The organism is Sphingopyxis sp. LC81 (assembly GCF_000756375.1).
Classification (GTDB): domain Bacteria; phylum Pseudomonadota; class Alphaproteobacteria; order Sphingomonadales; family Sphingomonadaceae; genus Sphingopyxis.
On sequence record NZ_JNFD01000018.1, the window covers coordinates 57,672 to 113,068 of the forward strand.

General features: G+C 64.8%; 57 protein-coding genes, 1 pseudogene and 1 riboswitch (2 of these 59 cut by a window edge). Of the genes and pseudogenes, 22 read left to right on the forward strand and 36 right to left on the reverse strand.

Going from position 1 to position 55,397, the window contains the following annotated elements; genetic code table 11:
- Together metF and FG91_RS09530 are read right to left on the reverse strand one after the other, a co-directional pair.
- On the reverse strand, positions 1-140 hold the 5' end (the start) of the coding sequence (gene metF / locus FG91_RS09525) for a methylenetetrahydrofolate reductase (protein WP_037514454.1). 802 nt of this gene lie to the left of the window's left edge; 140 of the gene's 942 nt are visible here — the first part of the coding sequence; its start codon is at positions 138-140; its stop codon lies beyond the left edge, outside the window.
- The gene (locus FG91_RS09530) at positions 137-1,123 is read right to left on the reverse strand and encodes an ArsR/SmtB family transcription factor (protein WP_037514455.1); all 987 of its coding nucleotides are present in this window, start codon (positions 1,121-1,123) and stop codon (positions 137-139) included. The genes metF and FG91_RS09530 overlap by 4 nt, the downstream gene beginning before the upstream one ends.
- Positions 1,124-1,351: 228 nt before the next feature.
- Between FG91_RS09530 and FG91_RS09535 the strand changes: the two genes are divergently transcribed.
- The 4 genes from FG91_RS09535 (at position 1,352) to FG91_RS09550 (ending at position 3,334) form a co-directional block, all read left to right on the forward strand.
- Positions 1,352-1,693, forward strand: coding sequence for a hypothetical protein (locus tag FG91_RS09535; RefSeq protein WP_037514456.1), 342 nt, complete (start codon positions 1,352-1,354; stop codon positions 1,691-1,693).
- Between the two features lie 180 nt (positions 1,694-1,873).
- The gene (locus FG91_RS09540; RefSeq protein ID WP_037514457.1) at positions 1,874-2,203 is read left to right on the forward strand and encodes a hypothetical protein; all 330 of its coding nucleotides are present in this window, start codon (positions 1,874-1,876) and stop codon (positions 2,201-2,203) included.
- A gap of 77 nt (positions 2,204-2,280) precedes the next feature.
- Positions 2,281-2,523 carry a hypothetical protein gene (locus FG91_RS09545; protein ID WP_152568068.1) on the forward strand — a complete coding sequence of 81 codons (243 nt, stop codon included), beginning with the start codon at positions 2,281-2,283 and terminating at the stop codon, positions 2,521-2,523.
- Between the two features lie 4 nt (positions 2,524-2,527).
- A riboswitch (ZMP/ZTP riboswitch) is annotated at positions 2,528-2,620 on the forward strand.
- A 21-nt stretch (positions 2,621-2,641) separates the two neighbouring features.
- Entirely contained in the window at positions 2,642-3,334 is a 693-nt protein-coding gene (locus tag FG91_RS09550) for a DJ-1/PfpI family protein (RefSeq protein WP_037514460.1), read from the forward strand.
- Here FG91_RS09550 and FG91_RS09555 read toward each other — a convergent pair.
- The 5 genes from FG91_RS09555 to FG91_RS09575 form a co-directional block, all read right to left on the reverse strand.
- A complete protein-coding gene (locus tag FG91_RS09555) occupies positions 3,331-4,092 on the reverse strand; it encodes a glutaminyl-peptide cyclotransferase (protein WP_037514462.1) in 762 nt (253 codons plus the stop codon). The two genes, FG91_RS09550 and FG91_RS09555, sit on opposite strands and share 4 nt — an antisense overlap.
- A 230-nt stretch (positions 4,093-4,322) precedes the next feature.
- Complete coding sequence (gene groL, locus FG91_RS09560; RefSeq protein WP_037514463.1) at positions 4,323-5,966, reverse strand: chaperonin GroEL; 1,644 nt, start codon at positions 5,964-5,966, stop codon at positions 4,323-4,325.
- A 65-nt stretch (positions 5,967-6,031) separates the two neighbouring features.
- Positions 6,032-6,319 (reverse strand): co-chaperone GroES, encoded by a 288-nt coding sequence (gene groES, locus FG91_RS09565; protein ID WP_037514464.1) that lies wholly within the window; start codon positions 6,317-6,319, stop codon positions 6,032-6,034.
- 131 nt (positions 6,320-6,450) lie between these two features.
- On the reverse strand, positions 6,451-7,848 hold the full coding sequence (locus tag FG91_RS09570) for an MATE family efflux transporter (protein ID WP_052187469.1): 1,398 nt from the start codon (positions 7,846-7,848) through the stop codon (positions 6,451-6,453).
- Positions 7,849-8,121: 273 nt separating this feature from the next.
- Positions 8,122-8,691: a Pycsar system effector family protein gene (locus FG91_RS09575; protein ID WP_037514574.1), complete on the reverse strand. Its 570-nt coding sequence runs from the start codon at positions 8,689-8,691 to the stop codon at positions 8,122-8,124.
- Positions 8,692-8,842: 151 nt separating this feature from the next.
- On the opposite strand from FG91_RS09575, the gene FG91_RS09580 reads away from it, so the two are divergent.
- From FG91_RS09580 to FG91_RS09590, 3 genes are all read left to right on the forward strand, one after another.
- On the forward strand, positions 8,843-9,079 hold the full coding sequence (locus FG91_RS09580) for an acyl carrier protein (RefSeq protein ID WP_037514465.1): 237 nt from the start codon (positions 8,843-8,845) through the stop codon (positions 9,077-9,079).
- Between the two features lie 108 nt (positions 9,080-9,187).
- Positions 9,188-10,390 (forward strand): serine palmitoyltransferase, encoded by a 1,203-nt coding sequence (gene spt / locus FG91_RS09585; RefSeq protein ID WP_037514466.1) that lies wholly within the window; start codon positions 9,188-9,190, stop codon positions 10,388-10,390.
- A 113-nt stretch (positions 10,391-10,503) separates the two neighbouring features.
- Positions 10,504-12,465 carry an ATP-binding protein gene (locus FG91_RS09590; RefSeq protein ID WP_037514467.1) on the forward strand — a complete coding sequence of 654 codons (1,962 nt, stop codon included), beginning with the start codon at positions 10,504-10,506 and terminating at the stop codon, positions 12,463-12,465.
- 24 nt (positions 12,466-12,489) lie between these two features.
- Here the strand turns inward: FG91_RS09590 and FG91_RS09595 are convergent, their stop codons facing one another.
- The 3 genes from FG91_RS09595 to FG91_RS09605 are packed head-to-tail and all read right to left on the reverse strand — an operon-like array spanning position 12,490 to position 14,869.
- Positions 12,490-13,350, reverse strand: a complete 861-nt coding sequence (locus tag FG91_RS09595) for a hypothetical protein (protein ID WP_037514468.1) — start codon at positions 13,348-13,350, stop codon at positions 12,490-12,492.
- Between the two features lie 10 nt (positions 13,351-13,360).
- Positions 13,361-14,335, reverse strand: coding sequence for a diacylglycerol/lipid kinase family protein (locus FG91_RS09600; protein ID WP_037514470.1), 975 nt, complete (start codon positions 14,333-14,335; stop codon positions 13,361-13,363).
- An 18-nt stretch (positions 14,336-14,353) separates the two neighbouring features.
- Positions 14,354-14,869 (reverse strand): DUF2141 domain-containing protein, encoded by a 516-nt coding sequence (locus FG91_RS09605; RefSeq protein WP_037514472.1) that lies wholly within the window; start codon positions 14,867-14,869, stop codon positions 14,354-14,356.
- A gap of 133 nt (positions 14,870-15,002) precedes the next feature.
- Here FG91_RS09605 and lptF point away from each other — a divergent pair, with 133 nt between their 5' ends.
- Both lptF and lptG read left to right on the forward strand, forming a co-directional pair.
- Positions 15,003-16,211 (forward strand): LPS export ABC transporter permease LptF, encoded by a 1,209-nt coding sequence (gene lptF / locus FG91_RS09610; RefSeq protein WP_037514473.1) that lies wholly within the window; start codon positions 15,003-15,005, stop codon positions 16,209-16,211.
- A complete protein-coding gene (lptG, locus tag FG91_RS09615) occupies positions 16,211-17,311 on the forward strand; it encodes an LPS export ABC transporter permease LptG (RefSeq protein WP_037514475.1) in 1,101 nt (366 codons plus the stop codon). Before lptF ends, lptG begins: the two co-directional genes overlap by 1 nt.
- A gap of 396 nt (positions 17,312-17,707) precedes the next feature.
- Here the strand turns inward: lptG and FG91_RS09620 are convergent, their stop codons facing one another.
- Positions 17,708-18,814 carry a fatty acid desaturase family protein gene (locus FG91_RS09620; RefSeq protein WP_037514476.1) on the reverse strand — a complete coding sequence of 369 codons (1,107 nt, stop codon included), beginning with the start codon at positions 18,812-18,814 and terminating at the stop codon, positions 17,708-17,710.
- 117 nt (positions 18,815-18,931) lie between these two features.
- Here FG91_RS09620 and FG91_RS09625 point away from each other — a divergent pair, with 117 nt between their 5' ends.
- The 3 genes from FG91_RS09625 (at position 18,932) to FG91_RS09635 (ending at position 22,717) form a co-directional block, all read left to right on the forward strand.
- The gene (locus FG91_RS09625; protein WP_037514477.1) at positions 18,932-20,098 is read left to right on the forward strand and encodes a hypothetical protein; all 1,167 of its coding nucleotides are present in this window, start codon (positions 18,932-18,934) and stop codon (positions 20,096-20,098) included.
- 63 nt (positions 20,099-20,161) lie between these two features.
- Positions 20,162-21,592: a DUF1800 domain-containing protein gene (locus FG91_RS09630; RefSeq protein ID WP_037514478.1), complete on the forward strand. Its 1,431-nt coding sequence runs from the start codon at positions 20,162-20,164 to the stop codon at positions 21,590-21,592.
- A 3-nt stretch (positions 21,593-21,595) separates the two neighbouring features.
- Positions 21,596-22,717 (forward strand): DUF1501 domain-containing protein, encoded by a 1,122-nt coding sequence (locus FG91_RS09635; RefSeq protein WP_037514575.1) that lies wholly within the window; start codon positions 21,596-21,598, stop codon positions 22,715-22,717.
- A 3-nt stretch (positions 22,718-22,720) separates the two neighbouring features.
- Here FG91_RS09635 and xth read toward each other — a convergent pair whose 3' ends face one another.
- The 7 genes from xth to FG91_RS09670 form a co-directional block, all read right to left on the reverse strand.
- Positions 22,721-23,491, reverse strand: a complete 771-nt coding sequence (gene xth / locus FG91_RS09640; RefSeq protein WP_037514480.1) for an exodeoxyribonuclease III — start codon at positions 23,489-23,491, stop codon at positions 22,721-22,723.
- Between the two features lie 39 nt (positions 23,492-23,530).
- Positions 23,531-23,872: an iron-sulfur cluster insertion protein ErpA gene (gene erpA / locus FG91_RS09645; RefSeq protein ID WP_037514481.1), complete on the reverse strand. Its 342-nt coding sequence runs from the start codon at positions 23,870-23,872 to the stop codon at positions 23,531-23,533.
- Positions 23,873-23,964: 92 nt separating this feature from the next.
- Positions 23,965-24,597: a M23 family metallopeptidase gene (locus tag FG91_RS09650; protein WP_235211999.1), complete on the reverse strand. Its 633-nt coding sequence runs from the start codon at positions 24,595-24,597 to the stop codon at positions 23,965-23,967.
- 187 nt (positions 24,598-24,784) lie between these two features.
- Positions 24,785-25,576 carry a ferritin-like domain-containing protein gene (locus FG91_RS09655; RefSeq protein ID WP_037514483.1) on the reverse strand — a complete coding sequence of 264 codons (792 nt, stop codon included), beginning with the start codon at positions 25,574-25,576 and terminating at the stop codon, positions 24,785-24,787.
- A 1-nt stretch (position 25,577) separates the two neighbouring features.
- Positions 25,578-26,045: a peroxiredoxin gene (locus FG91_RS09660; RefSeq protein ID WP_037514484.1), complete on the reverse strand. Its 468-nt coding sequence runs from the start codon at positions 26,043-26,045 to the stop codon at positions 25,578-25,580.
- Positions 26,042-28,747, reverse strand: a complete 2,706-nt coding sequence (locus FG91_RS09665; protein WP_081940512.1) for a bifunctional [glutamine synthetase] adenylyltransferase/[glutamine synthetase]-adenylyl-L-tyrosine phosphorylase — start codon at positions 28,745-28,747, stop codon at positions 26,042-26,044. The genes FG91_RS09660 and FG91_RS09665 overlap by 4 nt, the downstream gene beginning before the upstream one ends.
- Positions 28,748-28,800: 53 nt before the next feature.
- Positions 28,801-29,595: a response regulator gene (locus FG91_RS09670; RefSeq protein ID WP_037514487.1), complete on the reverse strand. Its 795-nt coding sequence runs from the start codon at positions 29,593-29,595 to the stop codon at positions 28,801-28,803.
- 209 nt (positions 29,596-29,804) lie between these two features.
- On the opposite strand from FG91_RS09670, the gene FG91_RS22015 reads away from it, so the two are divergent.
- Positions 29,805-29,975, forward strand: a complete 171-nt coding sequence (locus FG91_RS22015; protein ID WP_156377358.1) for a NepR family anti-sigma factor — start codon at positions 29,805-29,807, stop codon at positions 29,973-29,975.
- A gap of 3 nt (positions 29,976-29,978) precedes the next feature.
- Here FG91_RS22015 and tgt read toward each other — a convergent pair whose 3' ends face one another.
- From tgt to FG91_RS09685, 3 genes are all read right to left on the reverse strand, one after another.
- The gene (gene tgt, locus FG91_RS09675; protein WP_037514488.1) at positions 29,979-31,103 is read right to left on the reverse strand and encodes a tRNA guanosine(34) transglycosylase Tgt; all 1,125 of its coding nucleotides are present in this window, start codon (positions 31,101-31,103) and stop codon (positions 29,979-29,981) included.
- Between the two features lie 47 nt (positions 31,104-31,150).
- Positions 31,151-31,639, reverse strand: a complete 489-nt coding sequence (locus FG91_RS09680; RefSeq protein ID WP_037514489.1) for a hemerythrin domain-containing protein — start codon at positions 31,637-31,639, stop codon at positions 31,151-31,153.
- A gap of 61 nt (positions 31,640-31,700) precedes the next feature.
- On the reverse strand, positions 31,701-33,887 hold the full coding sequence (locus FG91_RS09685) for an EAL domain-containing protein (RefSeq protein ID WP_037514491.1): 2,187 nt from the start codon (positions 33,885-33,887) through the stop codon (positions 31,701-31,703).
- Positions 33,888-34,109: 222 nt separating this feature from the next.
- Here FG91_RS09685 and FG91_RS09690 point away from each other — a divergent pair, with 222 nt between their 5' ends.
- Positions 34,110-34,772: a helix-turn-helix domain-containing protein gene (locus FG91_RS09690; RefSeq protein WP_037514576.1), complete on the forward strand. Its 663-nt coding sequence runs from the start codon at positions 34,110-34,112 to the stop codon at positions 34,770-34,772.
- Positions 34,773-34,844: 72 nt separating this feature from the next.
- Here FG91_RS09690 and FG91_RS09695 read toward each other — a convergent pair whose 3' ends face one another.
- From FG91_RS09695 to FG91_RS09720, 6 genes are all read right to left on the reverse strand, one after another.
- Positions 34,845-35,258, reverse strand: a complete 414-nt coding sequence (locus FG91_RS09695; RefSeq protein ID WP_037514493.1) for a hypothetical protein — start codon at positions 35,256-35,258, stop codon at positions 34,845-34,847.
- Between the two features lie 110 nt (positions 35,259-35,368).
- Positions 35,369-36,286 (reverse strand): hypothetical protein, encoded by a 918-nt coding sequence (locus FG91_RS22365; protein ID WP_037514494.1) that lies wholly within the window; start codon positions 36,284-36,286, stop codon positions 35,369-35,371.
- Positions 36,287-36,294: 8 nt separating this feature from the next.
- Positions 36,295-38,922, reverse strand: a complete 2,628-nt coding sequence (locus FG91_RS09705; protein ID WP_235212000.1) for a hypothetical protein — start codon at positions 38,920-38,922, stop codon at positions 36,295-36,297.
- Positions 38,919-39,725 (reverse strand): fimbrial biogenesis chaperone, encoded by an 807-nt coding sequence (locus FG91_RS09710; RefSeq protein ID WP_235212001.1) that lies wholly within the window; start codon positions 39,723-39,725, stop codon positions 38,919-38,921. The genes FG91_RS09705 and FG91_RS09710 overlap by 4 nt, the downstream gene beginning before the upstream one ends.
- Positions 39,726-39,818: 93 nt before the next feature.
- Positions 39,819-40,604 carry a hypothetical protein gene (locus FG91_RS09715; RefSeq protein ID WP_037514495.1) on the reverse strand — a complete coding sequence of 262 codons (786 nt, stop codon included), beginning with the start codon at positions 40,602-40,604 and terminating at the stop codon, positions 39,819-39,821.
- A gap of 138 nt (positions 40,605-40,742) precedes the next feature.
- Positions 40,743-41,267: a spore coat protein U domain-containing protein gene (locus FG91_RS09720; RefSeq protein ID WP_037514496.1), complete on the reverse strand. Its 525-nt coding sequence runs from the start codon at positions 41,265-41,267 to the stop codon at positions 40,743-40,745.
- Positions 41,268-41,793: 526 nt separating this feature from the next.
- On the opposite strand from FG91_RS09720, the gene FG91_RS09725 reads away from it, so the two are divergent.
- Complete coding sequence (locus FG91_RS09725; RefSeq protein ID WP_268746376.1) at positions 41,794-42,468, forward strand: helix-turn-helix domain-containing protein; 675 nt, start codon at positions 41,794-41,796, stop codon at positions 42,466-42,468.
- 13 nt (positions 42,469-42,481) lie between these two features.
- Here FG91_RS09725 and FG91_RS21410 read toward each other — a convergent pair.
- The 7 genes and pseudogenes from FG91_RS21410 to FG91_RS09755 all read right to left on the reverse strand — a co-directional run.
- Positions 42,482-42,589, reverse strand: a pseudogene (locus FG91_RS21410) (S-adenosylmethionine:tRNA ribosyltransferase-isomerase); the annotation flags it as partial.
- Positions 42,590-43,062: 473 nt separating this feature from the next.
- A complete protein-coding gene (locus tag FG91_RS09730) occupies positions 43,063-44,259 on the reverse strand; it encodes an endonuclease domain-containing protein (RefSeq protein ID WP_037514498.1) in 1,197 nt (398 codons plus the stop codon).
- A 345-nt stretch (positions 44,260-44,604) separates the two neighbouring features.
- Complete coding sequence (gene queA / locus FG91_RS09735) at positions 44,605-45,636, reverse strand: tRNA preQ1(34) S-adenosylmethionine ribosyltransferase-isomerase QueA (protein WP_037514500.1); 1,032 nt, start codon at positions 45,634-45,636, stop codon at positions 44,605-44,607.
- A 23-nt stretch (positions 45,637-45,659) separates the two neighbouring features.
- A complete protein-coding gene (locus FG91_RS09740) occupies positions 45,660-46,466 on the reverse strand; it encodes a peptidylprolyl isomerase (protein ID WP_037514502.1) in 807 nt (268 codons plus the stop codon).
- Between the two features lie 86 nt (positions 46,467-46,552).
- Positions 46,553-47,059 (reverse strand): pantetheine-phosphate adenylyltransferase, encoded by a 507-nt coding sequence (coaD, locus tag FG91_RS09745; RefSeq protein WP_037514503.1) that lies wholly within the window; start codon positions 47,057-47,059, stop codon positions 46,553-46,555.
- The gene (locus FG91_RS09750; protein WP_037514582.1) at positions 47,059-47,940 is read right to left on the reverse strand and encodes a farnesyl diphosphate synthase; all 882 of its coding nucleotides are present in this window, start codon (positions 47,938-47,940) and stop codon (positions 47,059-47,061) included. Before FG91_RS09750 ends, coaD begins: the two co-directional genes overlap by 1 nt.
- A 45-nt stretch (positions 47,941-47,985) precedes the next feature.
- Positions 47,986-48,261 carry an exodeoxyribonuclease VII small subunit gene (locus tag FG91_RS09755; RefSeq protein ID WP_037514504.1) on the reverse strand — a complete coding sequence of 92 codons (276 nt, stop codon included), beginning with the start codon at positions 48,259-48,261 and terminating at the stop codon, positions 47,986-47,988.
- Positions 48,262-48,334: 73 nt separating this feature from the next.
- Here FG91_RS09755 and FG91_RS09760 point away from each other — a divergent pair, with 73 nt between their 5' ends.
- The 5 genes from FG91_RS09760 (at position 48,335) to FG91_RS09780 (ending at position 53,057) form a co-directional block, all read left to right on the forward strand.
- Positions 48,335-48,997, forward strand: coding sequence for a hypothetical protein (locus tag FG91_RS09760; protein WP_037514505.1), 663 nt, complete (start codon positions 48,335-48,337; stop codon positions 48,995-48,997).
- A 131-nt stretch (positions 48,998-49,128) separates the two neighbouring features.
- Positions 49,129-49,425 carry a hypothetical protein gene (locus tag FG91_RS09765; RefSeq protein WP_037514506.1) on the forward strand — a complete coding sequence of 99 codons (297 nt, stop codon included), beginning with the start codon at positions 49,129-49,131 and terminating at the stop codon, positions 49,423-49,425.
- An 83-nt stretch (positions 49,426-49,508) separates the two neighbouring features.
- Positions 49,509-51,764 (forward strand): phosphoribosylformylglycinamidine synthase subunit PurL, encoded by a 2,256-nt coding sequence (gene purL / locus FG91_RS09770; protein WP_037514509.1) that lies wholly within the window; start codon positions 49,509-49,511, stop codon positions 51,762-51,764.
- Entirely contained in the window at positions 51,764-52,312 is a 549-nt protein-coding gene (locus FG91_RS09775) for a nucleoside 2-deoxyribosyltransferase domain-containing protein (RefSeq protein WP_037514512.1), read from the forward strand. The genes purL and FG91_RS09775 overlap by 1 nt, the downstream gene beginning before the upstream one ends.
- 7 nt (positions 52,313-52,319) lie before the next feature.
- Positions 52,320-53,057, forward strand: a complete 738-nt coding sequence (locus FG91_RS09780; protein ID WP_037514514.1) for a DUF72 domain-containing protein — start codon at positions 52,320-52,322, stop codon at positions 53,055-53,057.
- 6 nt (positions 53,058-53,063) lie between these two features.
- Here the strand turns inward: FG91_RS09780 and FG91_RS09785 are convergent, their stop codons facing one another.
- The gene (locus FG91_RS09785) at positions 53,064-53,390 is read right to left on the reverse strand and encodes a winged helix-turn-helix transcriptional regulator (RefSeq protein ID WP_052187471.1); all 327 of its coding nucleotides are present in this window, start codon (positions 53,388-53,390) and stop codon (positions 53,064-53,066) included.
- Between the two features lie 135 nt (positions 53,391-53,525).
- Between FG91_RS09785 and FG91_RS09790 the strand changes: the two genes are divergently transcribed.
- A complete protein-coding gene (locus tag FG91_RS09790; RefSeq protein WP_037514586.1) occupies positions 53,526-54,173 on the forward strand; it encodes a flavodoxin family protein in 648 nt (215 codons plus the stop codon).
- 34 nt (positions 54,174-54,207) lie between these two features.
- Here FG91_RS09790 and FG91_RS09795 read toward each other — a convergent pair whose 3' ends face one another.
- Entirely contained in the window at positions 54,208-54,987 is a 780-nt protein-coding gene (locus tag FG91_RS09795; RefSeq protein WP_037514515.1) for a Coq4 family protein, read from the reverse strand.
- Between the two features lie 129 nt (positions 54,988-55,116).
- Here FG91_RS09795 and FG91_RS09800 point away from each other — a divergent pair, with 129 nt between their 5' ends.
- Positions 55,117-55,397: the beginning of a DUF418 domain-containing protein gene (locus tag FG91_RS09800; protein WP_037514588.1), read on the forward strand. It continues 958 nt past the right edge of the window; only the first 281 of its 1,239 coding nucleotides appear in the window; it begins with the start codon at positions 55,117-55,119; its stop codon lies off the right edge, out of view.

Consider the following 55,397-nt stretch of genomic DNA (forward strand, 5'->3'; position numbering starts at 1 on the left):
TCCCACAGCTGCGCTTCCATCTTCTCGGTCTTGGGCGGGAAAAATTCGAAGCTGACGCCGATGTCGCCTTCGAGATTGGCGAACAGCGGCGACGCCGCGGCGCGGCGCGCCTCCGCCAGCGAGTTCAAGTTCGACGTCATGCCGCAAGCCTTTTATTTTGTCCGTCACCAATGACGGGAGGTTGATCTTCATCGCTGCGACGGCGGCCGAGCCATAGCTTCACGGCCAGCTCCCCACCTTCCAGCGTCTGGGTATTTTCCAGCAGCAGCCCGGCCGACGCGAACCAGCCGCGGATCTGCGCGTCCGAAAAGCCGAGGCGTGCGTGCGCCGCAAAGTTACGCAACTCTTCATCCTCGTGCGGCGCAAAGTCGACGACGAGCAAATGGCCGCCGCCGCGCAGCACGCGGCTCGCCTCGGCGATCACGCGGTCGGGCTCGTGCGCGAAATGCAGCGCCTGATGGATGACGATGCTGTCGATGCTCGCGTCGGCGACCGGCAAATTCAGGAAGTCGCCCTGGAGCAGGTCGACGGGAACCGATTGCCCCGCCAGCTTGGTGCGCGCGATGCGCAGCATTTCGGGGCTGCGATCGAGCGCGGTGATGCGGCGCGCGGTCGGCGCGAAGATTTCGGCCATCCGGCCGGTGCCGGTGCCGATGTCGAGCAGGTGCCCGAGCCGGCGGTTGTGCATCATCGCCAGCATCGCAGCCTCGACCTCGCTTTCGGCGACGTGACGCGAGCGGATCGCATCCCATTCGGCGGCATGTTCGGCGAAATAGCGTTCGGCGGACGCGGCGCGCTCGTCGCGCACCGCCGCCAGCCGCCGCGCATCATGCGCGATGACCCGCGTCTCACGCGCGGAGAAGGGCCATTTTTCGGCTTGCCCGATAATGTCGGCGACCGGCCCGCCGTTCGCGATGCGCAGGAAAACCCAGCTTCCTTCGCGCCGCCGCTCGACGATCCCGGCCTCGACAAGGATCCGGACATGGCGCGACACGCGCGGCTGGCTTTGGTCGAGCACGACCGCCAATTCGCCGATCGCGAGCTCCATCTCGCGCAAAAGCGCGACGACTCGCAATCGCGTCGGGTCCGCGAGGGCACGGAAAATGTCGATCAGCTCGCTCATGGGGCAACATATAAAGCTTTCTTTATATCCGGTCAACCAAGCGCCGCTCGCCTATTTCCGCCACACACCCTTCAGCCGGGACCGAATTACGACGAAACACCCGGGCTCGGGCAAAAAGGGCGTTGCGTGCCATTTGGCGAGGGGGTAATTCTGCGCGCGATTGGCAAATTTCGGGATCGATCAGTCCTGTGCCGATCGGTCAGTTCAAACCGAGAGGGGTATTCCCAAATGAAGAAATCGATCACTCTGTCGCTCGTCCTCGCCGCCTCGATGGGCCTCGCTGCTTGCGCCGAAAAGGCCGCCGACGACACGGCTGCCGCAACCGAAGATGCAGCTGCGACCGTCGAAGGCGCTGCTGATGGCGCGATGGAAGCGGCCGAAGGCGCTGCCGACGCGACCGCCGTTGCTGCTGGCGAAGCCGGCGCCGCTGCCGACGCCGCTGGTGCGGCTGCTGCCGACGCGGGCGCCGATGCGGCCACCAAGGCTGCTGACAAGGCGACCGAAGCTGCCGGCGCTGCCAAGGAAGCTGCCGATGCTGCCAAGGGCGCGCTGGAAGAAGCCAAGAAGTAAGCATCTTTTCGGCCCTTCAGGCCGAAGAAATGCCAAAGAAAAAGGGGGGTCGCCGGTTCGCCGGTGGCCCCTTTTTCATTCGCCGCAGGTATCAATCGGCGCAGTTGCCAAGCCCCTGATCCGTCGTTACCTCTCAGTCCCTATGGCCGTCGCCCGGCCATTGCATTCGAAAGGAATATCATGCGCAAGATCATCATCGCCTCGATGGCCGCCGCGGCCTTCAGCCTCGCCGCCTGCTCGGAAAAGACCCAGGACGCCGCTTCGGAAACCGCCACTTCGGCCGCCGATGACGCCGCCGCCGCTGGCGATGCCGCTGCCGACGCCGCCGCTGGCGCTGCCGACGCGACGGCTGCTGCCGCCGACGAAGCCGCCGATGCGACCGCCGCCGCCGCCGACAAGGCCGGCAACGCCGTCGAAGGCACCGTGAACGCCGCTGGCGAAGCCGCCGACAAGGCCGGCGCCAATATCGCCGAAGAAACCAAGAAGGCCGAAGCCAACGACAAGAAGTAAGTCGTCGGCACGCCTTCGGGCTGATATCGGGGCTCCATCCACCACGGATGGAGCCCTTTTTCATGGGAGCGCATGCGATGATCGACCTTCGGATGGCGGGCCCCGCGCTCGCGATGCTGATCCTGACGACGGGATGCAGCCGCACCGACAATGAGCCGGGTCCCGGCGGCGTGACCGTCAGCGAGGCGAAGGCGCTCGACGATGCCGCCGAAATGCTCGAAAGCCGCGACAGCGCCGCGCCGGCCGAGCCGGGCAAGGCGGTGGACGACACGGCAAAGGCCGACAAATTGCGCCTTCCCCTCGCCGCACCGAGCGGATAGGTTGAGCGCGCCCCGCGACTGGCGCTGAAGATGGAATCCCATCGGGAAGCGGGGCCGGCCGGCAGGCTGTCTTGAGCCGCGCGCCTGGGTGATCCATCGCCAGCGCAAGGACATCCGCATGACCGATACGCCCGCCACCACGCCCGGCACCACCGTCGTCTTCCTGCTCTTTCCCGGTATCACCCAGCTCGATTTCACCGCGCCCGCGCAGGCGCTATCGCGCATGCCCGGTGCCAGGCTCGCGGGCGCCGCGGCCAACCTCGATCCGATTATGACCGACAGCGGCTTTGCGATCGTGCCGACGCATGATTTCGCGGACGCGCCACAGGCCGACATTCTCTGCATCCCCGGTGGCCATGGCGTCGCCGACGCATTGGGCGACCCCGCGACGATAGATTTCATCGTGCGACAGGCGGCGGGCGCCGAGTGGGTGACGAGCGTCTGCACCGGCGCCTTTCTGCTCGGTCGCGCCGGGCTGCTCGACGGCAAGCGCGCGACGACGCACTGGGGCTATACCCATCTGCTGCCGCTCGTCGGTGCCGAGCCGGTGAAGGCGCGTGTCGTCGAGGACGGGAATGTCGTGACCAGCGGCGGCGTCACCTCGGGGCTCGATTTCGCGCTGACTCTGATCGCCCGGCTGCGCGGCGACGCGGTCGCACAGGCGATCCAGCTCGCGATCGAATATGATCCCGCGCCGCCCTTCCCCGGCGGCCATCCCGACCGCGCGCCCAAGGCGATCACCGCGGGATTGAAAGAGCATGTCTATGACGCCGCCGCGGCGCGGATGGAGGCGGCGCTGACGGGCGGCTAGCGGCAGCCCGCGAGCGCGATTTCGTAAAGTTTCGGCCAATATTTGCCGGTGACGAACAGGCGCTTCGTTTTCGCGTCCCAGGCAATGCCGTTGAGCACGCTGTCGGTCCCGCTGACACCCGCATCGGCCTTGAGCCCCGTCAGGTCGACGAGCGAGACGACGTTGCCGGTCGCGGGATCGATGCGGACGATGAAGTCGGTCATCCACACATTCGCCCAGATCTGGCCGTCGATCGTCTCCAGCTCGTTGATCATCGAGATCGGCCGGCCGCCGAAGCGCACCGTGACGCGCCTCTGCTCCTTCATCGTCGCGGGATCGAAGAAGCGGAGTTCGGTCGTGCCGTCGCTGAGCACCAGACTGCCGTCGACCATCGACACGCCCCAGCCCTCGCCTTCATATTTGAAGGTGCCGACGGGTTTCAGATCCTTGATCGACCAGCGGTTGCCGACGCCGCCCTGCCAGGTCACACCGATGATCTGGTCGCCCCAGCGCGTGATGCCCTCGCCGAACTGGTCCGACGGCAGCTTTGTCTGCGCCAGCGCCTTGCCGGTCTTGAGGTCGAGCCGCGCCACGCGTGACTGACCATATTGGCCGGTGGCTTCGTAAAGATGCCCCTCGTCCCAGAAGAGCCCTTGGGTGAAGCTGGTCGCCTCGTGCGGGAAGGTTTCGACGATGCGGTATCCGCAGCGTTCGATCGGCGCGGGCGTTGCCGCCGCCGGAGGATCGACGAGCAGCGCGAAGGCGAGGACGAACATCATCGCCGCCCAAGCTATGCCGCATCGCCTGAACTGGCAATGAGAGAACTGCCGTGCCCCTGCGAAGGCAGGGGCCCATCTATTGCCAAAGCCTTTTCGACCGCCGGTTGTTTGGAGAGGCACCTTTCGGTGATGGGCCCCTGCCTTCGCAGGGGCACGGCAGGCACAAAAAAGGGCCGGAGGATTTCTCCCCCGGCCCTCTCTTTATTGGCTGAGTGCCGAACGGTTTGGACTTAGAAGTCCATGCCGCCCATGCCGCCCATGCCGCCGCCGCCCATGGGCATGGCGGGCTTGTCGTCGGGCGTTTCGGCAATGCCGGCTTCGGTGGTGATCAGCAGACCGGCAACCGAGGCAGCATCCTGAAGCGCGGTGCGCACGACCTTGGTCGGGTCGATGACACCGGCCTTGACCAGGTCTTCATAGACGTCGGTCGAAGCGTTGAAGCCGAAGTTGCTGTCGTTCTGGTCGAACAGCTTGCCTGCGACGACACCGCCGTCGAAGCCAGCATTTTCAGCGATCTGGCGAACCGGAGCCTGCAGCGCGCGACGGATGATGTCGATGCCGCGGGTCTGGTCTTCGTTGACGCCCGACATGCCGTCGAGAGCCTTGGTCGCGTACAGAAGCGCCGTACCGCCGCCGGGGACGATGCCTTCTTCGACCGCAGCGCGGGTCGCGTGGAGCGCGTCGTCGACGCGATCCTTGCGTTCCTTCACTTCGACTTCCGAAGCGCCGCCGACCTTGATCACGGCAACACCGCCGGCGAGCTTCGCCAGACGTTCCTGCAGCTTTTCCTTGTCATAGTCGCTGGTCGTCGTTTCGATCTGCGCACGGATCTGTTCGACGCGGCCCTTGATCGCGTCATGGTCGCCAGCACCATCGACGATGGTGGTGTTGTCCTTGTCGATCGTGACGCGCTTGGCCTGGCCCAGCATGTTCAGCGTGACCGACTCAAGCTTGATGCCCAGGTCTTCGCTGATCATTTCACCGGCGGTGAGGATCGCGATGTCCTGCAGCATCGCCTTGCGGCGATCGCCGAAGCCCGGTGCCTTGACGGCAGCGACCTTCAGGCCGCCGCGCAGGCGGTTGACCACCAGCGTTGCGAGCGCTTCGCCTTCGATGTCCTCGGCGATGATGAGGAGCGGACGGCCCGACTGCACCACGGCTTCGAGGATCGGAAGCATCGACTGGAGGTTCGACAGCTTCTTTTCGAAGATCAGGATGTACGGATCCGAAAGCTCGACGAGCATCTTTTCGGGGTTGGTGATGAAGTAGGGCGACAGATAACCGCGGTCGAACTGCATGCCTTCGACGACGTCGAGTTCGAAATCGAGGCCCTTGGCTTCCTCGACGGTGATCACGCCTTCCTTGCCGACCTTTTCCATGGCTTCGGCGATCTTGTCGCCGACTTCCTTGTCGCCATTGGCCGAGATGATGCCGACCTGCGCGATTTCAGACGTGCCCGAAACCGGCTTCGACTGCGCCTTGATCGTTTCGACAACCTTGCCGACCGCGAGGTCGATGCCGCGCTTCAGGTCCATCGGGTTCATGCCGGCGGCAACCGACTTCATGCCTTCGCGCACGATCGCCTGCGCCAGAACGGTCGCGGTGGTGGTGCCGTCGCCGGCCTTGTCGTTCGCCTTCGATGCGACTTCGCGCAGCATCTGGGCGCCCATGTTCTCGAACTTGTCCTTGAGTTCGATTTCCTTGGCGACGGTGACGCCGTCCTTGGTGATGCGGGGCGCGCCGAAGCTCTTGTCGATCACGACGTTGCGGCCCTTGGGACCGAGGGTCACCTTCACCGCGTCGGCGAGGGTGTCGACGCCGCGCAGGATGCGCTCACGCGCGTCGCGGCTGAATTTTACGTCTTTAGCAGCCATGTGCTTGTTCCTTCAAAAAAGGCGCAGAAAACTGCGCAACTTTACACTGAATTCGATGAAATCGCTCAGGCGATGACGCCGAGGATGTCCGATTCCTTCATGATCAGCAGCTCTTCGCCGTCGACCTTGACTTCGGTGCCCGACCATTTGCCGAACAGGATGCGGTCGCCCGCCTTGACGTCGAGCGGGGTCACCTTGCCGTCATCGGCGCGGGTGCCGGTGCCGACCGAGACGACTTCGCCTTCCTGCGGCTTTTCCTTGGCGGTGTCGGGGATGATGATGCCGCCAGCCGTCTTTTCTTCGGCTTCGATACGGCGAACAAGCACGCGGTCGTGCAGCGGACGAAATTGCATGGAAATCCCTCCAGAGATGGAAATGATGTCGTTTAGCACTCACAGGACGCGAGTGCTAACAGTCGGCCATATGGGTGGGAGTCAGATAGGCGTCAAGCGCAGGGGTACAAGATTCTCGCGAAGTTTTTGCGTCAGGCCGGAAGCAGGCCGAGGCGGGCGCGCATCCGCCAGCGGAGCAGCAGCACCGCCGAGACGACGACCAGCCCCACCGCAAGCCCGATCCACACCCCGACGCCGGCGAGCGGCGTCCAGAAGCCGAGATAGATGGCGGTGCCATAACCCGCGATCCAGTAACCGCAGATCGCGATGATCATCGGGGTGCGCGTATCCTGCAATCCGCGCAGCACCCCCGCGGCCACCGCCTGCGCGCCATCGAAGAGCTGGAAGGCGGCGGCGACGACGAGGAACTGCATCGCGAAACCGACGAGCGCGGCGTTGCGCGCGGCATCGACGTCGACATAGATCGACAGCACGAGCGACGGGAACAGCCACATGATAAGCGCGGTCAGCCCCATGAAACCGATGCCGAGCACCAGCGACGCCTGTCCCGCGTGCGCGATACCGCTATGGTCGCGCGCGCCATAGGCCAGGCCGACGCGGATCGTCGCCGCCTGCGCGACGCCGAAGGGGATCTGAAAGGCGAGCGCCGCGACCTGCAGCGCGATCGTGTGCCCCGCCAGTTCGGTTTCGCCGATGCGGCCCATCAGGAAGGCGGCGCCGGTGAACAGCCCCGCCTCGGCCAGAATCGTCAGGCTGATCGGGGTGCCGATGCGCAGCATCTCGAAAAAGCGCGTCCATTCGGACCGCCACCAGTTGCCGAACAGATGATAGCGCCGCAGCCGCCGGTCGCTCTGGATGACGACGACATAGGCGATCAGCATCAGGAAGCTGGTCATCACGCTCGAGATCGCCGAGCCGTGCAGCCCGAGCGCGGGCATGCCGAGGTGGCCGAACACCAGCACCCAGTTGCCGAGCGCGTTGACGAACAACGCGCCGAAGGTGATCGCGGTCGCGATCGTCGGCCGTCCGAGCGCCGAGACGAAGATGCGCAGCACCGCCGCCGCGATCATCGGGAACATGCCCCACATCAGGATCAACAGGAAGCCCGCAGCGCGCGCCGAGGTTTCGGCCGGCTGCCCCGTCGCGAGCATGATCGGCCCGCCCGCGGCGCAGATGCCCATGAAGAGGAGCGAGACGAACGCGCTGAGCCACAGCGCCATGCGCACGGTGCGCCGCACCTCGCGCACCGCATGCTTGCGGCGCCCGAGCTCGGCGGCGATCAGCGGCGCCGACGCCCCGACAAGCCCCGATCCGGTCCACAGCAGGAGCCCGAAGATCGCGACGCCGAGCGACGAGGCGGCGAGCGCCGCGTCGCCGAGCCGCGCCACGAAAATGACGTCGATCGCGTGGACGAGCATTTGCAACAGATTCGCCGCCGCCAACGGCACAGCAAGCGCCAGCGTCGCGCGAAATTCGGCGCGGAGGCTCGGCGGTGTTTCCGCGGTCAGAGGGGCGGCCTGATGCAGCATAGCCGGCCCGGATAGGCTTATGAATGTTACGGTTCAAGTGCGCGGCAGCGTCGGCGGGTCAATTGTCGGCGGGGGTGGCAGAAAGGCAACAGCGAACAGCCTTCCCCCTCGATGGGGGAAGGATACGCAGCCTTATCGCGAAGCGATTAGGCGAAGTTGGATGGGGGTGATGGTGCGTTCAAGCATCATCGTTTCAGGCCGAGACCGCACCCCCTCCGCTGCGCCCCGGATCAAGTCCGGGGCTCGCTGCCTCCCCCATCAAGGGGGAGGTTTTTAGGCCCACACCCCGGCCATCTCGACCGCGAACGCGATGAAGGTCAGCGTCAGCCCGACGACGAACAGCCGGTAGGCATAGGCAAGATAGCGATATTTGCGCCGCGCGAGGACGACGCCATTCTGGTAGGTATCGCGCAGCATCGTCTCATACAGATCTTCCTCGGTGCGCAGCCGCGCCTTTACCGCGTCGATGAACTCATCCTCGTCCATCTGGGCAAAGCGGCCGAAGAAGAGGATGTTGCTGTGGTCTTTTCCGTCCTTGTAAACCACGGGCGGCGCCTTGCCGACGCGCGGCAGCACCGCCGACACCGCGAGCAGCGCCGAGAGGAAGGAAAAGGTCGCGAGGATCGCAAGCGGCATCGCCAGCGCCCCGCCGCCCGAGCGCGCCTGCCCGATCGCGAGCGTGAAAACGACGAAGGTCGCGCCCATCAGGATCGACGCCTTTTGGTCGGCCATCTGCGACAATTGCATCGTGATCTGCTGGTTGGTGCGCACGAGGTGCACCGCATTCGGCGGGAAGGAAATCGCCGGCCGGCCCTGCGATGTCGTTGAATCTGCGCTGTCCATGCCAAGCTGCCCCTGCTGGCGACCCGCCACAGCGATGCCACGAAGTCCCGCCAGCGGCAAGATGCTGCCCTGTTCCCGCCGCATTCGCTTGCCAATCGGAGGCCTTCGCGGCATGCCGCACGCAACTTCATATCTTTATGGGACGCACCACATGAGCACCGCCCTGCGCGACCAGATTTTCGGGCTGATTGCCCCTTTCAATAAGAAGGGCGTCGAGCTGACCGATGCCACGACCTTTGCCGGCGACCTCGAATGGGACAGCCTGACGGTGATGGATTTCGTCGCCGAGGTCGAGGACACGTTCGACATCATCATCAGCATGAACATGCAGGCCGAAATCGAAAATGTCGGCCAGCTGGTCGCCGCGGTCGAGAAGCTGCAGGGCTAAACCTTTTTCCCCGTTCGTGTCGAGCGAAGTCGAGACACCCATCGGGACAGCGCAAGTTCGAGGGGCATCTCGACTTCGCTCGATGCGAACGGATTTTGGACGTTTGATATGACCGACCTCTTTTCGAAATTCGACCCGCTGATCCAGCAGCGCGAGCAGCTGCTCGCGACCGGGGTCACCGATCCGTATAATCTGGTGATGGAAAAGGTGATTTCGCCGACCGTCGCGATCTGCAACGGGCGCGAGACGATCCTGCTCGGCACCTATAATTATATGGGCATGACCTTCGACGAGGATGTCATCGCCGCGGGCAAGGACGCGCTCGACAAGTTCGGCAGCGGCACCACCGGCAGCCGCGTCCTCAACGGCACCTATCAGGGCCACAAGGAGTGCGAAGAGGCGCTCAAGGAATTTTACGCCATGGATCATGCCATGGTGTTTTCGACCGGTTACCAGGCGAACCTCGGCATCATTTCGACGATCGCGGGCAAGGGCGACTATGTCATCCTCGACATCGACAGCCATGCGTCGATCTATGACGGCTGCGCGATGGGCAATGCCGAAATCGTCGCCTTTCGCCACAATGACGTCGAGGCGCTCGAAAAAAGGCTGAAGCGCCTGCCCCCCGAGGCGGGCAAGCTGGTTGTGCTCGAAGGCGTCTATTCGATGCTCGGCGATGTCGCGCCGCTGAAAGAGATGATCCGCGTTTCGAAGGAAGCCGGCGCGATGGTGCTGGTCGACGAGGCGCATTCGATGGGCTTCATCGGCGAGAATGGCCGCGGCGTCGCCGAAGCGCAGGGCGTGCTCGACGATGTCGACTTCGTCATCGGCACGTTCAGCAAGAGTGTGGGCACCGTCGGCGGTTTCTGCGTGTCGAACCATCCGAAGTTCGAAATATTGCGGCTCGTCTGCCGCCCCTATGTCTTCACCGCCTCGCTGCCGCCGAGCGTCGTCGCGACCGCGGCGACGAGCATCCGCAAGCTGATGCACGGGTCGAACAAGCGCGCGCACCTGTGGGAAAATTCGAAGGTTCTGCACAAGGGTCTGCGCGACCTCGGCTTCCAGCTCGGCACCGAAGAGCCGCAATCGGCGATCATCGCGGTGATCATGCCCGACCTCGAAAAGGGCGCGATGATGTGGGAGGCGCTCCTCGAGGAAGGCCTCTACGTCAACCTCGCGCGCCCGCCCGCAACCCCCGCCGGCATGACCTTGCTGCGCTGTTCGCTGTGTGCAGAACACACAATCGAGCAGGTTGGCGAAATCCTCGGCCGGTTCGAACGCGCCGGCCAGCGCGTCGGCATTATCGGCTGAACCGAGGCCATCCGCCGACCAGCGGATTCCTTTTTGGGGCGAGTTGAAGCGGTGTTAAGGCAGCGGCAGCTTCGGCGCTTTGCGGCGCCGTGCTTGTCCGGTAAGAGAAACACGTGTTCGAGCGGGATGGCGATAGTGAAAATGACGGCCGGCGGGAGCGTGTACGCTTCTGGCTGACGATCGTCCTTGGTGCGATCCTGACCGGTGTGGTCGGGGCGCTCGTGCTGCTGCTCGCGCGCGCCAACGACAATTACGATCGCTCGCTCGGCTGGCAGGCGCAAAGCCTGGAAGTCATTTCGCAAACGCGGTCGGTCGACGCCGCAATCGCGCGCGCCGAGGCGTCGCTCGGCCGCTTCGCGGTCGGGCTGCAAAAAGAGGACGGGCGCGTCTATGAATATCAGTGGGGGCGCGCGCGGCAGTTCCTCGCGCAATTGCGGCGCAACGTCCGCGACAATCCGAAACAGATGGCGCTGGTCGAACAGCTGACGCGCGAGATGGACAGCCGCGGGGCACAGCTCGGCGACGCGGCGCTCAGCGCCAACTACAACCAGACCGTCGCGGCCATTTCGAAATATTATGCGGCCGGCAAAGGCCAGGGCGTCAGCCAGATCGACAAGCTGCTCAGCGAAATCATCGCGAACGAACGCGCGCTGCTGTACGAGCGCAACCGGCTTGCCGTGGCCGATCGCGCCAGCCTCAACCAGGCGATCCTGCTCTTCTCGCTATTGGGGGCGAGCGCTGCGGTCATCGCGATCGGCGCGACCTTTTCGCTACTCCGCGCCGAAGGCGAACGGCGGCTCGCGCGGAACGAGCAGCTTTTCGAGAGCGACCGTGCGATGCTGCTCGAAGCGGCGGTCAAGGAACGAACCGCGGAACTGGCGCACGCGAACGACGCGCTGCGCGGTGAGATGATCGAGCGCGAAGCCGCCGAGGCGCAGCTGCGCCAGGCGCAAAAGATGGAGGCGGTCGGCCAGCTGACCGGCGGCATCGCGCATGATTTCAACAATATGCTGGCCGTCGTCGTCGGCGGGCTCGAATTGGCGCAACGATCCCCCGCAAAAGCGTCGCGCCACCTCGCCAACGCACTCGACGGCGCCAATCGCGCCGCCGACCTGACGCGCCGGCTATTGACCTTTGCCCGGTCGGAACCCGCGCGCCCCGAGATGGTCGCGGTCGACGAATGCATCACGAGCTTTGCCGAGCTGATCGAACGCACGATCGGCGACCGCATCGCGCTGACGCTCGACCTGCAGGCGCCGAGCCGTGCCTGCTGGGTCGACCGGCAGCAATTCGAAAATGCGCTGCTCAACCTCGCGGTCAATGCGCGCGACGCGATGAACAGCCATGGTTCGCTGACGATCCAGACGCTCGACGATGGCGAAGGCAAGGCGCTCGCGGTGCGGGTGATCGACACCGGATGCGGCATGTCGCCCGAAGTGCTCGAACGCGTGTTCGACCCCTTTTACACGACCAAACCCGCGGGCCAGGGCACCGGGCTGGGCATGAGCCAGGTCTTTGCCTTCTGCCGCCAGTCGGGCGGCGAAGTGCAGCTTTCGTCGACCGAAGGCGAAGGCACCAGCGTCGCGATGCTGCTGCCGATCGCCAAGCCGCAGGCCGATGCCGCCACCGAGGCGCTGCCCGGCGATGCCGACGACCCCGCGTCGCCCGCCGACGCGCTCAGCATCCTCATCGTCGAGGACGACGAACGCGTCCTCGCGGCGACGGTCGATGCCGTCAGCGAGCTGGGCCATAGCGTGGTCGCCTGCGGTAACCCGCTCGAGGCCGAAACGCTGGTCGAGCGGCGGCTGGCCGAGGGAGGGAGCGGCTTCGACCTGATCCTGTCCGACGTGTTGATGCCCCAGCTGACCGGCCCCGAAATGGTCGCGCAGCTGAAACAGCGCTGGCCCGACCTGTCGGTGCTGTTCGTCACCGGCTATGCCGGCGACGCGAGCGAGGTCGAAAGCTTTGGCGACCATGATGTGCTGCGCAAACCCTTCACCCTCACCGCGCTCGACCAGGCCATCCGCCGGCGCGGCGAGGCGCGGCCGACCGAAGGCCAGCGGCTCGCGAGCTAATTCTCGTTTTCCGGATGAGAATGCTTAGCGGATCGCGCCGCTCTTCATCAGGCGCGGCACCAACGTCAGCGCGGCAACGAGCGGCCAGCGGCGCTGCCATGGCTTGATCTCGATCTTGGTCCCCGCGTGGCGGTTGATCTTCCACGCCAGATAATCGATCCCGCCCGCATAGGTCAGGCTGGCCTTGGCGAGCCGCGCGATGCTGAGCGCCTTGCCCTCGAGCCGCCGCCGCGCCCAGCCGCCGGCGCGCGCATCGGCCGGGATCGCGGCGATCGCGGGCAGGCTGAACCGCTCGTAGCGCGCGGCATCGGCGTCGACCACCGATTGCGCGCGGCTCGTGCGTTCGGCGCGCAGTTCGACCGAGTAAGTGAGCGAAAAGGCGCGCCGCCACCAGTCGAGCGGCGCTTCGCCATCGATGCGGCCCGCCGCGGCGAGCAGCGTCGGCGCCGCGCGCGCCACCGCCGCGACCGCCCGATCGCGCGCGGTATCGTCGACCGCCCAGACGAGGCGCGACGGCTGCGCGAAGCGCGCCCACACCGACACATTGCGCGTCTCCGCGCCGTTCAGCCGGTCGAAATCACCTTCACTGAGCACCGCATATTTGGCGATCAGCCCGCCCGACTGAAACGGAAAGACGTTGGGCGGGATCAGGCGGTTGGCGGCGGCCATCCATCGTTTCGGATAGGCGTCGCTGTAATCGGAGACGATCAGGTAGAAATCGAGCATCAGCCCGTCGAGCTCGCTCTCGCGCAGGCAGCTGCCGTAAAACAGCACTGCGCGCGCGCTGCCCGGATATTGGGCGGCGATCGCCGCGGCCATCGCGGCGGCGCGCGGGTCGACGGGGGTCGCCAGTTCGGCGCGGACCAGATCGATCAGGTCGGACACGCGCGGAGGCTCAGGCGGCGAGGCGCAGGAACGGCACCGGCTGCGTCGAGGTCAGGATGATCGGCATGCCGTGCTTGGCCTGGAAGATTTCGCCGTCGAGGATCACGTTCGACCGCTCGCCCTCGATGCGGATCTCGTCGCCCTGCTGGAAATGCACGCCATCGAGCGGCTTTTGCCCCAATGTCCCGCGCCATGCCCCGCCGAGCATACGGAACATCGCCCCGACATTGCTGTCGGTGGCAAGCAGCTTCATATTCCCGTTGGTGCCGTGCGCTTCGCTCGTGCGGATGCTGAGCAGCAATTTCTCGAGCGTCGTGACGATCAGCAGCGAGAATTTGCCTTTGAACTCGCCCTGACGGATCAGCGACACGGTCATATTTTCGGGCTTGGGCGGCAGGCGGCCGCCGCCGATCCCGAAGATGATCGCGAACAGCCCGAGGATCGCCGCGAGGAAATGCGAAATCCCGTTCGGCAGGCCGAGCGGGTAGATGCGGTTGCGGCAATAGAGCATCACGTCGGCCAGATAGGCGCCGCCGAGGAACATGCCGAGCACCGGCCGCGCTTCGCCGCCGCTGTCGAGCGAGATCAGCTGGCGTTCGATCACATGATCCTCGAGCCGGCCGCTCGCGACGAGTTCGAGCACGCGCTCCAGCGCCTTGATCGGATCGCCCTCGGCACCGAGGTCGAGCGCGATGAGGTTGGTCTTGCCGTTGGGAAGCACCGCGACCGGCGGCGGCGAGCCGCCGAAATGGTCGCCCGAATAAATTTCGGTCAGCGCGGCCTGCACCGTGCCGTCGCCGCCGTTGATCACGACGACACGCGGGCCGACCATCGCCATCGTGCGGATGGCCTTTTCGATCTGGTCGACGTCCTCGACCTCATAATGAAAGATGTCGGGGTGCGCCGCGCAATATTCGCGAACCCGCGGCAACAGCGAGCGGTTGCCCGTGGAGCGTGGATTCGAAAGGAGCGCGACGCTTGCCATATGGTCCCTAAAGTCTCTCTATTCGACCGGGTCGAAGGACAGTCCGTTGACATAGTTCAGCACGACCGGGACGCGCTTGGTGGCGCCGCCGACCGAAAAACTGACCGTTGCCAATTTGGGCTTCCGCTTGAAGATGAAGTCGCTGACCTTCATGTCGGGGTTGCCCGACAGGCCCGCGCCATCGCTACGGTCCGACTTGCCGTTGCCGTTCATGTCGTGCCGCACCGAAATGACATAGCTGCCCTGCTGCTTCACGGGCACGCAGACCGACATGGTGCCGGCACGCGACACGGGCACGTCGACGCGTTCGATCCATTTGCGCTTTTCCAGATAGCTGCTGTTCGCGCTGTAGATCTGCACGCGCAGCGTCCCGGTGCGCGCCTTGAAACCGCGCACGTCGACCTGGACGGCGGTGGCATTGCTGTTGCAGAGGGCAGCGCTCGGCCCCAGCGCGGCACCCTGCGCCGCGACGGGCGCGATCAGCGCTCCGGCAGCGCCGGCGGCCAGCAGTCCGGCGAGAAACATTTTCGACATGACCTCAAAACCTCCAGAGGCTATAGCCATGTCAGCAAGCGCAAAAGCGCACGCTGACACGGGTCCCTGTCGCCCTTGAATCGGCATATCGGAAACAACTGCGGCCAAATCATGGTGATGGGGCGACCAAAGATTGAATAAGCTTCCTGCCATCGACCGCTACATCGCGCGGCTCATCTTCTTCCCGATGCTCGGCACGCTCGTCCTGTCGGCGATGCTGCTCGTGCTCGAAAAGATGCTGCGCCTGTTCGATTTCGTCGCGACCGAGGGCGGCCCGGTCAGCGTCGTGTGGCGCATGCTCGCGAACCTGATCCCCGAATATCTCTCGCTCGGCATCCCGATCGGACTGATGCTGGGGATTCTCCTTGCTTTCCGGCGCCTTGCGACTTCGAGCGAGCTCGACGTACTGAAGGGCGTGGGGATGAGTTTCGGGCGGCTGATGCGCGTGCCCTTTGCCTATGCGATCGCGCTCGCGGCGCTCAATCTGGCGATCGTCGGCTTTATCCAGCCCGTCGCGCGCTACGCCTATGAAGGACTGCAATTCGAACTGCGCTCGGGCGCGCTCGGCGCGTCGATCAAGGTCGGCGAATTCACCAAATTGGGCGACCGCATGACGCTGCGGATCGAGGAAAGTTATAACGACGGGCGCAGTTTGCGCGGCATTTTCGTGCGCGGCGAGAATAAGGACGGGCAGCGCGTGTCGGCGACCGCGGCGCGCGGGCAGTTCCTTGCGACCGACGATCCAAACACGATCATCCTGCGCCTGTCGCAGGGCGTCTTGATCCATGAATCGCCGAAATTTTCTGTGCCGCGCGTGCTGACCTTCGATAATCACGACCTGCCGATCCCGCTGCCCAAGATCGAAGCGTTCCGTCTGCGCGGCGGCGCCGACCGCGAAATGACGATCCCCGAATTGTTCGTCGCGGGCAAGGATCAGAATTCGTCGGTGCAGACGCGGCTCGAATCGCGCGCGAATTTCCACTTCCGCATCGTCGAGGTGATGTCGATGTTCCTGATCCCGCTGATCGCGATCGCGCTCGCCATTCCGCCCAAACGATCGACCTCGTCGCTCGGCGTCTTCCTGTCGATCGTGCTGCTGGTGACGCAGCACAAGATCAACCAATATGCCGAAGACATGGGCGCGCGCGGGGTCGTCGACCCGCTGATCGCGCTGTGGGTTCCCTATCTGCTGTTCGCGGCGCTCGCGATCTGGATGTATTATGTCGTCGCGCATGTCCCCGGCGGCCAGCCGATCGGTGCGCTCGAGCGTGTCGCGGCGAAGGCGGCGGCGAAGATCCGCGCGATGCTCACGATGTTCCAGCGCAAGCAGCAGACCAACTGATGCACCAACTGCACTTTTTCCCGTCGCGGACGATGGCGCTCTATGTCGGCCGCCTTTTCCTCGTCCGTTCCTTCTCGATCCTCTTCGCGCTGGTGCTGATCCTCCAGACGCTCGACCTGCTCGGCGAGAGCGGCAAGATCCTTGCCGTCGCGGGCAACAGCGACTCCGACGTGTGGCGCTATGTCGGCATGCGGCTGCCGCAGATCATCGAGACCTTCCTGCCCTTTTCGGTGTTGCTCGGCACGATATTGACGATGGTGACGCTCAATCAGAACAGCGAGGTCATCGCGATGAAGGCGTCGGGCATGTCGGCGCACCAAGTGCTCGCGCCGCTGTTCCTCGCGGCCTTGCTCGTCGCCGGGATCAGCTTCGCATTCAACGAACGCATCGTCACGCGATCGACCGCGGCGCTCAGTGCCTGGCAAAAGGTCGAATATAAGAAAGTCCCCAAGGACAGCGGCATACGCACCAACATCTGGGTCCGCGACGGCGACAATCTGATCAATGCGGCTACGGTCGACACCAGCGGCCCGGTGATCACCCTCGGCTATGTGACGATTTACGAGCGCACCGGCGGGGTGTTGTCGTCGATGCTGTCGGCCGACAGCGCGCGCGCGCTTCCGGCCGGCGGCTGGGAACTCACCAATGCGCGGCGGTTCATGCGCCGCTCGGGCACGCTCGAACCGCTCGGCACGATCGTCGCGGCGAAGGATGTCCGCCCCGACCAGTTCACGCTGGCGCAGGTCGACGGCGACGAGCTGCCCTTTCTGAAGCTTAAGTCGGCTATCGCCGATCTCGAGGCCGCGGGGCGGCCGGTCGACGCACTGAAGGGCGTGCTGTGGCACAAGATTTCGGGGCCGCTGTCAGCAATATTGATGCCGCTGCTCGGCGCGGTCGCAGCGTTCGGCCTCGCGCGCTCGGGCAAGCTGTTCATCCGCGCGATCATCGGCATGGGCCTCGGCTTCGCCTATTTCGTCGCCGACAATTTCGCGCTCGCGATGGGCGACCTCGGCGCCTACTCACCCTTCCTCGCGGCGTGGGGGCCGTTCATATTGTTCGCGCTGATCGGCGAGATGATTTTGATTCGGACCGAGGAATAGGTCGTGCCCGGTTCGGGAAAGCGGACCGCAAACTTCGCTCAAGCCATGGTGCTGGCGTCCGGCCTTCTGCTTGTATCATGTAGCGATCCCCAGCCGCCCAGCACAACGCATTGGCGAATTGCGGTCAGCGGGAGCACGTCGTGCCTCGGTGATTTGACGCGAGAAATGGCTTCGGCGCGCATAGAGGTCGCACGCTTTCCCGAATGGAAAGGCGGCGATGGCGTCATGGAATTTGGCCCCATTCCCAAGGATCGTATCGAAGATTTTAACGCCATCGTTCGCGCATCGGGATGCGCAGCGGTCGCAGGAAAACGTCCCAGCTGCTCGAGCGATCACTCTGACGTTAGCGCCTGTTAGTCGCCGGAGAGGAGGCCCCGCAGGCGGTCTTCTCTGATTTCAGGCCGCAGCCCCCCGCGCCGACCCCGCAACAAGGTTCATCACCAGCTTCGGCAGGCTATCGTAATTCGCGCCATGATATTGCGAGTCCGCGGGCAGCGCGTCCTTCAGACGGCGGTGCGCCTCGGCGAGCGCATGATAGGGCACGCCCGGCAGCAGATGGTGCAGCGCGTGATAGCGCAGGCCCACAGGCGCCCACAATTCGGGCAGCAGGCCCGGCGGTGGGACGTTGACGCTGTCGAGGAACTGGCCGGTCACGGTCAGCACCGCGCCGTCATTTTCCCACAGATGCGCGACGAGCGTGCGGATCTGGTTGAGCACCAAAGTCGCGGCGGCGATCGCGCCGAAGATGGCGAGCGCGCGCAGCGGCACCCAGCCAAAGACGCCCGCGGCGATCAGCAGGCTCGACCACGCCCAGGCGCCGCCTTCCTGCCACGCCCATTGACGACGGAAATCGCCCTCGGGCGGCTTACGGCGGAACATCGGGTTGATGATCATCCCCGAATAGCGTTCGACGACGATCCGGCGCAACGGCGGGATCAGGAGCGACAGCGGGGTGAGCACCGCATAGCGGAAGACGAGCGCCACCGGCGCGAACGCCGCGGCGACGACGAACAACGGCACCGTCCACGGCTTCATCAGCGCGAGCGGCAGATATTCGGGATCCTCGACCGTGCCATATTTGGTGCGGTTGTGGTGCAGGCTGTGGATACCCTCGTACATGAAGGACGGGATCAGCATCGGCACGCCGACGAGGATGTTCCAGCCAAGACGGAAACCCGGAAGCGCATTTTTGCGGATATGCGTGAGTTCATGGATGAAGCTGCCCGCGCGATAAAGCGCGATCACCGAAATCACCGCGGCGACCAGCATCCACGCGGTCGAGGGCGCCAAGATCGCCGCCGCGATGCCCGCATAGCCGACAAAGGCCGAGGCCAGCATATCGGTCCAATAGATACGCGCGCTCGGCTGCACGAGATCGCGCGTCAGCTCGGATGCTGCGCGGATCATCGCCATATCGTCGGCGATCGCGGACTTTGGCGTTTTTTCGATCGACTTCGCAAACGGGGTCGCGATCCGATCGGCGGGGGGATTGATCGTCGTCATACGGGTGTCTTCACCATGATTTCGTGGCAGCAAAATGGCCGAATGCGGGTCGCCAGCGCCATTTCTATGCCCTAATGCGTCGCCACAAATATAGGACGCCCCTTTCAGGAAACCAGTATGAGCGGACATTCGGACGGCCCGATCACCATCCACGCGGTCAAGAACAAGGACGATTTGCGCGAGTTTGTCGAGCTCGCCTTTCGCCTCAATCGCGGCGATCCGTCGTGGGTGCCGCCGCTGAAGGGCGAGGTGTATGGCCTGCTGACGCCCGGCAAGAATCCGTGGTTCGAACATGGCAAGGCGCAATTCTTCCTCGCGCGGCGCAATGGCCGCACGATCGGGCGCATCTCGGCGCATATCGACGCTCTCGCGCTCGCGCAGCCCGCCGAACAGGGCATGGGGCCCGGCACCGGCAATTGGGGCCTGCTCGAAGCCGAGGATGAAGGGGCGGCGCAGGCGCTGCTCGTCGCCGCCGAGGATTGGCTGCGCACGCAGGGCATGCACCGCTCATTGGGGCCGCTGTCGATTTCGATCTGGGACGAACCCGGGCTGCTGATCGAGGGGTTCGACAACCAGCCGACGGTGATGATGGGGCACAACAGCCCGCTCTATCGCGGCTGGGTCGAGGGCGCCGGCTATCGGCCGGTCAAGCAGCTGCTGAATTACGATGTCGCGATCGACGAGGGATTCCCGCCGATCGTCAACCGCATCGTCGCGGCGGGCGAGAAGAATGCGCGCATCCGCATCCGCAAGGTCAACAAGCGCCGCTTCGCCGCCGAGGCGGCGCTGATCATGGGGCTGCTCAACGATGCCTGGTCGGACAATTGGGGCTTTGTCCCGCTGACCGACAGCGAGATCGCCTATGTCGGCAAGAAGCTGAAGGACATCGTCTTCGAGGATTTGATCCGCGTCGCCGAAGTCGACGGCGAGCCGGTCGCCTTCATGATCGTGCTGCCGAACATCAACCAGCTGCTGATCGACATGGACGGCTCGCTGCTGCCCTTCAACTGGGCGCGGCTGCTTTGGTGGCTGCGCAAACCGCAAAGCCATATCCTGCGCGTGCCGTTGATGGGCGTCGCCAAGAAACTGCAGAACAGCCGCATGGCGAGCACGCTCGCCTTTATGATGATCGAATATATCCGCCGCGACGCGGTCGCCGATTATGGCACCAAGCGCGGCGATATCGGCTGGGTGCTCGACGATAATCAGGGGATGAACGCGGTCGCCGAGGCGATCGAGGCCAAGGTCAACCGCGTGTATCAGATCTACGACAAATCGCTCTGACGCCGGGACAGCTTTGCGACAAATGACGGCCATCGTGCGTTGGAGGCACGGAAAGGCTTTGTCATGGCAACCCAATATCTTGCCGCCAATCGCTTCGGCCTCGGCCGCCGGTTCGACGATCCGGCGATCGATGATCCGAAAGCCTGGCTGACGCGCCAGATCGGCGATTATGATCCCGCCCCCGCCGCGCTGGCGGGCCTCGCCGGACGCGACGCGATCGCCGCCGCTTATGTCGAATATCAGGGCGAGCGGCAGGCGATGCGCCGCGAAGCCGCCGACATGCCGATGAACGCGGAGGAAAAGGGCATGGACCCCGAACTCCGCCGCATGTTGCGCTCGGCGATCCGCCGCCATTATGTCGATGCAAGCGCCGCGCGCCTCTCCGCCGCGGTCGCAACGTCCACCCCCTTCCCCGAGCGGCTCGTCCATTTCTGGGCGAATCATTTCGCGGTGTCGGCGGACAAGCAGACCGTCGTCGGCTTCGCGGGAAATTACGAGAATGAAGCGATCCGCCCGCATGTCATGGGAAAATTCTCCGATCTCCTCATCAGCGCGGCCCATCATCCCGCCATGCTGCTCTATCTCGATCAGGCGCAGAGTTTCGGCCCCGACAGCCCGTTTGCGACGCGCGTGCGAAACCGCGGCAAGCGGCAGGCGCCCGGGCTCAACGAGAATCTGGCGCGCGAGATATTGGAGCTGCACACGCTGGGCGTGCGCACGGGCTATACGCAGAGCGACGTGACGGCGTTTGCGAAGGCGCTCACCGGCCTGACCGTCGCGGGGCTTGGACGCGGCGCGGGGCAGCGGCTGATGCCCGCCGATGCGCGGCCCGGCGAGACGGTGTTCATCGACCGCCTCCACCAACCCGGCGCGCAGACGATCCTTGGCAAGCGGTACGACGATGCCGGTGCCCGGCAGGCCGAAGCCGTGCTGCGCGACCTCGCCGTTCATCCCGCGACCGCGAAACATATCGCCGCCAAGCTGGCGCGCCATTTCACCGGCGACGAGCCACCGGCGGGCTTGGTCGACCGGCTGTCGGCCGATTTCCTCAAGACCGGCGGCGACCTTCGCTCGCTCTACCGCACGCTGATCGCCTCACCCGAGCCGTGGGCGGCCACGCCCGCGATGTTCAAATCGCCGTGGGATTGGACCGTGTCGATGCTGCGCGCGCTCAAAGCGCCCGCGCTCGGCGAACGGCAGAATATCGCCGCGATGTTCACCCAGCTTGGCCAGCCCGTGTGGCGCCCCGGGTCGCCCGCGGGTTATGACGACAAGGTCGCGACCTGGGCGGGGTCGGCGGCGCTGATGCAGCGTGTCGAACTCGCGAGCCGGATCGCCGGGCGGATCGGCGACCGCGCCGATGCGCGCGTGCTCGCGCCGCTCGTCCTTGCCGACGCGCTCACGCCCGAAACGCGCCAAGCGATCGCGCGCGCCGACAGCCCCGGGCAGGGCATCGCGATGCTTTTCGCCAGCCCGGCCTTTTTGCGGAGATAGATGATGATCCTCTCACGCCGCTCGATCATATTGTCGGGGATTACCGTCGCCGCCGCGGGTACGCTGCCCCGCTTTGCCTATGCCGCCGCGGGCACGCCGAAACGCCTCGTCTTCATCATCCAGCGCGGCGCAGCCGACGGGCTCGCGATCGTCGCACCGACCGGCGATCCCGCCTTCGCCGCCGCGCGGCGCACGCTGGCCGATGAGACTGCGGGCGGCGCGAAGCTCGGCGGCATGTTCACGCTGCATCCGGCGCTCGCGACCACCGCGGGCCTCTACACCGGCAAGCAGGCGCATTTCGCGCACGCGGTGGCGACGGGTTATCGCGACCGGTCGCATTTCGACGGGCAGAATATGCTCGAGGGCGGCGGGTCGCGGCCCTATGGGCGCGACACCGGCTGGGTCGGGCGGCTGCTCACTTTGCTTCCCGCCGCCGAGCGCGACGCGATCGCGATCGCCCCCGCGGTGCCGCTCGCGCTGCGCGGGACGGTGCAGGTCGGAACCTATGCGCCGAGCCGCCTGCCGCAAGCCGACGCCGACCTGATCGCGCGGCTGACCGCGCTTTATCAGGACGATCCGTTGCTCCACCCGCTGTGGGACAGTGCGGTCAAGACGCAGGAGCTGGCGAGCGACATCGGCGGCAACAATGGCCGCAACGGCGCCGACCTCGGCAAGCTCGCCGCCTCGCTGATGCTGCCCGCCGACGGCGCACGCGTGATGATGATCGAAACCGGCGGATGGGACACGCATAGCGGCCAGCGCGGCCGGTTGGCGGCGCAATTGCGCGGGCTCGACCAGCTTGTCGGCGCGCTCCAGACGGGGCTCGGTCCGGCGTGGAAAGACACGCTCGTCATCGTCGCCACGGAGTTTGGCCGCACGGTCGAGGTCAACGGCACCGGCGGCACCGATCATGGCACCGCATCGACCGCGATGCTGCTCGGCGGCGGATTGAACGAGGGCGGCAGGGTGTCGGCCGACTGGCCCGGCCTTGGCACCGCGGCGCGCTACGAAGGCCGCGACCTCAAGCCGACGCGCAGCCTCGAAAGCGTGATCGCGGGCGCGGTCGCGCATCATTATGCGATCGACCCGAAACGGGTGATGAAGACGCTTTATCCCGACACTTGAGCGTCAGCCGAGGATTGCCCACGTCGGCGCGTGGTCGCTGGCCTTCTCGCGGCCGCGATGATCCTTGTCGACCCCCGCGTCGACCAGCCGGTCGGCGAGCGCGGGGCTGAGCAGCAGGTGATCGATGCGGAACCCATGGTCGCGCTGCCAGCCGCCCGCCTGATAATCCCAGAAGGTCCAGATGCCGCCCGCCGGATGGCGGCTGCGGAGCGCGTCGGTCCAGCCGTCGCCGAGCAGGCGGAACCAGGCGTCGCGCGATTCGGGCTGCATCAACGCGTCGGTCGCCATGACGCGCGGGTCCCACACATCGTCATCGTGCGGGATGACGTTGTAATCACCCGTGAGGATCGTCGGGATTTCAGAGGCGAGAAGGAATTTCGCGCGCTCGCGCAGCCGCGCCATCCAGCGCAGCTTATAATCGAATTTCGGTCCGGGCTGCGGATTGCCGTTGGGAAGGTAGATCGACGCGACGCGCAGGCCATGGACGTCGGCCTCCAGATAACGCGACTGCTCGTCCTCGGCCTCGCCCGCGAGCCCGCGCTGCACCTCGACCGGCTGTGTGCCCTTGGCGAGGATCGCGACGCCGTTGAAGCCCTTTTGGCCGTGATAGAGGAAGCCGTAGCCCGCCGCCTCGATCTCCTTGGTCGGCATCGTTTCGTCGCTCGATTTCAGTTCCTGCAGGCAGGCGACATCGGGCTGCGTTTCCTCGAGCCATTCGACGAGGCGTGGCAGACGGGCCTTGATCCCGTTGATATTGAAGGTCGCGATTTTCATGCCGCACCTATGGCAGCAAGCACGCAGCTTAGAAAGGCGTCAGATCGAGAAGCTCGATCCGCAGCCGCAGCCCGAGGCGGCGTTGGGATTTTCGACCTTGAACGACGATCCGCCGAGCGAATCGACGAAATCGACGATGCAGCCGCGCACCAGGTCGATGCTGACCGGATCGACGACCAGCTTCACTCCGTCGGTTTCGGTGACGATATCATCGGCATCGATTTCTTCGGCAAGGCCGAAGCGATAGGTGAAGCCCGAACAGCCGCCACCATCGACCGCGAGACGGAGCGCGGCCTCAGCCTCGCCCTTGCGGTCAGCGATCCAGCGGACGCGCGCCGCGGCGGCGGGCGACAGGGTGATATCGGAAAGCTGTGTGGCCATGATCGCTAGATAGGCGTCCTGTTCTCAAATAAAAAGGGCGCCTCGACGGTTGACCCGCCTGGCGCCCCTCCTCTCCGACCCAGGAAAGCTCGTTATTCGGGACCGCCCATCGCGACATTCTTGCCGGTGATCGCTGCGATCGCCATCTGGTCCGAGCGAACGAACGGCATCGGGTTGACCGGTGCGCCTTCGATGCGGACTTCATAATGGAGGTGGTTGCCGGTCGAACGGCCGGTCGAACCGACGTAACCGAGGACGTCGCCCTTTTTGACCGACTGGCCGGGGGTGACGACATAAGAAGACATGTGGCCATAGCGCGTCTGGATGGCGTTGCCATGTTCGACTTCGACATAATTGCCATAGCCGCCGAGGCGCTGGGCGCGGCCGACGATGCCGTCGGCGGTCGCGTAAATCGGGGTGCCGTGCGGCGCCGGAATGTCGATGCCATTGTGGCGGGCGACCTTGCCGGTGACCGGATGGACGCGCATGCCGTACGACGACGACAGCGACATCTGGTCGATCGGGCGGCGCGAAGGCACCGCGACGCCAATCGAGGCGGTCAGGCCGGTGTCGAGACGCTTCCACGCCTGGAAAATCGCGCGCGCTTCGCTGTCTTCGCCGGTCGCGGGAACGCCAGCGGTAAAGCTGTCGTCATCGGGCTCGTCGGGAGTGACAATGCCAGCGTCGGCGCTGGTGTCGGCAGCGTGGGCGGCCGGCGTGGCCAATCCGAAACATGCTGCCGCACAGAGAATCGCGACTTGGTGCAACTTCTGCGTCAGAAGAGTGTTAATCAAAACTACGACCCCGCATCTGCCATGTCGCCAAAGTCCGTAAAAGGGGCCTTGGCGCCGGTGTTTTCTTGGTTTGGATGATTGCTCATCCCCCGCGGAAGCCTGTGTGCTGCCCCAATCCTTACGAAGCAATAACGGCGTAGAATTCTTGCGTTAAACCGGCGTCGTGGCGCGCCGAGTCGTTGAACGGAGGCTTCAAACTGCCCCGAAACCGCGATTTCACTAGGGCGTGCCACGTTTCAACGACGTTGAATCCCCTTTCGTCGCACTTTTGCCGGAACCAGACTGTGCCCGCGCTCACATGGCGGATTTCATCGTTGTAAATACGCGATAAAATCTTCGCCGACGCCTCGTCGCCGGCGGCGCGGAAGCGTTCGACGGTTGACGGCGTGACGTCAAGCCCGCGCGCCTCGAGCACCATCGGCACGATCGCGAGCCGTGCGAGCACGTCATCCGCCGTGTCCTGCGCCGATTCCCACAATCCGGCGTGCGCCGGGAGCGCGCCATAATAGCTGCCGAGCTGCCGCAAACGGCGGTCGAGCAAGGCGAAATGCATCGCTTCATCGGCGGCGACGCCGATCCAGTCATCGACGAAAGCGCGCGGGAATTCACCGCCGAACCGGCCCACCAGGTCGACCGCAAGATCGATCGCGACGAATTCGATATGCGCGAGCGCGTGGAGCAACGCGATGCGGCCCCGCTCCGACCCGCCCTTGCCGCGCCTCGGCATCCGGTTGGGCGCGAGCAGTTCGGGCTCGGCGGGCCACGCGGGCTCGGCGGGCATCGCGATGTCGCAGCGATGCGCAAGGCTCCCCTGCCGCCACGCACGCGCCATGCTGCGCGCCGCGCGGCGCTTGTCGTGCGGGTCCGGCGTCAGCAGGACCGCGCGCGCGGCTTCACCCAGGGTTGGCATGTCAGAGGGCTTTTGCCGCCTCCAGCACCGCGTCGGCATGGCCCTTCACGCGCACCTTGCGCCATTCTCTGACGAGCTTGCCGTCGGCGCCGAACAGGAAGGTCGAGCGCTCGATGCCCATATAGGTGCGGCCGTAATTCTGCTTTTCGACCCAGGTGCCGAAGGCTTCGCACACCGCACCATCTTCGTCGGAGGCGAGGCGGACGGTCAGGCCGTATTTGTCGCGGAATTTGCAGAGTTTCGCCGGCGCATCGCGCGATACCGCGAGGATCTGAGCGTCCAGCTTCGAAAACTCGGGCGCGAGGCGGGTGAAATCCTGCGCCTCGACCGTGCAACCCGGCGTATCGGCTTTCGGATAGAAATAGACGACGAGCGGCGCGCCTTTCATCGCGGCAAGGTCGATCGCCGCACCATCGGCGTCGAGGAGTTTGACCGCGGGAATCGCATCGCCAATTTGGGGACCGCTCATTTTTCATTCTCCTGTCCGGGACGAATCGACGCCCACCAGTTCGCGATCTCCTGCCGCGCCGCATCGTGCGCGGCAAGCAGTTGCGGCCAGCCAGGCTCGCCGCACTGGCTTGCCACCAGTTGGCGCGCGGCGGCGGTCGGGGGCTCGCCCTCGGGCGCGGTGAGGCGCAGCATGACGAGCATCCGCGCGAGCAGGCCATGCGCGTCGACCACCTCGGGCGGGACAAGCCCCGCCGCCTTCAAACAGGCGAGCGCGGCCGAGATATTCGGATCGTGGCACTGGCCGCTGACGAGCTGCGTCACCTGCATCGCGAATTCGAGGTCGACGAGCCCGCCCGGCCCGCCCTTGATGTCGAGCGCGCCGTTGGCGGGTTTGTGCGCGGCGATCTTGCCGCGCATCTCTGCCGCGTCGGCCGCAAGCTTTGCCGGATCGCGCGGGATCGCAAGCAGATCGTCGATGATGCGCTGCACCTCCGCTTTCGCCGCATCCGAGCCGTACACCGGCCGCGCGCGGAGCAGCGCCATATGCTCCCACGTCCACGCTTCCTCGCGCTGATAGCGTTCGAAGCTGTCGACCGTCACCACGAGCGGCCCCTGCGCGCCCTGCGGGCGCAGCCGCGTGTCGACATCGTAGAGCTTGCCCGCCGCGGTCGGCACCGACATCGCACCGGTCACGCGCTGCGCGAGGCGGTTGTAATAGGTCGTCGCGCCGAGCGGGCGCGGCCCGTCGGATTCGGCGAGATGATCGCCGGTGAAGAGATAGATGAGGTCGAGGTCCGACGCATGCGTCAGCGCCCTGCCCCCGAGCCGCCCGAGCGCGAGCACGACAAGCTCGCTGTCGGGGACGCGCCCGTGCGCCGCAACGAATTCGGCGACCGTCGCGTCGGCGAGCACGCCGAGCGCGGCCTCGGCCAGCTCCGAATAACCGCATGCAATCACCAGCGGATCGGTCGCGCCCGCGACGAGCTGCGCGCCATAGGCAAAGCGCCGTTCGCCGACATGGTCGCGCACGCGGTCGAGCAGCCGTTCGTAATCGAGCGCCGCGAGCCCCGGCCCCCATTCGGCCGCCAGCTGTTCCTTGTTCGCGGGGGCATCGAAGGCGCGCTGGTCGATCAGCCCTTCGATCAGCTGGGCGCGCGTGCCGAGCGCGTCGGCGAGTGTTGGCGCGAGCGACAATATCCGGGTCGCGATGCGCGCCAGGGCCGGCTGCGCAGCGAGCAGGTGGAAGAAATTGATCGCGCTCGGCAGGCCCCCCACCAGTTTGTCGAAGCGCGTCAGCGTCGCTTGCGGATCGGGCGCCGCGCCCAATGCCTTGACCAGTTCGGGCAGCATCGTCTCGAGCGCGTCGAGCGCCGCGGGGCTGCGCAGCGCGCGGAGCTTGCCGCCGCGCCATTCCGCGATCGTGCGGAGCGCGGCATCCGGCGGGTCGAACCCCGCCGCGATCAATTGTACCGCGAGGCTATCCTCGTCGCGCGGCAGGCCGGTGGTCACCGCGCGCTCGGCGACGAGCCGGTCGTAACAGCCGCCGACGTCGTTCACGACGGGTTCGAGCGCCGCGAGCAGCGCCGCGCCGTTGGCCTCGCCATCGAGCCGCGCCACACAGTCGAGCGCCGCTTCCTGCGTCGGCAGGCTGTGCGTCTGCTGGTCCTCGATCATCTGGAGCCGGTGCTCGATGCGGCGAAGCGTCGCATAATGGTCCGACAGGCGGGCCGCGACCTCGGGCTCGATCCGCCCCGCTGCCGCGAGCGCCGCGAGCGCATCGACCGTCGCGGGAACGCGCAGCGACGGATCGCGCCCGCCATAGATGAGCTGATGGACCTGCGCGAAAAACTCGATCTCGCGAATCCCGCCGCGCCCGCGCTTGAGGTCGAAGCCCGGCCCGAACGCCTGTCCCTGCGCGAAATGGTCGCGGATCCGGTCGCTCATCGCGCCGATTTCCTTGAGTTGCCGGAAATCGAGGCTGCGGCGCCAGATGAAGGGCTGGATCGCCGACAGGAACTGCTCGCCGAGCATCCGGTCGCCCGCCGATGCGCGGCTGCGGATGAACGCCGCCTGCTCCCACGCGAGCGCTTCGGATTCATAATAGGAGATCGCGGCGTTCACCGGAAGCACGATCGGCGTCACTTCGGGATGCGGGCGGAGGCGCAGATCGACGCGCAGCACATGGCCATCGCCGGTGCGCGCCGACAAAATCTCGGTCATCCGCCGCGCGATCCGCACCGCCGCCTCGCCCGGGTCGTCGCGTTGACGGCGCGGCAGCGTTTCGGGATCGAAGATCAGGATCGGGTCGATATCCGACGAATAATTGAGCTCGTAACTGCCAAGCTTGCCGAGTGCGATCACCGCCAGGCCGCGTGGTTCCTCGCCGGGCACGCGTTCGGCGAAGGCGGCTGCGAGAGCGGCGTCGCACGCCTGATCGGCGAAATCGGAGAGCAGCCGCGTCGTCGTCGCGACATCATGCTCGCCCGACAAATCGCCGAGCGCGAGGAGCAGCGCCATCCGCCCGCGCCACTGGCGCAGCGTGCGCATGATATCATCATCGACCGGCGGTGCGGCGACAGCCGCGAGCGCGGCATCGGTGCCTTCGCTCGAATATCGCGCAACATCGTCGGGATAGAGTTCGGCGAGCCGCGCGAGAAAGGGCGCGTGTGCGCCAAGCCGGTCGAGCGCCGACTGGCGGCGGGAAGCGTCCATAAGTGTCATCGCCCCGCCCTATCACCCGCGCCGCGGCGCGTGACAAGGGCGGGCGACACTGCTCAGGCCGGGATCGTACTTTCGTCGAAGAACAGCACCTGCGAGATCGCCGCGCGCAGCGTCGCGGGCTGATAGGGCTTGGTGAGGAGGAAAGCGGGCTCGGGCCGGTCGCCGGTCAGCAGCCGTTCGGGGAAGGCGGTGATGAAGATGACCGGCACCTTCACTTCGGTCAGGATTTCCTGCACCGCCTCGATCCCCGAGCTGTTGTCGGCGAGCTGGATGTCGGCGAGCACGAGGCCCGGCTGATGCTTCTGCGCTTCGTCGACCGCCTCGCGGTGCGTCGTCGCGACGCCGACGACGTCGTGACCGAGTTCGCGCACGATCATTTCGATGTCCATCGCGATGATCGGCTCGTCCTCGATGATCAGGATGCGCGCGCGCGTCTGACGGTCGATCTCTTCGGTCGCGTCGGCGATTAGCGCGCGCACCGCCTCGGCGTCGCGGCCGATGATCCGTCCGGTGTCCTCGAAGCTGAAACCCTCGACCGCGGTGAGCAGCAGCGCCTGCCGTGCGAGCGACGGAATCCGGCGCAGGCGGGCGTCGGCAATCGCGATATCGGACAGCGCACCGTCGTCGGTCGCGGCCGCCTGTTCGGTCATCAGCCCGAAATTGTCATGCACCATCCGGTAAAGCTGAATCCGCAAATCGGCGCCGGTATCGACCGCGCCGGGGTTCGCGACGAGCGTTTCGAGCAACCGCGCGACCAACGCATCGCCGCTTTGCTGGCTCCCGGAAATGGACCGGCCATAGCGCCGCAAATAGGGAAGATGCGGCGCAACCGACTGACCCAATGACATATTTTACCTCCTGATAGCCGCACATATTTTGACGGACGCGTCCGGAAAAGGGACAAACGCCCGTGCTTCCCCCGCACCATCCGATATATTTCAACCTTTGGGAACGATTTAGCCGCAAAATAGTTTCATCGGGAAGGAACAAACGCGCCATTGCGCTTTGGTGTACGCGCGGTTAGCAAAAGGTCCCATGTCCAGCGGATGCTTCGATAATGTCGTCTAAAACCGGTTCGCCACGCAGCGAGACCTCCGGAAAGGACGCGGATAAAAAACCTTCCGCCAAGGGGCAGGACGTCAACGGCGCCCTGCGTCGCGCCTATGAGTCCACCGTCGACGAAGATATTCCTCAGTCTCTGCTCGACCTGCTGGGCAAACTCGACTGATTTTCAGCGCCGGTAGCGCGCGTCGAAATCGCTTTGGAACGACGCGAAGCGGCCCGCGGCGATCGCGTCGCGCATGTCCTGCATCAAATCCTGATAATAATGCAGATTATGCTGCGTCATCAGCATCGCGCCGAGCATCTCGCCCGAGCGCACGAGGTGGTGCAGATAGGCGCGCGACCAGGTCGTGCAGACGGGGCAACGGCAATCCGCATCGAGCGGCGCCTGATCCTCGGCGAATTTCGCGTTGCGGATATTGATCGGGCCGTCGCGGGTGAAGGCCTGCCCGTTGCGCCCCGAACGCGTCGGCAGCACGCAATCGAACATGTCGACCCCGCGCGCGACCGCGCCGACGAGGTCGTCGGGCTTGCCGACCCCCATCAGGTAACGCGGCTTGTCGGCGGGTAGCTGGCCCGGAGCATAATCGAGCACCCCGAACATCGCCTCCTGACCTTCGCCGACGGCGAGCCCGCCGATAGCATAGCCGTCGAAACCAATGTCGGTCAGCGCCGCCGCCGAGCGCGCGCGCAGCTTCGCGTCGAGCGAGCCCTGCTGGATGCCGAACAGCGCCGAACGCGCGGCATGCTCCTCGCCCGCGTCGAAGCCGGCGCGGCTGCGCGCCGCCCAGCGCATCGAGCGTTCCATGCTCGCCTCGGCGCGCTTGCCGTCGACGCCGTTCGGCGGGCATTCGTCGAACGCCATCACGATATCGCTGCCGAGCAGGCGCTGGATTTCCATCGAGCGTTCGGGAGTCAGCATGTGGCGCGAGCCGTCGAGGTGGCTCTTGAACGCGACGCCCTCCTCGCTCTGCTTGGTCAGCGCCGACAGGCTCATCACCTGATAACCGCCGCTGTCCGTCAGGATCGGCCGGTCCCAGGCCATGAAATTATGCAGGCCGCCCAGCCGCGCCATCCGCTCGGCGGTCGGGCGCAGCATCAGATGATAGGTGTTGCCCAAGATGATGTCGGCGCCGGTCGCGCGGACCTCGGCGGGACGCATCGCCTTCACCGTCGCCGCGGTGCCGACGGGCATGAAAGCGGGGGTGCGGATCTCGCCGCGCTGCATCCGGATCACGCCCGTGCGCGCGGCGCCGTCGGTCGCGGCGATCGAAAAGGCGAATCTGTCGGTCATGGCGCGCGCCTATGGCGGGACGCGCGCCGAAAGTCGAGGGCGGGCGGTCAGGCTTTCGCGTGCTCGCTCGACGGCTCTTCCTCGGCCGCCTTCGCCTTTTCCTTCGGCTTTTCCTTCTCGAATATCTTGATGAGCTCGCGCTTCTTCGCGTCCGACAGCCCCTTTTCGGCCTGCGGGAACATCTCTTCCTCCTCCTCGTCGATATGGTGGAGGTAGCGCTCCTTCATCGTGCGGAAGCGCGTGAGCCAGCCGGTCGAGGAAAAATCCATCTCGTAGAGTTCGGTCAGGAAATCCTCGATCTCCTTATGCTCGGCGACGCTATGCTGCGCCTCGTCGCGGAGGTCGGGGTTCGCGAGCATCGTTGCATAGAGCGACATTTCCTCCGACGCCGCATGCGCGGTCACCTCGACGCGGAACGCCTCGAACAGATAGCGGCGCTCGTCGCTGTCGCCCTGCGTTTCGTCGATGCGGGCGAGAAGCTCGCGGTGCCGGTCGTGATCGGCTTTCAGTCGCGCGAAGATTTTGGTCTCGGTCATGTCGGTCTCCGTCCGTTGGCGGTCGGAGAGAGAACGGCCCAGCGAAGCGGCGGTTCCGGCGTTACGCCGCTTTCCAGTCGCTCGTCGTCGTAAAAGACGGCAGCGCGAGCGCCGAGGTCGACTGGGTCGCGGCGGCGATCAGATAGGGCGACACGCGGTGGCGCGTGCAGAGCCCGCCATTGCCGTCGCTGACCATCGTCTGTTCGAATTCGACGCCCTGCTGATGCTTCATCGACCGGCGCACGCTCGCGGTGACCAGCTGCCCTTCGCCGAAATCGATCACGAAGCGCGTGCCGATCGGCACATCGAGCAGCCCCTCGATGAAGGCGCCGGTCGCCGACAGGTTACGGATCACGACGGCATAGCGATGATTGTCGTGGATCGCCCCGACTTTGCGGAACAGCGAAAAGCGGTCGTTGCGCTGGCGCGCGGGGCCCGCCGGCTTGATCGTCCACGTCCCCTCGGCATGATCGAGCAGTTCGGCCTGCGGCACCGCCTTGCTATAGACATAGCCCTGGACGTGGCTGACGTTGAGCTTGCGGATGAGGTCGAGCTGGTCGAGCGATTCGATGCCTTCGGCGGTCGTTTCCATCTCGAGCGCCTCGGCGAGCGCGACGATCGCGGCGATGATCGCACCATTGCGCGAGCCCGGGATCGTTGCGTCGCGGACAAAGCTCTGGTCGATCTTGATCTTGTCGAACGGCGCGGATTGCAGATAGGCGAGCGACGAATAGCCGGTGCCGAAATCGTCGAGCGCCAGGCGAACCCCCAGCGCCTTCAGCGCCTCGAACATGTGCGCGGTCTCGGCCGTATCGCCCAGGAACACGCTTTCGGTGATTTCCAGTTCGAGCCGGCCCGGCGCAAGCCCGGTCGCCGCAAGCGCCTTGGCGACGACTTTCGGCAACTCGGCATTCGCGAACTGGATCGGCGAGACGTTGACCGCGACCCGCATGTCGCCCGGCCAGCTCGCCGCATCTTCGCATGCCGTGCGCAGCACCCACTCGCCGAGTGCCCAGATCAGCCCGGCTTCCTCGGCTATCGGGATGAACACCGCGGGAGAGATCACGCCGCGTTCGGGGTGGGTCCAGCGGATCAGCGCCTCGACCCCGCTCACCATGTTCGATTTGGAATGGACGACGGGCTGATACATCAGCGCCATCTCGCCGCGCACCAGCGCGTCGCGCAGATCGTCCTCGAGCGCGCGGCGATCCTCGGCGGCGGTGTGGAGGTCGCTCGAATAAAAGGCGAACCGCCCGCGGCCGTTCCCTTTTGCCGCATAAAGCGCAAGATCGGCGTTGCGAACGAGATCGTCGCTGCTGAGGCCGTCGAACGGCGCGATCGCGACGCCCACCGACGCGCCGATGATGCAGCGGCTGCCCTCGACCGAATAGGGTTGCGACAGGCTGGCGATGATGTCGGCAGCCATATCGCCCAGCTTGCCGCGATCCTCGATGTCGGGAAGGATGATCTGGAATTCGTCGCCGCCCAGACGGCTGACCATCTCCTTGTCGCCGACGATCTTCAGCAAGCGTTCGGCGACCTGTTTCAGCAGCGCATCGCCCGCCGGATGGCCGAGCGTGTCGTTGACCTGCTTGAAGCGGTCGAGGTCGAGCAGCATGATCGCGCATGACCGCTGCTGCTGCGCGAAGGCCGCGAGCGTCGTGTCGAGCTTTTTCGAAATGGCGAACCGGTTGGCGAGCCCGGTCAGCGAGTCATAGAGCGCCAGCCGCGAGGCGTCCTCGGCCGAACGGCGCTGCGCGGTCACGTCGGTCCCGCTGCCGCGATAGCCGGTGAATTTGCCGCCGCCGTCGAACTGCGGCCGGCCCGAAATCGCCCACCAGCGGTCGTCGCCTTCGAACGCGCTGCGCAGCGGCAGCTTGTCGAATTTCGATTGTTTGGTGAGCAGGAAGGGCAAGGTGCGCTGGCGCTCGCCGTGGCTGTCGACGGGCAGGAACAGGTCGGTGAGGGCGGTGCCGAGCAACGTGCCGGTCGTTCGCCCCATCAATCGCGCCACCGAATCGGTGATATAGGTCAGCCGCCCCTTGGCGTCGGTCGACCAGAACCAGCCCTGGCCGCTTTCCTCGTAATTCTGGAGCAGCAGCAGCGCTTCGTGGATATGCAGGTTCGCCGCGGTATCGCCGCGCTGCTTGCCGACACGCGAGCCGATCAAGCCGAAAAAGCCGCGCTGGCCTTCACCGGCTTCGTCATCGCTCTGGTCGCCGGAATCGATCCGCGATGGACTGTCCATCAAACAAACTCTTCAGCTGGTCCCCACACGCCAGCCGCTATGCCGACAAGGAATTGCTATAGTGTAAATATCTAAGGGTTTTCCGGAAACCGTGCCATTCGAGGACGTTGCCGGCATCGCCCGCCCGCGACACCGGGCGCCCCCCGTGACTTTCGGGCGCCCTGCCCTATTAACCTTCCGGCGAAGCCAAATGTTAATATCGGGCTCGCGATGGATGCGCGCATGGCGATGACGGTCTATCTCGACAACACGCCACGCTCGGCCGGAAATGGTCGTGCGTCGCGCCGGCAATTGCGCCTTCCGCTCCACGGGTCGAAGGCGGCGGGCGCCGAAATCGAGGCGCTGGTTCACAATATTTCGGCCACGGGCATGCTCGTCGAAAGCATAGTGCCGCTCGAGGTCGGCGAGATCGTCGAGGTCAATCTGCCGCACAGCGGCAAAACCGCCACCCGCGTGATCTGGACCAGCGAGGGCATCGCCGGATGCCAGTTCGAAATGCCGATCTCGCCCGCAACGCTCAGCGCCGCGCAGCTGCGAAGCGTGGTGGGCGCCGATGCGCCCGCGCCCGATCGCCAGCCCGCCGCCGCCGAAAGCTTCGGCGTCCGCCTGCAACGGCTGCGCACGGCGAAGGAGCTGACTCAAGGGCAGCTCGCCATCCATTTGGGGGTCAGCGAACCGTCGATTTCCGCCTGGGAGCTCGACAAGGCGCGGCCCAAAGCCGGCCGGATGGAAGCCTTGTCGCTCGCGCTCGGCGTCGAAATCGCCGAACTCCTCGGCATTGACGAGGCCGAAAATCTGAACGAGCTGGTCGCGAGAGCCAAGGCGCAAATCGCCAGGGCGGCGGGCGTCAGTCCCGACAACATCAAGTTCACGATCGAGATGTGACCCGCCGGTCGCGCAAACACAAAACCCTCCGACATCGCCGGAGGGTGCGTGCTTGGCGGTAATTGGCCGGCGTCAGGTGGGGATGATCGTCAGTTCGAAACGATCGGTGTCGAAGCCCTGCTCACCGGGCACTGCCGCGATGGGCCGCTCCCGGACCCGCGGGCCGGTCGCGCGGCTGAGAACCGCATGGCCCGAGCCGTTGAGGACGATCTCGTCATTTCCGGCGATGATCCGCGCGCCTTCCAGCGAACCCGGCGCATAGTTGATCACAAGATCATAGCCCGTCGGGGCGTTGCAATATTCGCGGAAGCTGCCGAGCGACACGGCATTGCCGCTGATCGCGCCAAATCCCGTCGCCTGATGCTGCACCGTGCAATGCACGGGAACCGTCAGGCTGAGGTTGAAGCCGAACGTGGCCGCCGTGGCGGTCGTCGGCGCCGCAGCGAGTATGAAGCCCGCAACGCCGAGCGAGAATTTCTGAATCATCCGCCAAACCTTTCCGCCTGTAGGCCGAAGCTGTTGGATGATTGTTTAGGCTCGCAAATCTAACATTCAGTTAAGGCGCGCCGCCCGAACGCGCTGCCGAAACGGATGCGTCAGCGTGCGGTCACCGCGATCGAGATGACGTCGCTGTACGTTCCGGCACGACGATCGGCGGTATCGCCGACCACGAACTGGATCGGCAGCGAGTCGCGGCGAAGCCCGCCGTTCGTGGGGCCGGATACGGTCCGCATACCCGTCAAATTGACCGAGTTTCCGCCGATCGCGAGGCTATAGGGCACATACCATTCGCTCGAACCAAGACGCAGGCGTCCAGAATTGGCCGACGTGACGCTGAGGTCATAGGAACCGGTACTGGCGACGCGAAGCTGGAGCGGCACCGGCGCGACGCCGGGACGCAGTTCGCCAAGGTCGACCACCGCATGGCCGTCGTTCATCGTATAGGCGCCGGTCAGCCCGATCCGCGCCGACGGCAGAACCTGCATCCCCAGCACGATGCGCGTGCCGCCGAGCGAACGGAAATTGCCGTCCTGCGCTTCGATCGTCACGTCCTGGGTAAAGGTGCCCGACTCTTTCACATCGTCGGGATCGGCGACCAGCTTGAACAGCAGCGTCCGCGACGCATTCGGACCCAGCTTGACCATGCGCTGCGACGGATAACGCTGCGTCTGGCCCGCGCGCGGCGTCACGTCCTGCGTATCGGTCAGGTTGAGCAAGGCATAGCCGATCCGCTTCCCCGAGCCCTTCGACAGGCCAAAGGGCGGCTGGCTCAGTTCGAACGTCGGGGTGAAGCGGCATTCCGCCGCGCCTTCATTGACGAAGGTAACGCCGAACGTTCCTTCGGGAGTCGCGCTATCGAACGGGTCATAACCCTGGATCATCCAGCTTGTCGGCGTCGCATTGGCGCGGATCAGGCAATCGGCACCGCGGACGCTCGCACCGGGAGCCGGCGCCTGCGCGTGGAGCGGCACGGCGAAGAAGGCCGCGGCGAGGAACAGGGTGTGGCGCAGCATAATGCCTCCTAGTTTTTCGTACCGGGGCGAACGGTGCCAAGGTTCAATAGACCATCAGTGTCCGCCGGTACTGTGAATTCGAAACTCCGGTCGACCGTGCCGTTCGGTCCATAGGTTTCCACCAGATAGCGGCGGCCCGGCAGCAAATTGGTGATCGCGAAGCGTCCGACCGAATTGGTGAAGAACGGGATCGGCTTGGGGCTTTCGGCGTCCTTGACATCGAGAAGCGTCACCCGGCCGCCGATCAGCGACACGGGCTTTTCGGGCGCAAGAACGAGCGTGCCCATGACGCTGGCGAACGCGTCGGTGCCGATACGCGCCGCATAGCCGCTCTTGTAGGGCGGATGGACGCGGAACACGCCGGAGCCGGTGTCGTATCCCGTCGGCGGGTCTTCGACGTCATATTGCACCGACTGGGTGGTATAGGAGCCGAGGAAATTATTGACCGCTGCGCCGAGCGCTCCGCTCTTGCTGATATAGTTGTTCTCGGCGAGCGACTGCCCCGCCACGACGCTGCGCTTGCCCAGATTCTTGTGCGGTTTCAGCAGCATGAAACTGTCGTTGATGCGCCGGCCGAGGCCGACGCTGCCGTCGGCGAATGCCAGCGTCGTGCCGACGCGGACCGAGGTCGCATTGACCGCGCCGAAATCGGAGATGCTGGGGCCGAAGGTTGCGTGGCTGATCCCCGCGTCGAACCGGTTCGCCGAATAGGTCGCATAACCCTGGGTCCGGACACTGTCGTCGTCGCGCGCGACGATCCCGCCGAAACCGACGCTGTCGAGCTGGTTGAGCCCGCTCTGGTTATACGACAGCTCGGCCAGATTGTCGCGGCTTTCATAGCGCGCTTCGGCGCGGCGGCGATAATCGGGCTGGAAGGTGATGCCGATGTTCACGCTGAATCCGCTGCCGCGCGAAAAGGCCGAGGGATATTTGGAATAATCGACCCCGGCGCGGAGTGTCCAGCGCCGATCGAGCCGGTAATAGCCCGTGGTCCCAACGCGATAGCTGTCATTGAGCGCGCCGCGACCCTTGATATAGGAGGCGGTCGACGTCGTCATGAAGCGCAGGTTGAACTGGTGCGTATATTGCGCCGAGACCGACATCGACGTCGTGTTGATCCCGTCGAGATTGCCGAGTGTGGCGAATTTCGGCGATACATAGTCGGCGCGCACCGTCAGGCTGTCGGACAATCCCTCGCGGTCGATGAAATGCTCATAGCTGATGCCGCCGGCAAAGCCCTCACCCACCGATTTGGCGTGGCTGGCGCCGCCGTCGAGCAGCAAGCGCCCGCCGTTGGGGAGCACGAACTGCGTCTGCCCGGTGAGCGTCTGAACATCCTCGCTGAGCTGAAGCCCGACCCCGATCGCAGGACGATTGAAAAACGCCTTGCGAAAGAAACCGGTGAACGCCACCGGCCCGCGATAATCGGGGGCGCCGCCGAAAGTACGGCTCGTCGGTCCGAGAAAAGCGCCATATTCATAATCGCCGGGATCAAGGTCGATCGGGTCGAGATATTGCTGATAGGACAGATTCTGCGTCGCGCCGCTATTGTCGGTGACCTGGATGTCGATGTCGTTGCTGCCCGCGATCAGCGGCAGCGAGCTGAAATCATAGCTGCCGGGTTGCAGCCTCAGTTCGCGATAAAGCGATCCGTTGCGCATGAAACGCACGGTCGATTCGCGCTGGAGCACGAGCTGGCGGTTCGATTGCAGGATCGCCGCACGAAAGCTGTTGAACCGCCGCTGCTGGCGCAGGACGCCGACGCCGCCCATCTGGACGAAGGACTGCTGGCCGCGGATTTCCGGATCGAGATCGCCGAGGAACCAGCGCCGATAGGCTTCGGGCTGGTCATAGACGAGGCGCGCATAATTGCGCGCGAACTTATATTTGCTGCCCGTCAGGCCGAAACGCTGGCCGAGCTGCGCGTCGCCTTCGAACACGATGTCGCCGACGCGCACCGCGCCGTCGAAATTGACCGTCGGCGGGTCGGTGCTCTCGGCTTCCCAGACCTTGGTCTGGATCACATTCAGGTTGAGAAAGCCCGAAAATCCGGCGGGCTGGAGCGTCACCTCATTGGCGTCGTTGCGCGGCGGTGCGAACAGATTCTGGATCGCGCGCTGTTCGGGCGTGACCTCGACGACGACGACCGCGAGCGTGCTGGGGTCGTAATTCAGCGCGACGCCGGTTTTTTGCAGGTCGTCGGGGCCGAACTGGGTCAGATTCTGCAAATGGCCCGCGAGCGCGCCATGCGCGGCATCGTTCAGGATCGGCCGCATCAGGCGGAGGAAGGTTTCGGATTCGAGCAGGAAGCGGTCGTCCGCCGTCATCCGCATCGGAATGTCGCCGAGGCTGCGGTTGAGGAAGGTCAGCGGCACCGTCATGTCGATGTCGCGGTTATAGGGATTGATGTCCGGGCGGCCATGTTCGCCGATCGGCAGCTGCGGCGTCACCGGCGTCGGCGCCGGGACGGGCACCATCGGCGTGCCGGGAAGCGGGATTGTCGTCGGGGCGCCCGCATCGCGTGTCGCGGGCGGCGCCTTGGGATTTTGGGGCAGCGGAATCGACACCTGCGCGGCCGCGGTGCCCGCGCACAGCGCCGGCAGCGCCACCGAACATAGTGCTGCGGCGATCCTCACTGTTTGAAGGTCAGCTTGATCGGGCCGGGACCGAAACCGGGAACGGGGACGCGGAAAATGCGCTCGCCGAGTGCGGGAACATAGCCTGTGCCGACGGCGCGGTTCAGTTCCTCGGGCGAAATATCCACGCGCAGCCATTTGCCTTCGCGGTCGGTTCCCTCGAGCTGCCAGCCGAAGTTCGACATCATCGCGTGGCGGCGGCCGCTGTTCTTCAGGGTGATTTCGACGCCGTCCTGCATCGGCGGCTTTTCGGTCGCGCCGGGCAGCGCGGGCGGCTGGTAATTCGCCTGCTTGACCTCGGTCGCCTTCACCTCGGGCTTCGCACCCGGAGGCGCGACGACGACGAGTGCGCGCATATTGTAAAGAACCTGCACCTGCGCACCAACCGAATCGGCTGCACCGGGTTCGAACGCGACGGGCAATTGTTCGACCGAGACATAAAAGGCCTGCGACGTCGCGGGCTCCGCATCGCCAACCCATTGCAGCCGGACAACCTGGCGCCCGCTCGCGGGCAACACGCCCTGCGGCGGAAAGACCAGGAACTGGTCGTCGGCGGGTGTTTCGGTGAAATTGCCCTCCTTGTCGATCTCCATGCGGAAGATGCGCGTCTGGAAGGCGAGATTGCCGGGATTGATATTCTGGATTTCGATGCGCGCGACGGCGTTGCTGCCGCGCGATTCCATTTCGACCACCATCGGCGAAACGCGCATCGCCAGCGCGGGGGTGACCAGCACCGCCAACGCGGCAAACACCGCGAGCAAAGCGCGCCACCGGCGCCGTACCATTGCCAATGCTGTCATCATCGAATCCCCCGCCGTTTCCGGCCTAGTCCCATCAATTCATAAAGAAAGGGGAAAGATCGCTCTTTCCCCTCCCTTCATAATCGCAGCGCAAACTTAGAGCGCGCGCAGCGTCAGCGTCGTCGTGCCGTTGTAGCTGCCGGCGACGAGGCCCTTGTTGGTGATGGCGGGCGCGACAATGTCGATTTCCATGTCCGAACGCCATGCGCCCTGCTGCTTGGTTGCGGTCAGCTGAGTCGTCGAAACGTTCAGCGACTGGCCGGTGCCGCCGGTCACGGCGTTCATCGCGACGCCCGTCCACGAAGCATTCACGCTGTACGGAATGTTCGCCTGGAATTCGTCGGTGTCGTAACCGCCGGCAGCCGAATTGACGAGGCCCGCGGCGTTGTTCTTGGTGATGACGACTTCGTTGTTGAAGTTGCAGCCCGCGGTCAGCGTTTCGATTTCGGCGGTCGCCGGACCGACCATTTCGAATGCCGAATTGACATTTTCATTGTCGCCGGTGCGAACGCCGATGACGCCGAAGTCGATGTTGCGCGCATTGGCGTTGTTGCCTGCGTAGAACGAGCAGTCCTTGTTCACCGTACCCTTGAGCGTGAAGACGACATTGACGGTCGGGGTAGCGGTTTCGCTGTCGTTCGGTGCATCGGCGTGCGCGATGTAACGGGTGCCGACGCCAAAGCCGATGCCGGCTTCACCAAGGATGGTGCCGATGGCGCCCGGGTTGGTGATTTCATAATCGACGGGGAGGCTGCCGATGAACGGAACGTTAACCGAACCGGTGCCCGCATAGTGGTGCTGATCGGTGTTCTGTGCAGCGGCGGGCGCGGCGGCGGCGATGAGCGCGATGGCGGCGACGGTGCCGCTAAGGATCTTCTTCATATTTTTCTTCCCTCTATCATGCCGCCCGGCCCAATGCCGAATGCGACCTAATACCTGCACCGAACTGGTCGGAGACCGGAGGGGCAGCGGTGCCTACCCTTCCGGCTACCGTCCGCGGTTCATCCGCGGACGAATTCGTTAAATCGGAGAGACCGTGATCGTGATCGTTTCCGAATAGTCGCCAGCCAGCAGCCCGGCCTCGCCCGAAGGCTGACCAAGCTCGACCGCCAGGACCATTCCGTCCGTCGCGATGCCGCCGTTGCTGGAGATGACGCCGCCGGCCAAAAGCTGGCGACTGTTGAAGGATTGGCTCACCGTCTGCCGCGACGGATATCGCACGGGCATTTCGACGGCGAGATTATAAGGCAGGACGCCACTGTACGGGCCTTGGCCGTTCGGCATCGTCGTGTGGGTCAGGCCGCCGCGGGCGCCCTTGATCGTCATGGTGAAGGGGACGTTGCAATCGAGCGCGACGCGCGTTTCGATGCCCAGGCCGCGGCGTTCCAGATTGCCGAAATCCATATTGGCGATGCTGCCCATCGCGCAATGCTGGCGGATCGCCCCGCTGACCGCGATGTCGAGCGATTTGACGTTCCGGATTTCTTCTGCGTTCGCGGGCACAGCAAAAGCCGCCGCGGCAAGCGCAAAAATCATGAACCTCATGACATGAACCCCCAAAATCCCAACGGTTTCAGGCTCCGCTTTGCGGATGGCCCTCTGGCACCCCCGTGCCCGACAAGTCGCGACCCGACTCATCAACCCGTCTGTTAATAAAAACTTAGTACATAAATTAAGACAGCTTCGCACCCCCAAATTGGCTCCGGCCAAAATTGGGCGCAGGCGATGTTGTTCAAGTTTAACGGAAATTGGCGCTTTAGTGCGCCTGCCGAGGGTTAATTCGGCGCACGTCAAGCGGCTGACTTGGCTATCGGCGTTCAGAATCGGGACAACCGATGTTAATATCTTAACAGAAAAATTGACACTAAGTTCAATTTGAACTGCCGAAATCGGGGGAAATCCGCGACGGATTACCGATTCACCCGCCGCAAGCAGCGCACAGTTCGCCCCAACGACGGCGAACGGACCTTGTTGCCGGGCATCCGGCGGAGCATGTGCCCGCGATGCGGCGTTCCCCATTAACCACTCGACAACCGATCGCGCGCATAGCTGGACCATGCCCATTCATGCGATGATCGAACAGAGACAGACCGGCGAGAGCACGCGCGGTGCGCCGCGCATGCATATGCGATTTGAAGCGGCGGGATCGCTCGAAGGCAGCGAGGGCACGACGGTGGCGATCCACAATCTGTCGGCGACCGGTATGCTGATCGAAACCGCATCCGATCTGGCCATCGGTCAGCGGCTGACGGTCGCCTTGCCCGAGGCGCCCGATTGCGCCGCCACCATCGTGTGGCGCAGCGAGGCGCTGGCGGGCTGCCGTTTCGACCGGCCGCTGTCGCGCGCGGCGCTCAGCGCGGCGCAGCTGCGCAATCCGCTTCCGGGCGACGTCGATCCGGCGCGCATCCCCGATGGCGACGAAATGCTGGCCCAGCGCCTGCTGCGGCTGCGAAAGGAACGCGGCCTCAGCCGCGCGGCGCTTTCGGATCTGACCGGGTTCAGCCGACCGAGCATCTGGGCGTGGGAAAGCGGCAAAACCGTGCCGCGGCGCAGCAACCTGCCCGCGCTGGCCGAGGTTTTTGGAATTTCGGAGCAGGAACTGCTCGCCGGCGAACCGTCAGCGGCGCATGGCGATCCCGCGGCGAGCGCGCAGCAAATGCATGCGCTGGTCCGGGCGAGCCGCGAAGAGATCGCCGCGCTCGCCGGCGTCGATCCCGCCAAGGTCAAGATCACGATCGAATATTGACGGGCCGCGCGCCCTATCGTGCGGGCAACAACAAACTCGCGTCGCCATAGCTATAGAAGCGATAGTCGTTTTCGATGGCATGGGCGTACGCCGCCCGCATCGTCTCCAGCCCCATCACCGCCCTATCGCTAACCACCTTCCGGTTCATAAATGGCGCGTCAGAAGAGAGACTTTTCCTGCATTTAGGCCCGGCGTTCGTTCTGTTATGAACATCGGGTAACTAGAGGGGGAGGCCATGCTCAAAACCATCAGGATCGCAGCACCGTTGCTCGTCGTCTTCGGCGCAGGAGCTAGCTACTCGACGCCAGCTCACGCGGCCTGCCAATGTAGCTGTGTGAACGGCCAAGTGCAGCCCATCTGCACAAGTTCAATTGACATTCGCCCGATCTGCTCACCCCGTATATGTCCAATCGTTCCGCCTGCGGTGAGGCCCATCGCGACGCCCGTCTTACCACCCATCGGGACGCGCTCTTGTCGAATGGAGCAAGTCGTGAACCCCTACACTGGGCAATATGAGTGGAAGAACATCTGCCGATAACACCCGCGCGGTGACGACTACCGCAGGTTGCTTTCGGAGCTAAAAACAGCCCGGAATCATGCATCGGCCATTTGGGATACGAACAAGTCCCAGAAATGTTCGTGGCCGAACTCCTGCAACGAGGGCCGGATCAAATTCGGCAGGCGATCATCCGAATCAAGCTGGTGGGCGATATCAGCATAATATTTTGACCTTGTCGTCATCGCTTCATCGAAATGCCGTTGGATTGCACCATCAATCGAGGGATTGTGGTGGGTGCGGGGGCGGACGATGACGGGCACCTCAATGACAACGCGCGGCGTTTGCCTTTCTCCGCCTCGGCGCTGGATAGCCTCATCCAGATCGCGCCTAGCTTGGTCAAACAATTCTTGATGCAGAGGGTGCTGTTTCCGCCACTCCTCCATCTCAATCTTGTGACGGGCCCATTTCATCGCTGCATCAAAGACACTTTTCTCACTCGCGATCGCAAGCTCAACCGGCTTCAAGGCTTCCGTCACCGCGAGAGATGTCGCCATATGCATACTGAATCGTTCAGCGGTGTCAGCCATTCCGGCCAGCATTCCTTTCGCTGTCGGCAACGAGACAGCGCGCAACGCATCGCCAACCGTCGGTCGGGGGGCTCTACCAGACAGTAGTGCTGCCTTCACCCGTTCCACTGCATCGCCCGGCGTCGTGAAAACCACTTTCGCAGGAATCCGAAGCACCGTGTAGGGGCCGCTCTGGAGGTCTTTGTCGCGGGCTCTGTCTCTAGCGATCGCTTCGGGCGAAGAGTGATAGGCTGCACCGTCAATCTCGATGACCAGCCAGTCGTTTGCCAAGAAATCGACACGATAGGGCGGAATTCTTGCCTGAAGGTCTAGCTTCAAGGTCTCCGATCTCAGCACACCCTTCTCGGGTTTCAGATCGAAAGCCGGGATCATGGCTTCGAGAAAAGCCGTTTCAGCAGGGGATTCGCAAATAGGCAGGAAGCACGAAACCCAATCGCTATCTTCGGCCGTCACCGACCATCTGCGGTCAAACCACCCGTTAGGATGAACATCCTTGGGCCGTCGATGATCGGCAACGATGGACCAGGCGAGTAGCGCTGCAACTATAAAAAGCAGCGGGAAGATGAACCCCACAACAAAGAGGATGGCAGCAATACCTACCCGCACGCCGGTACTAAATGGTTGCGGCATCAATTCCCCCTCGCCGTCGCCTATCCAAGCGTAGCCGAAAAAATAATAAGAAAAACCCTCCGACTGCCCGGCCACGTAATGCCGCGAGCCAACAATCGGAGGGGGGGGTAGAAATTAGGCTGGCGCCGCAGCCCAGTCGTTGCCGATCAGATTCGCGGCGGCATTGGATGCCGATCGCAAAGTGGTGTCGGAAACATGGGCATACCGGGAGCCATGTGGGCGGCATAACGCGTGACCACGTTCTCGACGCTTTCGAGATGATCGAATTTGTGCTCCAAAATCGATACGGAACGTCAAAAGCGGCATTGTTAGCGAAGGTGGCGGCCGTAAACGCGGCCAAAGGCCCTGTGGCCGCCCCTGACGCTGAGCCTTGAGTTCGAGCTGAGCCTTGGTCGATATGCCTTGAAAGTGCCTTTTGCCTTAGTCCCCCGGCAGTAACAGACTTGCGTCCCCATAGCTGTAGAAGCGGTAGCCTTCCTCGATTGCATGCCTGTAAGCTGATTGCATAATTTCCAATCCCATCAGCGCACTAACCAGCATGAACAGGGTCGAGCGCGGCAGGTGGAAATTGGTCATCAGCCCATCGATCGCCTTGAAGCGATAGCCCGGCGTGATGAAGATCGCGGTGTCGCCCGCGAAGGGCGCGATGACGCCGTCATCCTCTGCCGCGCTTTCGAGCAGGCGCAGGCTGGTGGTTCCGACCGCGATGACACGGCCGCCCGCCGCGCGCACCGCGTTGAGCCGCGCCGCGGTATCGGCGTCGATCCGCCCCCATTCGGCGTGCATGACATGGTCTTCGGTATCGTCGGCCTTCACCGGCAGGAAGGTGCCCGCACCGACGTGCAGCGTCAGCGTTTCGCTCGCGATACCCGCGGCCGCGAGCGCATCGAGCAGCTTCGGCGTGAAGTGCAGCGCCGCGGTCGGCGCCGCGACCGCGCCATCTTCGCGCGCGAACATCGTCTGATAATCGCTGCGATCGTCGTCGTCGGTGGGGCGCTTGCCCGCGATATAAGGTGGGAGCGGCATCGTGCCCGCGCGTTCGAGCAGGACTTCGACCGGCTCGTCGCCCGCGAAGGCGAGGATGAAGCTGCCGTCGGCGAGCCGTTCCTCGGCGAGCGCCGCGACGCCCGCACCGAAATCGACGCTTTCGCCGACGCGCAGCCGCTTGGCGTTGCGGATGAACGCCTGCCAGCGGCGCAGGTCGATGCGCTTGTGGAGCGTCGCGCCGATCTTCGCCTCTCCGCGCCGCCCTTCGAGCTGTGCGGGAATGACGCGCGTATCGTTGAAGACGAGGCAGTCGCCCGGGCGCAGCCATGCGGGCAAGTCCGCGACCCCCGCGTCGACGATCTCACCGCCATCGACCACGAGCATCCGCGCCGCATCGCGCGGGCGCGCGGGGCGGAGCGCGATACGCTCATTGGGCAAATCGAAATCGAAGGCGTCGACGCGCATGATCTTGGTGCGCGTGCCCGCGCTTACTGCTTGATCGGAGCGTTAAGCTCGTCGACCGTCACGGCGGGCGCGGCGACCGGCGCGGGCACCGCTTCGGTCAGCATCGAGGCGGGCGGGATCGGCTTGTTGTCGGCGGCGACCGACACCTGCACCATGCGCGACATCACTTCGGGCGGCTCGCCCTTATGGATAGCGTCGACATATTGCATGCCCGAGATCACGCGGCCGAACGCGGTGTAGCGGCGGTCGAGCGCGAAGCGCGGCTGGAGCATGATGAAGAACTGGCTGTTCGCGCTGTCCTCGCTCTCGGCGCGCGCCATCGACAGCGTGCCGCGCAGATGCGGGGTGACGTTGAATTCGGCCTTGAGGTCGGGAAGCTGCGAGCCGCCCTGCCCGGTCGCGGTCGGGTCGCCCGTCTGCGCCATGAAGCCGTCGATCACGCGGTGGAACTTGATCCCGTCATAGAAACCCGCGCGCGCGAGTTGTTTCAGCCGCTCGACATGGTTCGGCGCGACATTCGGATAGAGCTGGACCACGATCCGGCCGCCCGTCGAAAGGTCGATGTTGAGCATATATTCGGGGACGCCCATATACTGGTCGGGGGCCATCGCCGGGATTGCAGGCGGCGCCACGGTCGCCGGAGCGGCTTCGGTCGCCGCGGGCGCGGTCGGGGTTTCGACCGGCGCGGGCGGGGGCGTTTCGACGGGCGGCGCCGGCTGGCTCTGCTCGGGGTTCGGCCCCGGTGCGGGCGGCGCATCCTGCGCGACGGCCGCGCCTACGAGACCGAACGCCATCGCCGTAAGAACCAAGGGGCGGAAGGATGATTTCATGCTGGATCGGCCTTTGGATAATAAACTGGAATTGCGCCCCGATGGCGCGCCCTAGCCGGAAAAAGCTGAACGCTCAATGATCGGTATCAGCGGTCGCCCTGAAGAAGGCCCCGCTCGGCGATGCGCGCGACGACGGCATCGCGCACCGAAGGCGTCACAAATTTGTGGATATCGCCGCCGAAGATCGCGATTTCCTTGACCAGCCGCGATGCGATCGGCTGCAGCCCGACGTCGGCCATCAGGAACACCGTCTCGATCCGGTCGTTGAGCTGCTGGTTCATCCCCGCCATCTGATATTCATATTCGAAGTCGGCGACCGCGCGCAGCCCGCGGACGATCATGGTCGCCCCCTCGCGCTCGGCAAAATCCATCAGCAGCGCATTGAATCCGACGACGCGGATGTCGCCTTCGATCGACGCGACCTCGGCCTTCACCATCGCGATGCGCTCGTCGTCGTCGAACATCGGCGACTTGGTGATATTGGTCGTCACCCCGATCACCAGCCGGTCGACCAGCTTCGCGCCGCGGCGAATGATGTCCATATGGCCGAGCGTGATCGGGTCGAAGGTTCCGGGATAAACCCCAATGCGCATCAACGGTCCCTTTCCACCACATAACGGGCGATCGCGCGCAGCAGCGCAGCCTCTTCGCCAAAACTCGCGAGATGTCCGATCGCCTGGTCGACCAATGCGGTCGCCTGTTCACGCGCGCGTTCGAGCCCCATCAAGGTGACGAAGGTCGCCTTGCCCGCGGCATCGTCCTTGTGCAGCGCCTTGCCCGCCAGTTCCTCGTCGCCCTCGACATCCATGATGTCGTCGGCGATCTGGAACGCGAGGCCGATGTCGCGCGAATAGGCGCGCAGCGGCGCGCGGCCCTCGGGCGGGATGCGCGCGAGGATCGCGCCGGCCTCGACCGAAAAGGCGATCAGCGCCCCGGTCTTGAGCTGTTGCAGCCGCGTCACCGTCGGCAGGTCGAAATTCGACGTCTCGGCGGCGAGATCCATCATCTGTCCTCCCGCCATCCCCGCCGGACCCGCGGCGCGCGCGAGTTCGCAGCAGAGCTCGCCGCGCACGAAGGGATCGGCGCTCGTCACCGGGTCGCACAGCCATTCGAACGCGAGGGCGTGGAGCGAATCGCCCGCGAGCACCGCGGTCGCCTCGTTGAACGCCTTGTGCACGGTCGGCTTGCCGCGGCGCATGTCGTCATCGTCCATGCACGGCAGATCGTCGTGGATCAGCGAATAGGCGTGCATCGCCTCGACCGCCGCGCCGACGCGCAGGGTCAGCATGCGGTCGACGTGGAACAGGTCGCCCGCCGCACGGACGAGCAGCGGGCGCAGCCGCTTGCCGCCGGCCACCGCGGCATGGCGCATCGCTTCGTAGAGCGGCCCGCGCGGATCGGACGGAACGGCGAGCAGTTGATCGAACAGCGTGTCGATCCCGGCCGCGACCTCATTCTGGGTGGAAAGCAGCAATTGCCGCTCGCGCGAAATTTCGCTGTCGACGAGCGTCACCGTGGATCAGCTTTCGCCGAAGGGGGTCGTTCCCGCCGGCCGGCCGTCGGCGCCCAGGCTGACCTGTTCGATGCGCGCCTGCGCTGCGGCCAGCCGCGCCTCGCAATGCCCGCGCAGCGCATGGCCGCGCTCATAAAGCGTCACCGATTCCTCAAGGCTGACATCGCCGCTCTCGAGCCTCCGCACGATCGTTTCGAGCTCGCCCATCGCCGCTTCGAACGACAGCGAGGCGATATCGGCGGCGCCAAGGGTTTCAGGGGCGGGTTCGGGGGTGTCCGTCATGGGCCCTGCTTTGGCCCCTTCGCCCCCGTCCGGTCAAGCTTGACGTGGTGATTTTGCCCTATAGCGTCGCGCCATGTTCATCGGCCATTTCGCCCCGGCGCTGATCGTCGCGGCCCGTCCAAAGGCGGCGGGGCTCGGGACCTTGTTCGTCGCGGCGCAGCTCGTCGACATCGGTTTTGCCGCATTGCTGGTCCCGGGGATCGAGGCGATGCGGATCGTCCCCGGCATCACCGCGATGAATCCGATGGACCTCTATCACATGCCCTATACGCACAGCCTGCTCGGCGCGCTGATCTGGGCGAAGATTTTCGGCCTGCTCGTCTGGTTCGCGACGAAGCGGAAAGAGGCGGCGATCGGCGCCGCGCTGGTCGTGGTGTCGCACTGGTTCATCGACCTCCTCGTCCACATCCCCGATCTGACGCTCTATGGCATGCCGCCGAAGCTCGGGCTCGGGCTTTGGAATCATCCGCTGATCGCGATGCCGCTCGAGATATTGCTGATCGGCGGCGCCTTTCTTTATTATCTGCGCCGCACCGAGGCGCCGGGCGGCAACCGCCGGCTCTGGACCCTCGCCGGGCTGCTCGTCTTTGCGCAGGCGATCGACTGGTTCGGCCCGAAAGAGCCCACCTATTCGCTCGCCGTCCCCGCGACGATGCTCTTTGCTTATGCGCTGCTCGCCGGAACCGCGGCGTGGGCGGGGGCCAACCGGCGGCTCGCGGCGCCCGTCCGCACCTGACCCCTTCGCGCCGCGCAATCGCGGTTCTGTTTTTTGCAATTGCCCGCGCCGCGCGCGCCGGTCATGTTGCACTGCACAAGAAGAGAGGGGCTCCGAAGGCAAGTTTTGTTCATCAGACAAGGACTTGCATCATGAAAAAATATATTCTCCCCGCGCTCGGCCTGCTCGCGCTGGCGCCGTCGGTCGCCATTGCCAAGGATGCGCCGACCAACCGCTTCGAGCATGAAGGCAGCACCTATAGCTATAGCGTCACGCAGGTCGGCGACACGCGCGTGATCAGCGGCGTCGAGGAACGCACCGGCAAGCCGTTCACGCTCCGCGTCGGCCAGCACCGCGTCCGCGGCACCGTCGGTTCGCAGCAGGTGAGCTTCGCGCTGCGCGACGTCGCGCCGCTCGTGAAGCCGTCGGCCACCCTCGCCTCGCGCTAAACCCCCGCTCCGACCGCAGACCCCATGATGTTTTCGCATCATGGGGTCTGTTCGTTTCGCGCCTACATCGCTAAAGGCGCGCCATGACTCAGACCGCACCCGCGCCCGCCTCCGTCATCACCCCCGAGATCGTCGCCGAACACGGCCTGTCTCCGGAAGAATATGATCGCGTCCTCAACGCGCTCGGGCGCGAGCCGAACCTCGTCGAACTCGGCATCTTCTCGGTCATGTGGTCCGAGCATTGCAGCTATAAAAGCTCGCGCCTCCATTTGAAGAAACTGCCGACCGAGGCGCCCTGGGTGATCTGCGGCCCCGGCGAGAATGCCGGCGTCATCGACATTGGCGAAGGGCCGGACGGCAAGAAGCTCGCCGCGATCTTCAAGATGGAGAGCCACAACCACCCGTCGTACATCGAGCCCTATCAGGGCGCGGCGACCGGGGTCGGCGGCATCCTGCGCGACGTGTTCACGATGGGCGCACGCCCCGTCGCGAACCTCAACGCGCTGCGCTTCGGCCGCCCCGACCATCCGAAGATGAAACATCTGATCTCGGGCGTCGTCCACGGCATCGGCGGCTATGGCAATTGCGTCGGCGTCCCCACCGTCGGCGGCGAGGTCAATTTCCACAAAGCCTATGACGGTAATATCCTCGTCAACGCGATGACCGTCGGCGTCGCCGAACAGGACAAGATCTTCTATTCGGCCGCATCGGGCGTCGGCAATCCGATCGTCTATGTCGGCTCGAAGACCGGTCGCGACGGCATCCATGGTGCGACGATGGCGTCGGCCGACTTCGGCGAGGATGCCGAGGAAAAGCGCCCGACGGTGCAGGTCGGCGACCCCTTCACCGAAAAATTGCTCATCGAGGCGTGCCTCGAACTGATGGCGTCGGACGCGATCGTCGCGATCCAGGACATGGGCGCCGCGGGCCTCACCAGCTCGTCGGTCGAGATGGCGTCGAAGGGCGGCGTCGGCCTCCATCTCAAGATGGACGATGTGCCGCAGCGCGAAACCGGCATGACCGCCTATGAGATGATGCTGTCCGAATCGCAGGAACGCATGCTGATGGTGCTGAAGCCCGGCCGCGAGGATTTCGCCGCCGCGATCTTCCACAAATGGGAACTCGATTTCGCGGTCATCGGCACCGTCACCGACACCGGCCGCATGGTGCTCGAACATCATGGCGAGATCGTCTGCGACATCCCGCTCGCGCCGCTTGCCGACGACGCGCCGCTCTACGACCGCCCGCACGTCCCCACCCCGAAGCAGGCTGACCTCACGAACGTCCCCGAGACGAAGGACGTCGCGGCGGACCTCAAGACCTTGATGGGCACCCCCGACATCGCCAGCCGCCGCTGGATCTGGGAACAATATGACAGCCAGGTCGGCGGCGACACGGTGCAGACCGGCGGCGACGCCGCGCTCGTCCGCATCCACGGCACCAACCGCGCGCTCGCGATGTCGACCGACTGCACCCCGCGCTATTGCTACGCCGATCCCGTCGAGGGCGGTAAGCAGGCGGTCGCCGAGACCTGGCGCAACATCAGCGCGGTCGGCGCGACCCCGCTCGCGATCACCAATTGCCTGAACTTCGCCAACCCGCAGCGCCCCGAAATCATGGGCCAGATCGTCGGCTGCCTCGACGGCATGGCGCAGGCGTGTATCGCGCTCGATTATCCGATCGTCTCAGGCAACGTCAGCCTCTATAATGAGAGCAAGGCGACCGGCGGTGGCAGCGCGATCCTGCCGACCCCCGCGATCGGCGGCGTCGGCGTGATCGAGGATCTGAACAAGGCGGTCGGCATCGGCTTCAAACGCACCGGCGATATCGTGCTCGCAGTCGGCGAGCGCGCCGGTCATCTCGGCCAGTCGGCATGGCTGCGCGAAATCCTCGGCCGCGAGGAAGGCCCGCCGCCGCCCGTCGATCTGCGCGCCGAAAAGCGCACCGGCGACTTCATCCGCGGCGCGATCAACGCCGGCTGGATCACCGCCTGCCACGACGTCTCCGACGGCGGCATGGCGGTGACGCTCGCCGAAATGGCCTTGAAGTCGAACATCGGCGTCCTCGTCAGCGAAGAACAGCCGTTCGGCGTCGCCGAAAGCTTCTTTGGTGAAGATCAGGGCCTCTATCTCGTCACCGTCTGCGACACCTGCCTCGCCGACTTCCTCGACGCCGCGGGCCGCGCCGACGTGCCGGTCGATCCCGTCGGCCGCACGATCAAGGACCGCATCGTCTTCGAACTGGAGGGCAGCGACCATCAGGTGACGCTCGCCGAGCTCCGCGACGCGCATGAGGGCTTCTTCCCGAACCTGATGGGAGCGGACGCGGCGCTCGCCTGATGCGGCGCGCGCTGGCTGCCCTGGCTCTGCTGGCGCTCCCCGCGCCATCCTCTGCCGCGCCGCTGGTCGTGACCTCGCCGCAGGAACTGCCCGCCGGCCACGCCCGGCCGCGCATCTTCCTCGGCGGCAGCATCGACATGGGGCGCGCCGCCGATTGGCAGGCCGGGCTCGTTCGGTCGCTCGGCGATCTCGATGTGCTGTTCCTCAACCCGCGGCGCCCCGACTGGAATCCGGCATGGAAACCCGTCGCGAGCGAACCCGAATTTCGCCGTCAGGTCGAATGGGAGCTGGCGGCGCTCGAATCCGCCGACATCGTCGTGATGTATTTCGCGCCCGGATCGCAAAGCCCGATCAGCCTGCTCGAAATGGGATTGCATGCTCGCGGCGGAAAGCTGATCCTGCTTTGCCCCGAGGGCTTTTGGCGCAAGGGCAATGTCGATATTACCGCCGAGAAATATGGAATCGAACAGGTCGCGACCATGGACGAGCTCGCGGTGGCCGTACGCCGCCGGGTGACGAACTGGACGGCGACTTCTGCCGAGGAGTGATGGGCGTATGAGCATCTATATCGGCGTTGGAGGCTGGACCTTCGAACCGTGGCGCGGCCCCTTCTACCCCGCCGGCCTCGCACAGAAACGCGAGCTTGAATATGCCGGCCAGCATCTCACCGGCATCGAGATCAACGGCACTTACTATGGCAGCCAGAAGCCCGAAACCTTCGCCAATTGGGCGGAGGCCGTACCCGACGGCTTCCAGTTCAGCGTCAAGGCGTCACGCTTCACCACCAACCGCAAGGTGCTGAAAGAAGGCGCCGGATCGATCGAGAAGTTCCTGACGCAGGGGCTGACGCGGCTCGGCGACCGGCTCGGCCCGATCCACTGGCAGTTCATGGCGACGAAGAAATTCGACCGCGACGATTTCGCGGGTTTCCTCGACCTGCTTCCCGAGACGCAGGACGGCGTGAAGCTGCGCCACGCGATCGAGGTGCGCGACGAAAGCTTCCGCGATCCGGCCTTTATCGACATGGTGCGCGAGCGGAACATGGCGATCGTTTATGCCGACAGCGACGAATTTCCGTGCATCGACGAACAGACCGCCGACTTCACCTATGCGCGGCTGCAGCGATCGCAAGAGGATGTCGAAACGGGCTATGATGCGAAGGCGCTGGACGGCTGGGCGACCCAAGCCCGCGACTGGGCGAAGGGCGACCGCGACGTCTATATCTTCTTCATATCCGGCGCGAAGGTTCGCAACCCCGCCGCTGCGCAAGCGCTGATCGCGAAGCTCGACTGATCAACGTCACCGGCCGCCGGGCAGATTATGTTTCCCCCATTCGCATAACGGCGTCAGCGCTTCGTTGAGCGATGCCCCCAAGGGGGTAACCGAATAATCGACCCGGGGGGGAACCTGATGGAACATCTCGCGGTGGACCAGACCATCGGCCTCCATCTCGCGCAATTGCTGGATCAGCATCTTTTCGCTGATCCCCGCGATGCGCCGCTTTAGCGCGCCGAAGCGCACGGGGGTGTCGTGAAGCTCCCAGAGAATCAGCGCCTTCCACTTCCCGCCGATAATCTCGAACACCGGCCCGAGACCGTCATTATAGGGTTGATTGCGTGTCGACATGGATATCAATTCTTACCTAAAGGTGAGTACCTGACAAAATAGTAGGTAGTTGATCAATCGAAAGTATCACGTCACCCCTTTGCGTCAACAAGACATGGCAGCCGCGCCGTGTCCCACGCGAAAGGATCGGCCGATATGCCGGAAAAACTGCTCATTCTTGTCGGAAGCCCGCGTAGGAACGGAAACACCGCGACACTTGCCGCGGCCGTCCGGCGCGGCGCCGAGGCGGCGGGCAGCGATGTCGCGCTGCGATTTCTGGATGATCATATTTCGGGGTTTCTGCGCGATTGCCGCCAATGCCGCCGCCCCGATGGCGAATGCGCGATCGACGACCCGTATCGCGCCCTGTTCTTCGACGAGTTTTTGCCCGCGCGCGGGGTGATCTTTTGTTCGCCCATTTATTGGTACGGCGTGTCCGCGCAGATCAAGGCGTTCTTCGATCGCAGCTTCTGCTATTATGCGGCTTCTTATCCGGGCTCGCAGGCAGCGCTTGCCGCGATGGCACGGAAACGGCTCGGCCTAGTGCTGGCGTCCGAGGAAACATATCCCGGCGTGGCCCTCGGCATCGTCCACCAGATTCAGGAATTTTCCCGCTACACGAATTCGGATTTTGTCAGCGTGGTGCGCGGGGCCGGCAACAGCCGCGGCGAAGTGCGCCACGATCCGGCGAACCCGATCGGCGACGCCGAACGTCTGGGCCGCGAGATATTTTCGCGATCCTATTCCGACTACAGGCTGGAGACGCCGCGCAGCCCGCGCGTCTGGCCGGAAAGCGTAGGCTGAGCGCCGGGTTCCCCGGCTTTCGCCGGGGAAGAGTTCAGGCCATCGCAGCCTTTGCCGCGAGGAAGTTATACGGATCGATGCCGCGGTTGCGGTACGCGCGGTGCGCTTCCTGATAGAGCGTCGGCTCGCCGATCCCGAGCCGTGCACGCGCGGCTTCGAGCGGTTCGGCGAGCAGCGAGCGGATGTCCTGCTCGATGATCGCCTTCGCCGCCTTGCCGTGGCGCTGGCCCTGGCGGATCGCGCCGAACACCGGCGCGTCGCTCTTGACGCCGCGCTTCACCTCATAACCGCCGGCATAGGCGATGAAGGCATTGCCGTAATTGCCCGTCTGGCCATAGGTGAAGCCGAGCACGCACTGTTCGCCGAGCGCGTCGCGGCCATAGCCGGTCAGGATATGGAACAGGTCGTGCGTGTCGCGCAGACGGTTCGAATACCACTGCACCTGGTCGTCATATTGCGGGCGGCCCATCTTGTCGCTTTCGGCGACGAGGCCCGCGGCCGACAGGCCTTCGCGGCGCATGAAGGTGACATAGGCGTGGCCGACGCTGCCTTCGGGCAGCGCGTCGATCCATGCATGGTCGTCGAGCAGGTCGGGCAGATAGGGTTCGCGTTCCATCAGCTTCTGGCCGAAATCGCTTGTCACGAAGGCGCGCGCGTCGTCCATGAAGCCCTTGCGCGGCAAATTCTCAAAGATGTGGAACACCTGTTCGGTGTCTTCCTTGTCCGCGATCAGCTTGCGAAAGTGCTGGAACGCCTTGAACGGGCGGAACTTCTGCGGCTGGCGATCGGGGTGGGAGAAGATGGTGGGGGTCATGGCTGGCCTCGTCCGAATCAGGTGATGATGCTCAGATAGCATTACTGACATAGATGTCAATAGTAGGTTAAAGCGCTGGACGGATCGTCGCCCCAGCCGTTATAGGCGAATAATACAGTGGAGGGCGATATGCGCGAAGATAGACAAGTTGCGGGCGAACGCCTCGTCACCCTCGACGCGCTGCGCGGATTCGCCGTGATGGGCATTTTGGCGATGAACATCGTCGCCTTCGCGATGCCCGAAATGGCCTATGTTTCGCCCAAGGCCTATGGCGGCGACACGGCGTCGGACATCGCCGCCTGGGCGCTCGGCTTCCTCCTCTTCGACGGCAAGATGCGCGGGCTATTCTCGATCCTGTTCGGCGCAAGCATGCTCCTCATCGTCGATCGCGCGGAGGCGTCGGGACAGGA

Coding starts and splice junctions, on each gene's coding strand:
- FG91_RS09530 (WP_037514455.1), bottom strand. CDS start 1,123: ATGAGCGAGCTGATCGACATTTTCCGTGCCCTCGCGGACCCGACGCGA.
- FG91_RS09535 (WP_037514456.1), top strand. CDS start 1,352: ATGAAGAAATCGATCACTCTGTCGCTCGTCCTCGCCGCCTCGATGGGC.
- FG91_RS09540 (WP_037514457.1), top strand. CDS start 1,874: ATGCGCAAGATCATCATCGCCTCGATGGCCGCCGCGGCCTTCAGCCTC.
- FG91_RS09545 (WP_152568068.1), top strand. CDS start 2,281: ATGATCGACCTTCGGATGGCGGGCCCCGCGCTCGCGATGCTGATCCTG.
- FG91_RS09550 (WP_037514460.1), top strand. CDS start 2,642: ATGACCGATACGCCCGCCACCACGCCCGGCACCACCGTCGTCTTCCTG.
- FG91_RS09555 (WP_037514462.1), bottom strand. CDS start 4,092: ATGATGTTCGTCCTCGCCTTCGCGCTGCTCGTCGATCCTCCGGCGGCG.
- groL (WP_037514463.1), bottom strand. CDS start 5,966: ATGGCTGCTAAAGACGTAAAATTCAGCCGCGACGCGCGTGAGCGCATC.
- groES (WP_037514464.1), bottom strand. CDS start 6,319: ATGCAATTTCGTCCGCTGCACGACCGCGTGCTTGTTCGCCGTATCGAA.
- FG91_RS09570 (WP_052187469.1), bottom strand. CDS start 7,848: ATGCTGCATCAGGCCGCCCCTCTGACCGCGGAAACACCGCCGAGCCTC.
- FG91_RS09575 (WP_037514574.1), bottom strand. CDS start 8,691: ATGGACAGCGCAGATTCAACGACATCGCAGGGCCGGCCGGCGATTTCC.
- FG91_RS09580 (WP_037514465.1), top strand. CDS start 8,843: ATGAGCACCGCCCTGCGCGACCAGATTTTCGGGCTGATTGCCCCTTTC.
- spt (WP_037514466.1), top strand. CDS start 9,188: ATGACCGACCTCTTTTCGAAATTCGACCCGCTGATCCAGCAGCGCGAG.
- FG91_RS09600 (WP_037514470.1), bottom strand. CDS start 14,335: ATGGCAAGCGTCGCGCTCCTTTCGAATCCACGCTCCACGGGCAACCGC.
- FG91_RS09605 (WP_037514472.1), bottom strand. CDS start 14,869: ATGTCGAAAATGTTTCTCGCCGGACTGCTGGCCGCCGGCGCTGCCGGA.
- lptG (WP_037514475.1), top strand. CDS start 16,211: ATGCACCAACTGCACTTTTTCCCGTCGCGGACGATGGCGCTCTATGTC.
- FG91_RS09620 (WP_037514476.1), bottom strand. CDS start 18,814: ATGACGACGATCAATCCCCCCGCCGATCGGATCGCGACCCCGTTTGCG.
- FG91_RS09625 (WP_037514477.1), top strand. CDS start 18,932: ATGAGCGGACATTCGGACGGCCCGATCACCATCCACGCGGTCAAGAAC.
- FG91_RS09630 (WP_037514478.1), top strand. CDS start 20,162: ATGGCAACCCAATATCTTGCCGCCAATCGCTTCGGCCTCGGCCGCCGG.
- FG91_RS09635 (WP_037514575.1), top strand. CDS start 21,596: ATGATCCTCTCACGCCGCTCGATCATATTGTCGGGGATTACCGTCGCC.
- xth (WP_037514480.1), bottom strand. CDS start 23,491: ATGAAAATCGCGACCTTCAATATCAACGGGATCAAGGCCCGTCTGCCA.
- erpA (WP_037514481.1), bottom strand. CDS start 23,872: ATGGCCACACAGCTTTCCGATATCACCCTGTCGCCCGCCGCCGCGGCG.
- FG91_RS09655 (WP_037514483.1), bottom strand. CDS start 25,576: ATGCCAACCCTGGGTGAAGCCGCGCGCGCGGTCCTGCTGACGCCGGAC.
- FG91_RS09660 (WP_037514484.1), bottom strand. CDS start 26,045: ATGAGCGGTCCCCAAATTGGCGATGCGATTCCCGCGGTCAAACTCCTC.
- FG91_RS09665 (WP_081940512.1), bottom strand. CDS start 28,747: ATGACACTTATGGACGCTTCCCGCCGCCAGTCGGCGCTCGACCGGCTT.
- FG91_RS09670 (WP_037514487.1), bottom strand. CDS start 29,595: ATGTCATTGGGTCAGTCGGTTGCGCCGCATCTTCCCTATTTGCGGCGC.
- FG91_RS22015 (WP_156377358.1), top strand. CDS start 29,805: ATGTCGTCTAAAACCGGTTCGCCACGCAGCGAGACCTCCGGAAAGGAC.
- tgt (WP_037514488.1), bottom strand. CDS start 31,103: ATGACCGACAGATTCGCCTTTTCGATCGCCGCGACCGACGGCGCCGCG.
- FG91_RS09680 (WP_037514489.1), bottom strand. CDS start 31,639: ATGACCGAGACCAAAATCTTCGCGCGACTGAAAGCCGATCACGACCGG.
- FG91_RS09685 (WP_037514491.1), bottom strand. CDS start 33,887: ATGGACAGTCCATCGCGGATCGATTCCGGCGACCAGAGCGATGACGAA.
- FG91_RS09690 (WP_037514576.1), top strand. CDS start 34,110: ATGGCGATGACGGTCTATCTCGACAACACGCCACGCTCGGCCGGAAAT.
- FG91_RS09695 (WP_037514493.1), bottom strand. CDS start 35,258: ATGATTCAGAAATTCTCGCTCGGCGTTGCGGGCTTCATACTCGCTGCG.
- FG91_RS22365 (WP_037514494.1), bottom strand. CDS start 36,286: ATGCTGCGCCACACCCTGTTCCTCGCCGCGGCCTTCTTCGCCGTGCCG.
- FG91_RS09710 (WP_235212001.1), bottom strand. CDS start 39,725: ATGATGACAGCATTGGCAATGGTACGGCGCCGGTGGCGCGCTTTGCTC.
- FG91_RS09715 (WP_037514495.1), bottom strand. CDS start 40,604: ATGAAGAAGATCCTTAGCGGCACCGTCGCCGCCATCGCGCTCATCGCC.
- FG91_RS09720 (WP_037514496.1), bottom strand. CDS start 41,267: ATGAGGTTCATGATTTTTGCGCTTGCCGCGGCGGCTTTTGCTGTGCCC.
- FG91_RS09725 (WP_268746376.1), top strand. CDS start 41,794: ATGATCGAACAGAGACAGACCGGCGAGAGCACGCGCGGTGCGCCGCGC.
- queA (WP_037514500.1), bottom strand. CDS start 45,636: ATGCGCGTCGACGCCTTCGATTTCGATTTGCCCAATGAGCGTATCGCG.
- FG91_RS09740 (WP_037514502.1), bottom strand. CDS start 46,466: ATGAAATCATCCTTCCGCCCCTTGGTTCTTACGGCGATGGCGTTCGGT.
- coaD (WP_037514503.1), bottom strand. CDS start 47,059: ATGCGCATTGGGGTTTATCCCGGAACCTTCGACCCGATCACGCTCGGC.
- FG91_RS09755 (WP_037514504.1), bottom strand. CDS start 48,261: ATGACGGACACCCCCGAACCCGCCCCTGAAACCCTTGGCGCCGCCGAT.
- FG91_RS09760 (WP_037514505.1), top strand. CDS start 48,335: ATGTTCATCGGCCATTTCGCCCCGGCGCTGATCGTCGCGGCCCGTCCA.
- FG91_RS09765 (WP_037514506.1), top strand. CDS start 49,129: ATGAAAAAATATATTCTCCCCGCGCTCGGCCTGCTCGCGCTGGCGCCG.
- purL (WP_037514509.1), top strand. CDS start 49,509: ATGACTCAGACCGCACCCGCGCCCGCCTCCGTCATCACCCCCGAGATC.
- FG91_RS09775 (WP_037514512.1), top strand. CDS start 51,764: ATGCGGCGCGCGCTGGCTGCCCTGGCTCTGCTGGCGCTCCCCGCGCCA.
- FG91_RS09780 (WP_037514514.1), top strand. CDS start 52,320: ATGAGCATCTATATCGGCGTTGGAGGCTGGACCTTCGAACCGTGGCGC.
- FG91_RS09785 (WP_052187471.1), bottom strand. CDS start 53,390: ATGTCGACACGCAATCAACCCTATAATGACGGTCTCGGGCCGGTGTTC.
- FG91_RS09790 (WP_037514586.1), top strand. CDS start 53,526: ATGCCGGAAAAACTGCTCATTCTTGTCGGAAGCCCGCGTAGGAACGGA.
- FG91_RS09795 (WP_037514515.1), bottom strand. CDS start 54,987: ATGACCCCCACCATCTTCTCCCACCCCGATCGCCAGCCGCAGAAGTTC.